Source organism: Variovorax sp. JS1663 (assembly GCF_002157355.1).
GTDB lineage: Bacteria > Pseudomonadota > Gammaproteobacteria > Burkholderiales > Burkholderiaceae_C > Variovorax.
In genome coordinates, this window is sequence record NZ_LYMK01000050.1 from 1 (window position 1) to 46,702 (window position 46,702).

Annotated in this window: 40 protein-coding genes; 17 read left to right on the forward strand and 23 right to left on the reverse strand. The window is 67.4% G+C overall.

What is annotated here, in order from left to right; all coding sequences use genetic code 11:
* The 3 genes from A8M77_RS29180 to A8M77_RS29190 form a co-directional block, all read right to left on the reverse strand.
* Positions 1–1,509 (reverse strand): pseudouridine synthase (locus tag A8M77_RS29180; RefSeq protein WP_143694799.1); only part of this gene is annotated, 1,509 nt, incomplete at its 3' end.
* Positions 1,506–2,399, reverse strand: a complete 894-nt coding sequence (scpB, locus tag A8M77_RS29185) for an SMC-Scp complex subunit ScpB (RefSeq protein ID WP_086924970.1) — start codon at positions 2,397–2,399, stop codon at positions 1,506–1,508. The genes scpB and A8M77_RS29180, both read right to left, overlap by 4 nt.
* Positions 2,400–2,526: 127 nt before the next feature.
* Positions 2,527–3,516 carry an RluA family pseudouridine synthase gene (locus A8M77_RS29190; protein ID WP_443272956.1) on the reverse strand — a complete coding sequence of 330 codons (990 nt, stop codon included), beginning with the start codon at positions 3,514–3,516 and terminating at the stop codon, positions 2,527–2,529.
* A gap of 50 nt (positions 3,517–3,566) precedes the next feature.
* Here A8M77_RS29190 and A8M77_RS29195 point away from each other — a divergent pair, with 50 nt between their 5' ends.
* Positions 3,567–4,376, forward strand: a complete 810-nt coding sequence (locus tag A8M77_RS29195; protein ID WP_086924971.1) for an outer membrane protein assembly factor BamD — start codon at positions 3,567–3,569, stop codon at positions 4,374–4,376.
* Between the two features lie 200 nt (positions 4,377–4,576).
* Here the strand turns inward: A8M77_RS29195 and A8M77_RS29200 are convergent, their stop codons facing one another.
* Positions 4,577–6,658 carry an ATP-dependent DNA helicase gene (locus A8M77_RS29200; protein WP_086924972.1) on the reverse strand — a complete coding sequence of 694 codons (2,082 nt, stop codon included), beginning with the start codon at positions 6,656–6,658 and terminating at the stop codon, positions 4,577–4,579.
* Positions 6,658–6,864: a DUF465 domain-containing protein gene (locus A8M77_RS29205; protein ID WP_086924973.1), complete on the reverse strand. Its 207-nt coding sequence runs from the start codon at positions 6,862–6,864 to the stop codon at positions 6,658–6,660. Before A8M77_RS29205 ends, A8M77_RS29200 begins: the two co-directional genes overlap by 1 nt.
* A 98-nt stretch (positions 6,865–6,962) precedes the next feature.
* Between A8M77_RS29205 and A8M77_RS29210 the strand changes: the two genes are divergently transcribed.
* Complete coding sequence (locus A8M77_RS29210; protein WP_086924974.1) at positions 6,963–7,772, forward strand: PP2C family protein-serine/threonine phosphatase; 810 nt, start codon at positions 6,963–6,965, stop codon at positions 7,770–7,772.
* A 19-nt stretch (positions 7,773–7,791) separates the two neighbouring features.
* On the opposite strand, the gene A8M77_RS29215 is transcribed toward A8M77_RS29210, so the two are convergent.
* The 6 genes from A8M77_RS29215 to A8M77_RS29240 form a co-directional block, all read right to left on the reverse strand.
* Complete coding sequence (locus A8M77_RS29215; protein WP_086924975.1) at positions 7,792–8,436, reverse strand: hypothetical protein; 645 nt, start codon at positions 8,434–8,436, stop codon at positions 7,792–7,794.
* Entirely contained in the window at positions 8,433–9,530 is a 1,098-nt protein-coding gene (gene zapE, locus A8M77_RS29220) for a cell division protein ZapE (RefSeq protein WP_086924976.1), read from the reverse strand. The genes A8M77_RS29215 and zapE overlap by 4 nt, the downstream gene beginning before the upstream one ends.
* Positions 9,531–9,532: 2 nt before the next feature.
* Positions 9,533–10,963, reverse strand: coding sequence for a dihydrolipoyl dehydrogenase (gene lpdA, locus A8M77_RS29225; protein WP_086924977.1), 1,431 nt, complete (start codon positions 10,961–10,963; stop codon positions 9,533–9,535).
* Between the two features lie 10 nt (positions 10,964–10,973).
* Positions 10,974–12,245, reverse strand: coding sequence for a 2-oxoglutarate dehydrogenase complex dihydrolipoyllysine-residue succinyltransferase (odhB, locus tag A8M77_RS29230; protein WP_086924978.1), 1,272 nt, complete (start codon positions 12,243–12,245; stop codon positions 10,974–10,976).
* 43 nt (positions 12,246–12,288) lie between these two features.
* Complete coding sequence (locus tag A8M77_RS29235) at positions 12,289–15,168, reverse strand: 2-oxoglutarate dehydrogenase E1 component (RefSeq protein ID WP_086924979.1); 2,880 nt, start codon at positions 15,166–15,168, stop codon at positions 12,289–12,291.
* A 185-nt stretch (positions 15,169–15,353) separates the two neighbouring features.
* Entirely contained in the window at positions 15,354–17,315 is a 1,962-nt protein-coding gene (locus A8M77_RS29240) for a propionate--CoA ligase (protein WP_086924980.1), read from the reverse strand.
* A gap of 87 nt (positions 17,316–17,402) precedes the next feature.
* On the opposite strand from A8M77_RS29240, the gene A8M77_RS29245 reads away from it, so the two are divergent.
* The 3 genes from A8M77_RS29245 (at position 17,403) to A8M77_RS29255 (ending at position 19,653) form a co-directional block, all read left to right on the forward strand.
* A complete protein-coding gene (locus tag A8M77_RS29245; RefSeq protein WP_086924981.1) occupies positions 17,403–18,302 on the forward strand; it encodes a DMT family transporter in 900 nt (299 codons plus the stop codon).
* Positions 18,303–18,371: 69 nt separating this feature from the next.
* Complete coding sequence (locus A8M77_RS29250; protein WP_086925005.1) at positions 18,372–19,124, forward strand: alpha/beta fold hydrolase; 753 nt, start codon at positions 18,372–18,374, stop codon at positions 19,122–19,124.
* 28 nt (positions 19,125–19,152) lie between these two features.
* The gene (locus A8M77_RS29255; protein ID WP_086924982.1) at positions 19,153–19,653 is read left to right on the forward strand and encodes a flavodoxin family protein; all 501 of its coding nucleotides are present in this window, start codon (positions 19,153–19,155) and stop codon (positions 19,651–19,653) included.
* Between the two features lie 17 nt (positions 19,654–19,670).
* On the opposite strand, the gene A8M77_RS29260 is transcribed toward A8M77_RS29255, so the two are convergent.
* Complete coding sequence (locus tag A8M77_RS29260; RefSeq protein WP_086924983.1) at positions 19,671–20,702, reverse strand: isocitrate/isopropylmalate dehydrogenase family protein; 1,032 nt, start codon at positions 20,700–20,702, stop codon at positions 19,671–19,673.
* Positions 20,703–20,811: 109 nt separating this feature from the next.
* Between A8M77_RS29260 and A8M77_RS29265 the strand changes: the two genes are divergently transcribed.
* Positions 20,812–21,927 (forward strand): 3-deoxy-7-phosphoheptulonate synthase, encoded by a 1,116-nt coding sequence (locus A8M77_RS29265; RefSeq protein WP_086924984.1) that lies wholly within the window; start codon positions 20,812–20,814, stop codon positions 21,925–21,927.
* Here A8M77_RS29265 and A8M77_RS29270 read toward each other — a convergent pair.
* Both A8M77_RS29270 and A8M77_RS29275 read right to left on the reverse strand, forming a co-directional pair.
* Positions 21,924–22,526, reverse strand: coding sequence for an isochorismatase family protein (locus tag A8M77_RS29270; RefSeq protein WP_086924985.1), 603 nt, complete (start codon positions 22,524–22,526; stop codon positions 21,924–21,926). The genes A8M77_RS29265 and A8M77_RS29270 overlap by 4 nt on opposite strands.
* An 85-nt stretch (positions 22,527–22,611) precedes the next feature.
* Positions 22,612–23,697 carry a PQQ-dependent sugar dehydrogenase gene (locus A8M77_RS29275; RefSeq protein ID WP_086925006.1) on the reverse strand — a complete coding sequence of 362 codons (1,086 nt, stop codon included), beginning with the start codon at positions 23,695–23,697 and terminating at the stop codon, positions 22,612–22,614.
* Between the two features lie 273 nt (positions 23,698–23,970).
* Between A8M77_RS29275 and A8M77_RS29280 the strand changes: the two genes are divergently transcribed.
* The gene (locus A8M77_RS29280; RefSeq protein WP_086924986.1) at positions 23,971–24,528 is read left to right on the forward strand and encodes a C40 family peptidase; all 558 of its coding nucleotides are present in this window, start codon (positions 23,971–23,973) and stop codon (positions 24,526–24,528) included.
* Positions 24,529–24,614: 86 nt separating this feature from the next.
* On the opposite strand, the gene lpdA (A8M77_RS29285) is transcribed toward A8M77_RS29280, so the two are convergent.
* The 3 genes from lpdA (A8M77_RS29285) to aceE are packed head-to-tail and all read right to left on the reverse strand — an operon-like array spanning position 24,615 to position 30,891.
* Positions 24,615–26,447 carry a dihydrolipoyl dehydrogenase gene (gene lpdA, locus A8M77_RS29285; protein ID WP_086924987.1) on the reverse strand — a complete coding sequence of 611 codons (1,833 nt, stop codon included), beginning with the start codon at positions 26,445–26,447 and terminating at the stop codon, positions 24,615–24,617.
* A 10-nt stretch (positions 26,448–26,457) separates the two neighbouring features.
* Positions 26,458–28,119, reverse strand: coding sequence for a dihydrolipoyllysine-residue acetyltransferase (aceF, locus tag A8M77_RS29290; protein ID WP_086924988.1), 1,662 nt, complete (start codon positions 28,117–28,119; stop codon positions 26,458–26,460).
* A 45-nt stretch (positions 28,120–28,164) separates the two neighbouring features.
* Positions 28,165–30,891, reverse strand: a complete 2,727-nt coding sequence (gene aceE, locus A8M77_RS29295; protein WP_086924989.1) for a pyruvate dehydrogenase (acetyl-transferring), homodimeric type — start codon at positions 30,889–30,891, stop codon at positions 28,165–28,167.
* A 228-nt stretch (positions 30,892–31,119) separates the two neighbouring features.
* Between aceE and A8M77_RS29300 the strand changes: the two genes are divergently transcribed.
* The 5 genes from A8M77_RS29300 (at position 31,120) to A8M77_RS29320 (ending at position 37,970) form a co-directional block, all read left to right on the forward strand.
* A complete protein-coding gene (locus A8M77_RS29300) occupies positions 31,120–33,663 on the forward strand; it encodes a PAS domain-containing sensor histidine kinase (protein WP_086924990.1) in 2,544 nt (847 codons plus the stop codon).
* Positions 33,660–34,292 (forward strand): response regulator transcription factor, encoded by a 633-nt coding sequence (locus A8M77_RS29305; RefSeq protein ID WP_086924991.1) that lies wholly within the window; start codon positions 33,660–33,662, stop codon positions 34,290–34,292. The genes A8M77_RS29300 and A8M77_RS29305 overlap by 4 nt, the downstream gene beginning before the upstream one ends.
* 76 nt (positions 34,293–34,368) lie before the next feature.
* Positions 34,369–35,214, forward strand: a complete 846-nt coding sequence (gene folD / locus A8M77_RS29310) for a bifunctional methylenetetrahydrofolate dehydrogenase/methenyltetrahydrofolate cyclohydrolase FolD (protein ID WP_086924992.1) — start codon at positions 34,369–34,371, stop codon at positions 35,212–35,214.
* Between the two features lie 34 nt (positions 35,215–35,248).
* Positions 35,249–37,300 (forward strand): M3 family metallopeptidase, encoded by a 2,052-nt coding sequence (locus A8M77_RS29315; RefSeq protein ID WP_086924993.1) that lies wholly within the window; start codon positions 35,249–35,251, stop codon positions 37,298–37,300.
* 34 nt (positions 37,301–37,334) lie between these two features.
* The gene (locus A8M77_RS29320) at positions 37,335–37,970 is read left to right on the forward strand and encodes a DUF4124 domain-containing protein (RefSeq protein ID WP_086924994.1); all 636 of its coding nucleotides are present in this window, start codon (positions 37,335–37,337) and stop codon (positions 37,968–37,970) included.
* 34 nt (positions 37,971–38,004) lie between these two features.
* On the opposite strand, the gene rpiA is transcribed toward A8M77_RS29320, so the two are convergent.
* A complete protein-coding gene (gene rpiA, locus A8M77_RS29325) occupies positions 38,005–38,706 on the reverse strand; it encodes a ribose-5-phosphate isomerase RpiA (protein ID WP_086924995.1) in 702 nt (233 codons plus the stop codon).
* A 40-nt stretch (positions 38,707–38,746) separates the two neighbouring features.
* Between rpiA and A8M77_RS29330 the strand changes: the two genes are divergently transcribed.
* On the forward strand, positions 38,747–39,814 hold the full coding sequence (locus tag A8M77_RS29330; RefSeq protein WP_086924996.1) for a quinone-dependent dihydroorotate dehydrogenase: 1,068 nt from the start codon (positions 38,747–38,749) through the stop codon (positions 39,812–39,814).
* 10 nt (positions 39,815–39,824) lie between these two features.
* On the opposite strand, the gene A8M77_RS29335 is transcribed toward A8M77_RS29330, so the two are convergent.
* From A8M77_RS29335 to A8M77_RS29350, 4 genes are all read right to left on the reverse strand, one after another.
* Positions 39,825–40,520 (reverse strand): phage holin family protein, encoded by a 696-nt coding sequence (locus A8M77_RS29335; RefSeq protein WP_086924997.1) that lies wholly within the window; start codon positions 40,518–40,520, stop codon positions 39,825–39,827.
* Between the two features lie 33 nt (positions 40,521–40,553).
* The gene (locus A8M77_RS29340; RefSeq protein WP_076998875.1) at positions 40,554–40,862 is read right to left on the reverse strand and encodes a glycine zipper domain-containing protein; all 309 of its coding nucleotides are present in this window, start codon (positions 40,860–40,862) and stop codon (positions 40,554–40,556) included.
* Between the two features lie 91 nt (positions 40,863–40,953).
* Positions 40,954–42,051, reverse strand: coding sequence for an NAD(P)/FAD-dependent oxidoreductase (locus tag A8M77_RS29345; protein WP_086924998.1), 1,098 nt, complete (start codon positions 42,049–42,051; stop codon positions 40,954–40,956).
* 36 nt (positions 42,052–42,087) lie between these two features.
* Entirely contained in the window at positions 42,088–42,234 is a 147-nt protein-coding gene (locus A8M77_RS29350; protein WP_086925007.1) for a stereocilin, read from the reverse strand.
* Positions 42,235–42,677: 443 nt separating this feature from the next.
* On the opposite strand from A8M77_RS29350, the gene A8M77_RS36265 reads away from it, so the two are divergent.
* The 4 genes from A8M77_RS36265 (at position 42,678) to A8M77_RS29365 (ending at position 43,875) form a co-directional block, all read left to right on the forward strand.
* On the forward strand, positions 42,678–42,836 hold the full coding sequence (locus A8M77_RS36265; protein WP_158101019.1) for a hypothetical protein: 159 nt from the start codon (positions 42,678–42,680) through the stop codon (positions 42,834–42,836).
* A complete protein-coding gene (locus tag A8M77_RS29355; RefSeq protein ID WP_086924999.1) occupies positions 42,833–43,072 on the forward strand; it encodes a hypothetical protein in 240 nt (79 codons plus the stop codon). The genes A8M77_RS36265 and A8M77_RS29355 overlap by 4 nt, the downstream gene beginning before the upstream one ends.
* Positions 43,073–43,274: 202 nt before the next feature.
* Positions 43,275–43,607 (forward strand): hypothetical protein, encoded by a 333-nt coding sequence (locus A8M77_RS29360; protein WP_086925000.1) that lies wholly within the window; start codon positions 43,275–43,277, stop codon positions 43,605–43,607.
* Positions 43,600–43,875, forward strand: coding sequence for a hypothetical protein (locus A8M77_RS29365; protein ID WP_086925001.1), 276 nt, complete (start codon positions 43,600–43,602; stop codon positions 43,873–43,875). The genes A8M77_RS29360 and A8M77_RS29365 overlap by 8 nt, the downstream gene beginning before the upstream one ends.
* Positions 43,876–44,788: 913 nt before the next feature.
* Here the strand turns inward: A8M77_RS29365 and A8M77_RS29375 are convergent.
* The coding region (locus A8M77_RS29375) for a hypothetical protein (RefSeq protein ID WP_238137021.1) at positions 44,789–46,702 on the reverse strand (1,914 nt) is incomplete at its 5' end.

Genomic DNA, 46,702 nt, shown 5'->3' on the forward strand with positions numbered 1-46,702 from the left:
ACCACCACCACCACCACCACCACCACCACCGCCTCCGCCATTGCCTCCGCGCCCGCGGGCCTGGGGCCCGCTGGCCAGCGGATTCGGGATCGGCCCGTCGCGGTTGTCGTCCTGCGGACCGCCACCATTGCGATTGCCGCGCCGCTTGTTGCGGTGCCGGTTGTTGCGCCCACCGCCATCCTGGCCGCCGCCCTTCGGGCCACCGCCGCGGCCCGGCCTGTCGGCGCCGGCTGCCTGGAACAGGGCACGGATGTCGCGCTCGTCCAGTTCCATCCACGCGCCGCGCTTGAGGCCGCGCGGCAACACCATGGCGCCGTAACGGATGCGGATCAGCCGGCTGACCGCATGACCCACGGATTCGAACAGCCGGCGCACCTCGCGGTTGCGGCCTTCGGAGATAGTCACCCGGTACCAGCAGTTCGAGCCTTCGCCGCCACCGTCCTCGATGGTGCCGAAGTGCGCCATGCCGTCATCGAGGCGCACGCCTTCGAGCAGGCGCTGCTTCTCCTCGCTGCTGAGCGCGCCCAGCACGCGCACCGCGTACTCGCGCTCCAGGCCGAAGCGCGGGTGCATCAGCTGGTTGGCGAGCTCGCCCGAACTCGTGAAGAGGAGCAGACCTTCGGTGTTGAGGTCCAGCCGACCGACCGACTGCCACTTGCCCTGCGGCAGACGCGGCAGCTTGCGAAAGACAGTGGGCCGGTTCTGCGGATCGTCGTGCGTGACGACCTCGCCGACGGGCTTGTGGTAGGCGATCACGCGCGCCGGCGGCGGCGCGATGCGGTAGCGGATCGGCTTGCCGTTGATCTTGACCTGGTCGCCGAACTGGATGCGCTGGCCGATGTGGGCCGGCTCGTTGTTGACCGAGATGCGCCCCTGCAGGATGAGGTGCTCCATTTCAAGCCGGGAACCGAGGCCGGCCTGCGCCAGGACCTTGTGCAGCTTGGGCGAATCGGCCTCGGGCAACAGCACGCGCTTGAGCGGCGGCACCTCGGGGCTGTCCTCGTCGGCATCGAACTGGCCCGAGACCACGTCGGTGAAGCGGATCGGCTCGGGCGGCGGCGCGTTGCGCTGCTCGCGTTCGGCAGCACGACGGGCGCGGTCGAGATCGTCCTCGTCGTCGTCGTCGATATCCTCTTCATCTTCCTCCTCGTCGTCGAAACGCTGCTCCTGCGCCGCTTCTGGTTCCGGCTCCGGCGCCCGCGCCGTGGGTTCGGGGATCACCGCTGCGACCACGGGCGCGGCGCGTGCGGGCGCGGGCGCGCCGGGATCATCGCTCGCCTGGGCGTCCTGGCCTTGCTGCACTTCCTGGCCCTCTTCGCCTTCGGCCACGGGTGCCGGGACCGTCGCCTTGCGCTTGCGCGGGCGGCGCTTGCGAGGCGCATCGCCCGCCACCTCGGACTCCGGCGCGGCCTGGGCTTCGCTCGGTTGCGCTGGCGACGTCGCAGGCTCGTCGCCGGACGGGGGATCGACCGGCAGCATCGCTGCGTCTTCTGGATCGGATGGGCTCATGATCGGGTTCCGGAACGAACGGCGGGGGTGTCTTCCTCGTCGGGCTCGACATCGGGCTCGGAGGCGACGGGCGTGGAAACTTCGGGGTGAGAGGTGTCGGGCTCGGGCTCGGGCTCGGCTTCGACGTCGGCTTCGAGCGCGGTATCGGCGTCCGGCAGCCTATCGGCCGAGACCTCGCCGACGCTGACGGATTCGAGGTCGGGCCCGGGGATCGAAGCCGCCTCGTCGGCTTCGGCTTCAGCAGGCGCTTCGACGGCCGACATCGAAGCGGGCTCGGCGTCCGCCTCCGAGGCATCGACAGGGTCTGCTTCTTCGATCGGCAAACCTGCCTGCCCGTCCGCCGCCTGCGCCAGCGCCGCAACCAGCCCGGCCTGCTGGGCGGGCGTCTCGATCACGGGCAACTGGTCCAGCGACTCCAAGCCCAGGTCGTCGAGGAACTGCCGGGTCGTCGCGTAGAGCGCCGGGCGTCCCACCGTCTCGCGGTGACCGATGACCTCGACCCAGTTGCGGTCTTCGAGCTGCTTGAGGATCTGGGAATTGATGGTCACGCCGCGGATGTCTTCCATGTCGCCGCGCGTGACCGGTTGCCGGTAGGCGATGATGGCCAGCGTCTCCAGCGCGGCGCGCGTGTAGCGCGGCGGCTTTTCCGGGTGCAGGCGATCGAGGTGGTCGCGCAGTTCCGGACGGCTCTGGAAGCGCCAGCCCGTGGCCACGCTCACCAGTTCCAGGCCGCGCTGGGACCAGTCTTCCTGCAATTCGAGCAGCAGCGACTTGATCGTGTCGGCGCCCAGCTCGTCGTCGAACAGCACGCGCAGTTCGCGCACCGGCAAGGGCTGGGTCGAACAGATCAAGGCGGTTTCGAGAATGCGCTTGGCATCCGCCGTATTCATGATTCGCGGTATCCGGGAAAAGGCGCCTTGCAGGCGCTTGTTTTTCAGAAGGATGGAAGAAGGCGCTGCCGGCACGCGGGCGATTGCAGCGAAGCCGGCATCGGGCGCCGGCACGGCTCTCGGGCCGTCAGGCGCGATTGTAATCCAGCCCCCAGGCCTGCATAGCCTGCACAAGATCGGGCGGCGGAGGGGCCAGGAACTCCATCGGCGCGTCCGTCATCGGATGCACGAAGGCAAGCCGAAAGGCATGGAGGGCCTGCCGCTGCAGCCCGGCCGCAGCGGCGCCGCCGTACAGCGCGTCGGCGACCAGCGGATGTCCGATGGAGGCCATGTGGACACGGATCTGGTGGGTGCGGCCGGTCTCCAGCGTGCAGCGCACTGCGCAGCCCTGCTCGTTGCTGTCGAGCGCCTCGATCAGCGTGCGCGCGGGCTTGCCCGAGTGCCGCTCGAGATCGACCACCGCCATGCGCAGCCGATTGCGCGGATCGCGCCCGATCGCCCCGTCCACGTGGCGCGACGCGGCGCCCTGCCAGCTGCGGTGCGCCAGCGCGAGGTACTGGCGCTTGACGTCGCGGGCCGCAATCAGCGCCACCAGCGCATCCATGGCCGCGCGGCTGCGCGCGACCACCATCAGCCCGCTGGTGTCCCGGTCCAGCCTGTGCACGATGCCGGCCCGCGGCAGCAGCGCGGCCCGCGGGTCCAGCGCGAGCAGGCCGTTGAGCAGCGTGCCGCTCCAGTGGCCCGGTGCCGGGTGGACCACCAGCCCGGGCGGCTTTTCGATGATGCGCAGATGCTCGTCCTCATGCAGCACCGCGATCGGCATGGCCTCGGGCTTGAAGGCCTGGCTCTGCGGGGTGGGCCGCAGCTCGATGCTGCCGATCTCGCCGGCATGCACCGTCGCCGAAGGCTTGGTCAGCAGGCGCCCCTGGACCTCGACCGCGCCGGCATCGATCAGCTGCTGCAGGTAGCTGCGGGAGAACTCGGGCACCAGGGCCGCCAGCGCACGGTCGAGCCGCTGCCCGTGCAGGGGCTCGTGGATCAGGAAGCTGCGGCATTCGCCGGGCTCGGACAGCTCGGCGCTCTCGTCGTGCTCGCCGGCGTCCGAAAGGGCCTCCAAGGGGGTGGCCGATATAATTGAAGGCGTTTTTTTCACGAAAGCCTGATGTGATGCATCGCGCCAAATTATCGGCTCTCCCCGCCTGGCTGGCCTTGTGCTCGGCCGCATGGCTGCTGGCCGGCTGCTCGTCGACCCAGACCGACAGGACTGCGAACTGGAGTCCCAACCGCATCTACGCCGAAGCCAAGGAAGAAGCCGACTCGGGCGCCTACGACAAGGCCGTGCCCCTGTTCGAGAAGCTCGAAGGCCGTGCCGCCGGCACGCCGCTCGCGCAGCAGGCGCAGCTGGACAAGGCCTACGCGCAGTACAAGTCCGGCGAGCGGCCCGCCGCCATCGCGACACTGGACCGCTTCATGAAGCTCCATCCCGCCAGCCCGGCGATGGACTACGCGATCTACCTCAAGGGTGTCATCAATTTCAACGACGACCTGGGCCTGTTCTCCTGGCTGACGCGCCAGGACCTGTCCGAGCGCGACCAGAAGGCCGCCAAGGAATCCTTCGAGTCCTTCAAAGACCTCGTCACCCGCTTCCCCGAGTCGCGTTACACCCCCGATGCGCGCCAGCGCATGAACTACATCGTGAACTCGCTGGCCCAGTACGAGGTGCACGTTGCGCGCTACTACTACACGCGCGGCGCTTACCTGGCGGCCATCAATCGCGCACAGATCGCGCTGGCCGATTACCGCGAGGTGCCGGCGCTCGAAGAGGCGCTCTACATCATGGTCCAGTCGTACGACGCGCTCGGCATGACGGACCTCCGCGACGACACCAAGCGCGTCCTGACCTCCAACTACCCCAAAAGCGAGTACTTGACGCGCGGCTTCCGCGGCAAGGACGATCCTTGGTGGAAGCTCTGGTAGCGGGATAGAAAGACGCCCAGCCGACGTGCTCAGCGCGCAGAGCATGCGCCAGCGCGATCGCCAGCAGCACCGACAGCACCGCCTCCGTTTCCTCGAGCGCCCGTTCGCGTCCGCGCTCGGGCATTGTGAATTCACGAGGGAGCTCGCACGCCAGCACCCTTCCGCTCTGGATCAGGGCGCCCAGGCTCCGCATGCCGCCCTCAATGCACGAGTTCGGCCAGCGCGCTCTCGAAGTCTTCCGCGCTCTCCAGCCGCCGCATTGGCGGCAGGGCGGCCAGCAGGCGGCGTCCGTAGCCCATGGTCGCGAGCCGCGTGTCGCAGATCACCAGCACGCCGCGGTCGGTCTCGCGCCGGATCAGCCGGCCGGCGCCCTGCTTGAGCGCGACGGCCGCCTCCGGCAGCGAGTATTCGCCGAAGGCGCTGCGGCCCTGCGACTCGAGACGCTGCGAACGTGCCTCGACCAACGGATCGTTGGGCGGCGGGAAAGGCAGCTTGTCGATCACCACCAGTTGCAGGGCGTCGCCGGGGGCATCGAAGCCCTCCCAGAAGGAGGCCGAGGCCACCAGCACACAGCCCACACGGCCGTGTTCGGCGCCCTCGCGGAAACGCTCCATCAGCACGCGCTTGGGCAGTTCGCCCTGGACCAGCACCTCGGGACGGCCCGCGGCCTCCATCGGCTCGAAATGCTGTCGCATTGCGTCGCCGATGCTGCGCAACGCGCGGAGGGTCGTGGTCAGCACCAGCGTGCGCCCGCCGAGCACGGCAGCGCCACGCGCGGCGAGTTCCGCCACCCGCGCGCTGTGCGCCGGATCGTTGGGCTTGGGAAAGGCGCGCGGCACGTAGAGCGCCGCCTGCTGCGCATAGTCGAAGGGACTTTTCACGCGCAGCACTTCCGCCTGATCCAGCCCGCAAGGCTCGGTGAACCAGCGCAGCTTCGGATCGTCGCCCAACGTGGCCGAGGTGAAGACCCAGGCGCGGCCCAACACTCCCGACTCCCCCTGATCGGTCTTCAGCACCCGGGTGCGCACCGCCTCGGCAATGTCCAGCGGCGACTCCACCAGCCGCAGTTGCGTGCCCACATCCACCCAGCGCACCGACTCCGGTGCACAGGCATCAGCGAACCGCGCGGCGCGCTCGGTCAACTGCTCGGCGCGCTCGTGCAGCCGCACGAAATCGGGAGACAGCTCGCTGACCGTGTCCAGCCCGCGCGCCGCTTCCGCGAAGGCATGGCGCAGCGCATCGAGGGCGTCCTGCCAGGCATCGGCCGGCACACCTTCCGGCGCGGCCCCAGCCCAGCGCAGCTTGGCTCCCGGCCACTGCTTGCCGGCGGCGAGCCGCAGCTCGCGCGCGGCCCGCTCGGTGGCGGCCACCAGTTGCTGCCAGTCGACCAGCCCACGCGCATGCTGCAGGCCGGCCGCCAGCATGTCGCGCGCGAAGTCCAGCGCCTGCCCACTGCCGAGCTGCACGCCGAGGAACTGCACGCCGGTCTCGTTGAGCTGGTGCGCCTCGTCGAACACCACCACGCGCACGGAAGGCAACAGTTCGGCCATGCCCGATTCGCGCACCGCCAGGTCGGCGAAGAACAGGTGGTGGTTGATCACCACCACGTCGGCCGCCATCGCCTCGCGCCGCGCCAGGTTCACATGGCAGGGCTTGAACTGCGGGCATTGCGCGCCCAGGCAGTTCTCGCGGGTGGAGGTCACCAGCGGGATCAGCGGCGAGCGCTCGTCCAGCCCCGGCAGTTCGGCCAGGTCGCCGGTGCGCGTGGCCTTGGACCACTGCTCGATCTTGGCCAGCGTGCGCAGGCTGCCGCGCTCGGGCAGCGACGCATCATGACGGGCCTGGTCCAGCCGGTGCAGGCACAGGTAGCTCGCGCGCCCCTTCAGCAGGGCCGTGCGCAGCGGCAGACCCAGCGCCGCGACCAGCCGCGGCAGGTCTCGGCCGAAGAGCTGGTCCTGGAGTGCCTTGGTGGCGGTCGACAGCAGCACCCGCTCGCCGCTCAGCAGCGCCGGCACCAGATAGGAGAAGGTCTTGCCGACGCCGGTGCCGGCCTCGACCACCAGCACGCCGCCTTCATCGATCGCGCGGGCCACCGCCAGCGCCATCTGCGTCTGGCCCTCGCGCTCGCGGAACTGCTCGGCCGCCTGGGAGAGCACGCCGTCCTGCGCGAAGGCGGCGCGGACTTCGTCGGCCAGTTGTCCGGCCTGCGCAGCCCCGGGGCGGCGTTCGTCCGGAGCGGCCAGGTCCGCCTCGAAATCATCGGGCCAGTCGACGATCGACATCAGGCGGGTTCCTGCGGGTCCAGCAGGCACTCCAGCTGAACGATCCGATCGCGCAGCGCCAGCCGCTTCTTCTTCAGCCGCCGCAGCAGGAGTTCGTCGCGCAGCTCGACCGCTTCCGCCAGGCGGTCGATGGTCGCGTCCAGGTCGGCATGCTCGATGCGCAATTCGATCAGCTGGCGGGACAGGGAATGGAGATCGGAGTCCAAGGAACAGTGTGCAATGCTGCGCAAGAGCGCTCTCGGGCCTCGCCGGGCATGGCGCGGGTTGACTCGATAATACGTCGTCGTTCCACTCCCTAGACTCCATGAAAGATCCCGCCGCCGTCGCCAGCGCGCCCCCGGTTCGAGGTTACCGACTCGCTGCCGCCACCGGCCTCCACAAGGGAGATCGCCCCTACCAGCAGGACCAGGTCATGATGATGACCCACCCGCGAGCGCCCGGCTGTGTGCTGGGCGTGGTGGCCGACGGGATGGGCGGGCGCAGCGGCGGGCGCAAGGCCTCGGACCAGGTGCTGATGACGGCGCGCCAGCTGTTCTCCCGCTACAAGCCCGGGCGTGACGAGGCGGTGCATGTGCTGCGGCAGTTGCTGGAGGATGCCAATACCGTCATCAAGCTGACCGCGATCTCCAGCGAGCAGGAACCGCACAGCACCCTGGCCGCCTTCCTCATGAATCCCGAGGGCGACTGTGCCTGGATCCATGCTGGCGATTCGCGCATCTACCACTTCCGGCGCGGCGAACTCATCAAGCGCACCAAGGACCACTCCTACGTGCAGGTCCTCGTGGACCGCGGCGAGATCTCCGAGGACGAGGCCAACATCCATCCACAGGGCAACATCCTGCTCGGCTGCCTGGGCATGAAGTCCACACCGCCGCCGGTGGACATCCACTTCGTTCCCAAGCTGGAGCCCGACGACCTGCTGCTGGCTTGCAGCGATGGCCTGTGGCACTACTTCAGGCCGGAGGAGATGGGCCGGGTTCTGGCGGAGCAGACGCCGCGCGCCGCCGCCGAGCTGCTGGTGGCCGAGGCACGCCGGCGCGCCTGCGGTACCGGCGACAACATCTCGCTGGCCATTCTCAAGCTGGAATCGCTGCCGGAGCCGGAAGACAACTGAGCTCCCTGCAGCGCGGCGTTTAGGGCGGCGTGGGCAGCGGCGCCGCGCGGGGCTTGGTGTTCCTGGCGTTGCGGCGCTCGAGGTCGATGCGATGCTGCTCCGACCGATCCAGCCTGCGCTCGTTGGCCTGGCTCTTGGCCGGCGCTTCGGCGCGGCGGTTGGCGGCCTTCGCCTGCTTCTCGGCGTACTCGCGCTGCTTCTGCTCGAACTGGCGCTGCTTCCCGGCCGCTTCCGCCTCCAGCCGCTCGCGGTCGTCGGCATGGTCGGCCGCGCGACGCTCACGGTCTTCCTGCGCCTTCAGCGCGCGCTCGCGCTCGGGCGCCGTGTCCTGCGGGCGCGGGTTGGTCTTCTTTTCCTCGAGGCGATCAAGGGCGGCCGCGCCGCGGCGCTTGCGCTCGATGTCGTTGATCGCGCCCTCCTGGCGCTTGATGTTCTCGGTGTCCGTGCGATGACGCCGCCGGCTGTCTTCCAGGCAACCCTGGACCGCGAACTTCTTGTAGCACGCAGCCTGCTCCTGCGCATGCCGCGCATCCACCGCCTTGCGCTCCTCCGCCAGGCGGGCGCGCTCGGCCTCGAAGTCCATGTTGCCGGTGGTGGCGGTGGTCTGCGCCCACAGCGGGGTGGTGCCAAGGCAGACCAGGAGAACGAACAGCAGTTTCTTCATGTGAGACGGGTGTCGACGACGCGGCGCTCCAGCGCAAGGAATTCGGTCGACTGCATCTCGTTGAGCCTGGACACCGTGCGCGGGAACTCGTGGGCCAGCGGCCCCTCGGTATACAACTCTTCGGGCGGCACTTCGGCCGACATGATCAGTTTCACGCGCCGATCGTAGAACACGTCGACGAGCCAGGTGAAACGACGTGCTTCCGAGGCCATGCGCACGGGCATGTGCGGCACGTCGGACAGCAGCACGGTGTGGAACTGGCTCGCGATCTCCAGGTAGTCGTTCTGCGAGCGTGGGCCGCCGCACAGGGTCTTGAAGTCGAACCAGACCACGCCGCCGGCCTTGCGCCGCGCATGGATCTCGCGCGCTTCGATGTGCAGCACCGGGTTCTCGTCGGCGCTTTCGGCCAGGCGTTCGAAGGCGTGCCGCATCTCCTTGTCGGCCTCCGCGCCATTGGGCGTGAGGTAGAGCTTCACCTGCTCCAGCGTGCGGCGGCGGTAGTCGGTGCCGTTGTCGACGTTGACCACCTCCAGGCGCTGGTTCAGCAGCTCGATCGCGGGCAGGATGCGGTCGCGGTGCAGCCCGCCAGGATACAGGTCGTCGGGCCTGAAGTTCGAGGTCGTCACGAAGCCGACGTCGTTGTCGAACAACGCCGTCAGCAGCCGATGCAGGATCATGGCATCGGTGATGTCGGCGACGTGGAATTCGTCGAAGCAGATCAGCTTGTAGCGCTTGGCAATGCGGCGTCCGAGCTCCTCCAGCGGATTGACAGTGCCCTGCAGCTCGGCCAACTCGCGGTGAACCTCGCGCATGAACTCGTGGAAGTGCAGCCGCGTCTTGCGCCGCAGCGGGACCGCATTGAAGAAGCAGTCCATCAGGAAGCTCTTGCCGCGCCCCACCCCGCCGTACATGTACACGCCGCGCGGAATCTCCGGACGGTTGATCAGCTTCTTGAAGGCGTTCGAGCGCTGCGTCTTGTACTCGGCCCACTCCGAGGCGCAACGCTCAAGCGCCTCGACGGCGCGCAGCTGCGCGGGGTCGCTCTGGAACCCCCGCGCAGCCAGCTCGGCTTCGTAGGCTTGCTTGACGCTCAAGGTCAGAAGTTCAGCGTGCGCTTGTCGACGGCAAGCGCCGCTTCCTTCGTCGCCTCGGACAATGAAGGATGCGCGTGGCAGATGCGCGCGATGTCCTCGGCGCTGGCCTTGAACTCCATCGCCACCACCGCCTCGGAGATGAGCTCGCTGGCCATCGGGCCAACGATGTGCACGCCGAGGATCTCGTCCGTGGCCGCATCGGCCAGGAACTTGACCATGCCGGTGGTGTCTCCCAGCGCGCGGGCGCGCCCGTTGGCCAGGAAGGGGAAAGTGCCCGCCTTGTACGCGCGGCCCTCGGCCTTGAGCTGCTGCTCGGTCTGTCCGACCCAGGCGATCTCCGGGGAGGTGTAGATCACCCACGGGATGGTGTTGAAGTTCACGTGCCCATGCTGGCCCGCGATGCGCTCGGCCACCGCCACGCCCTCTTCTTCGGCCTTGTGCGCCAGCATCGGGCCGCGCACCACGTCGCCGATGGCCCAGACGTTGGGCAGGTTGGTCTTGCACTCGTCGTCCACCACGATGGCGCCGCGCTCGTCGAGCTTGAGGCCCACCGCCTCGTGGTTCAGGCCGATGGTGTTGGGCACGCGGCCGATCGACACGATCAGCTTGTCGACTTCCAGCGTCTGGGCCTCGCCCTTGGCATTGGTCCAAGCGACGCTCACGCCCTTCTTGCCGGTCTTGACCTCGCCGACCTTCACGCCCAGCTCGATCTTCAGGCCCTGCTTGGTGAAGGCCTTCTGCGCTTCCTTGGCGATCTGCTCGTCCACCGCACCCAGGAAGGTGGGCAGCGCTTCGAGCACCGTGACCTCGGAGCCGAGGCGGCGCCAGACCGAACCCATCTCGAGGCCGATGACGCCCGAGCCGATCAGGCCCAGCTTCTTCGGCACGCCGGGAATGCGCAGCGCGCCGTCGTTCGAGAGGATGTACTCCTCGTCGAAGTCCGCGCCCGGAAGCGCGCGCGCATTGGAACCGGTGGCGACGATGATGTGCTTGCCCTCGATCGTCTCCTCGGCCGCGCCGGCGACCTTGATCTCGTAGCCGGCGCTTCCCACCTTCACGAAGGACCCGCGGCCGTGGAAGGACGTGACCTTGTTCTTCTTGAACAGGTAGGTGATGCCGTCGTTGTTCTGCTTCACCACCGCATCCTTGCGGCCGACCATCTTGTCCAGATCCAGGCCCAGGCCCTCGATCTTGATGCCGTGGTCGGCGAAGTGCTTCGCGGCGTGCTCGAAATGTTCCGAGGACTGAAGCAGCGCCTTGGAGGGGATGCAGCCCACGTTGGTGCAGGTGCCGCCGAGGGCGGGGCCGCCCTTGGCGTTCTTCCACTCGTCGATGCAGGCGACGTTGAAGCCGAGCTGCGCCGCGCGAATGGCCGCGATGTAGCCGCCTGGGCCGCCACCGATGACGATGACGTCGAATTGCTTGTTGGACATCCGTTTCTCCTCAGATGTCGAACAGCAGGCGAGCGGGGTCTTCCAGCGCTTCCTTCATCGCGACCAGGCCCAGCACGGCCTCGCGGCCGTCGATGATGCGGTGGTCATAGGACATGGCGAGGTAGTTCATCGGCCGGACCACGATCTGGCCGTTCTCCACCACCGCACGGTCCTTGGTGGCGTGCACGCCGAGGATGGCCGATTGCGGCGGGTTGATGATGGGGGTGGACAGCATCGAGCCGAACACGCCGCCGTTGGAGATGGAGAAGGTACCGCCGGTCATCTCCTCGATGCCCAGCTTGCCGTCGCGGGCCTTCTGGCCGTACTCGGCGATCTTCTTCTCGATGTCGGCGAAGCTCATCTGGTCGGCATTGCGCAGGATCGGCACCACCAGGCCGCGCGGCGAGCCCACCGCGATGCCGATGTCGAAGTAGCCGTGGTAGACGATGTCATTGCCGTCCACCGAGGCGTTGAGCACCGGGTACTTCTTGAGCGCATGCACCGCGGCCTTCACGAAGAAGCTCATGAAGCCGATCTTGACGCCGTGCTCCTTCTCGAACTTCTCCTGGAAGCGCTTGCGCATCTCCATCACCGGGGCCATGTTGACCTCGTTGAAGGTGGTCAGGATGGCGTTGGTGGACTGCGACTGCAGCAGGCGCTCGGCGATGCGGGCGCGCAGGCGGCTCATCGGCACGCGCTCTTCCGGACGGTCGCCCAGGTCCTGCGCGGCGGCCGGCGAAGCGACCTGCGGCAGGGTCGTCTTCGGCACGCCGGTGGGGATGGCCACGGGCGCAGCCGTCTTCGCAGTGACGCCGCCGGCGACCGCGGCCAGCACGTCGCCCTTGGTGACGCGGCCGTCCTTGCCGGTGCCGCCGACGTCGGCGGTCGTGAGCTTGTTGTCCGCCAGCAGCTTGGCGGCGGCCGGCATGGCGACGTCGGACTTGGCGCCGCCCGTGGCAGCGGCAGCAGGTGCCGCAGCCGGCGCCGGGGCGGCAGCAGGCGCCGCCGGCGCCGCAGCGGGCGCAGCCGCACTGGCCTTGGCGTCGGTGTCGATCTTGGCGATCACCTGGTCGGCCACGACCGTGGCGCCGTCGCCAGCGACGATCTCGGCGAGCACGCCGGCCGAGGGCGCCGGCACTTCAAGCACGACCTTGTCGGTCTCGATCTCGATCAGGATTTCATCGACGGCAACCGCTTCGCCGGCTTTCTTCTTCCACTGCAGCATGGTGGCCTCGGCCACGGACTCGGACAACTGGGGGACTTTGACTTCAACGATAGACATTTTGAGAGTTCCGCTTCGTGTTTCTTCGCAGGCTTGGATGTTCTTACTTGGTCAGCACGAAGCCCTTGAGCTTGGCGAAGGCACCGTCGACCAGCGCCTTCTGCTGTTCCTGGTGCAGGTGCGAGTAGCCGACCGCCGGCGACGCCGAGGCGGCGCGGCCCGCGTAGCCGAGCTTCTGGCCTTCCTGCAGGTTCTCGTGAATGTTGTGCTGCACGAAGAACCAGGCGCCCTGGTTCTGCGGCTCGTCCTGGCACCACACCACGTCGACGAGGTTGGGGTACTTCTTGAGTTCGGCGCCGAAGGCCTTGTGCGGGAAAGGATAGAGCTGCTCGACGCGGATGATGGCCACGTCGTCGTTGCCCTTCTCCTCGCGCTTCTTCGCCAGGTCGTAGTAAACCTTGCCCGAGCAGGCGATCACGCGCTTGACCTTGTCGGCCTTCAGTTCCTTGTTGTCGGGGATGACGGTCTGGAAACTGCCCTTGGTGAATTCGGACAACGGCGAAGTCGCGTCCTTGTTCCGCAGCAGCGACTTCGGCGTCATGATGACCAGCGGCTTGCGCAGGTTGCGCACCATCTGGCGACGCAGCACGTGGAAGATCTGGCTGGCCGTGGTCGGCTGCACGATCTGGATGTTGGTGTCGGCCGACAGCTGCATGAAGCGCTCCAGGCGCGCCGAGCTGTGCTCGGGGCCCTGCCCTTCGTAGCCATGCGGCAGCATCAGCGTGATGCCGTTGACGCGGCCCCACTTCACCTCGCCCGAGGCGATGAACTGGTCGATCACCACCTGCGCGCCGTTGGCGAAATCGCCGAACTGCGCTTCCCAGATCACCAGCGTGTTGGGGTCGTTGGAGGCGTAGCCGTATTCGAAGGCCAGCACCGCCTCTTCCGACAGGATGGAGTCGATGACGACGAAGGGCGCCTGGTTCTCTGCCACGTTCTGCAGCGGCACATAGGTGCCTTCGTCGAACTTCTCGCGGTTCTGGTCGTGCAGCACGGCGTGGCGGTGGGTGAAGGTGCCGCGGCCGCTGTCCTCGCCCGACAGGCGCACCGGGTAGCCGCTGGCCACCAGCGAGGCGAAGGCCATGTGCTCGCCCATGCCCCAGTCGACGTTGATCTCACCGCGGCCCATGGCGGCGCGGTCGTCCAGCACCTTCTTGACCAGCGGGTGCACGGTGAAGTTCTCGGGCGCCTTGGTGATGCGCTCGGACAGACGCTTCCACTCGGCCAGTGGAATGGCGGTGTCGCCGGCGTCGGTCCACTTCTTGTTGAGGAAGGGGCTCCAGTCGACCGCGTACTTGCTCTTGAAGTTGGTCAGGACGGCGTTGATCGTGTTCTTGCCGGCATCGAAAGCGGCACGCTGCGCCTTCACCAGGTCGTCGCCGAGCGTGTCGCCCAGGCCCTGCGTCGCCAGCTTGTCGGCGTAGAGCCTGCGCGTGCCGGGGTGGGCACTGATCTTCTTGTACATCAGCGGCTGGGTCAGCGAGGGGGTGTCCTGCTCGTTGTGGCCCAGCTTGCGGAAGCAGACGATGTCGACCACCACGTCCTTCTGGAACTCCATGCGGAACTCCAGGGCCAGCTGGGTGGCCAGCACCACGGCTTCGGGATCGTCGCCGTTCACGTGCAGTACCGGGGAATCGATCATCTTGACGATGTCGGTGCAGTACAGCGTCGAGCGGCTGTCGCGCGGGTCGCTGGTGGTGAAGCCGATCTGGTTGTTGATGACGATGTGCACCGTGCCGCCGGTGGAGTAGCCACGGGTCTCGGCCAGCGCGAGCGTTTCCATCACCACGCCCTGGCCCGCGAAGGCAGCGTCGCCGTGGACGATCACGGGCAGCACCTGCTTGCCCAGCGGGTCGGCACGGCGGTCCATGCGGGCGCGTACGGAGCCCTCGACCACCGGATTCACGATCTCCAGGTGCGAGGGGTTGAAGGCCAGGCTCAGGTGCACGGGGCCGCCAGGGGTGGACACGTCGGAGCTGAAGCCCTGGTGGTACTTGACGTCGCCGCTGGGCAGGTCTTCCGGCGCCGTGTGGTCGAACTCGGCGAACAGGTCGGCGGGCATCTTGCCCAGCGAATTGACCAGCACGTTGAGGCGGCCGCGGTGGGCCATGCCGATCACGATTTCCTGCACACCCTTGGTGCCGGCCTGGTTGATCAGCTCGTCCATGGCGACGATGAAGCTCTCGCCGCCCTCCAGCGAGAAGCGCTTCTGGCCCACGTACTTGGTGTGGAGGAAGCGCTCCAGGCCCTCTGCGGCCGTCAGGCGCTCGAGGACGTGCTTCTTCTGCTCGGTCGAGAGCTTGGGATTGGTGCGGGCGCTCTCCAGCTTCTGTTGCCACCAGCGCTTCTGGCCCTGGTCGGTCATGTACATGTACTCGGCGCCGATGGTGCCGCAGTAGGTTTCGCGCAGCGCGTTGAGCAGATCGCGCAGCGACATGGTGTCGCGGCCGAAGAACGTGTTGCTGGTGTTGAACACCGTCTCCAGGTCACCGTCGCTGAAGCCGTAGAACGAGGGCTCCAGTTCGGGAATGGCCGGACGCTCGGCGCGCTTGAGCGGATCGAGGTCGGCCCAGCGGGCACCGACGTTGCGGTAGGCGGCGATCAGCTGCTGGACCGCGGTGCGCTGGCGGCCGAGCTCGGAGTCGGCGCCGCTGGCCTGCACCACGCGCGTCGTGCCTTGCTTGGCACGCTCGGCGAAGGCGTTGATGACCGGCTGGTGCGGGACGTCCCGCGTGGTGCTGCCGTCAGTGGCCGGCACGTGCTGCAGCGCGTCGAAGTAGGAGCGCCAGTTGTCGGGGACGCTGCCGGGGTTGGCGAGATAGTTCTCGTACATCTCTTCGACATAGGGCGCGTTGCCGCCGAAGAGGTAGGTGTTGCCTTGGTAGGCGTGATAAATGGACGCGGAGGACGTCGAATCGCTCATATTGCGCTGACCTTCGCTTCCCTGGGGGAAGCATTAGCTGGTTAAGAAACCTTCCGCGACACGGCTGAACCGGTTGGCGGATGCGACTGTGGCTGGGAAGGGCCGAGTACCTTGGCATTGTGCCATGGCAAATATGTGACGGCGCAGCCGCCTCGACAAGCCCTCTTTGGTCGGAGGCCGGCCTCCTACTCCTGAACGCCGAGCAACTGCCTGATCTGCCGCAGGGCGGCGGGGTCCTCGATGGTGGTCAGGTCGCCGGGATCGCGCCCTTCGCACACGGCCTGGATCGCCCGGCGCAGCAGCTTGCCGCTGCGGGTCTTGGGCAGGACGCCGACGAAATGCACTCGCGAGGGCCGGGCCAGCGCGCCGAGTTGATCTGCCACCTGCTTCATGACCTCCCCTTCCAGTGCGAGAGCCGCTTGGGCATCGCCGAGCACCGCGCCGTCCCTCGGCACCACGAAGGCCATCGCCACCTGCCCCTTGAGCGCATCGGCCACGCCGACCACCGCGACCTCGGCCACCTTCGCATGGCCGGAGATGCTTTCCTCGATCTCGCGCGTGCCCAGACGGTGGCCGGCGACGTTGATGACGTCATCGGTGCGGCCCAGGATGTAGTAGTAGCCGTCCTCGTCGCGAATGCCCCAGTCGAAGGTGGAGTACACCAGCTTGCCCGGCACGCTCTTCCAGTAGGTGTTGACGAAGCGCTCGTCGTCCTTCCACACCGTCTGCATGAAGCCGGGCGGCGTCGGGCCCTCGATCACCACCACGCCCTTCTCGTTGGCGCCCTTCAATTCCTCGCCGGTGGACTCATGCAGGATCTTGACCTTGTAGCCGTACATCGGGATGCCGGGACTGCCGAAGCGGCTGGGCGTGCGCTCCACGCCGTTGGCCACCGTGAGGATGGGCCAGCCCGATTCGGTCTGCCAGTAGTTGTCGATGATGGGCACGCCCAGGCCATCGCTGATCCAGCGGGCGGTGGGCTCGTCGAGGGGCTCGCCGGCCAGGAACAGCGCGCGCAGGCTTGAAAGGTCGTATTTCTTCAGCAGCGCCGGGTCCTGCTTCTTGAGCACGCGGACGGCGGTCGGGGCGCTGAACATCACCGTCACCTGGTACTTCTCGACCAATTGCCACCAGATGCCGCCGTCGGGCTGCCGGTTGAGGCCCTGGGTGGGCAGGCCCTCGTACATGAGGGTGGCCATGCCGGCGATCAGCGGACCGTAGACGATGTAGCTGTGGCCAACGACCCAACCGATGTCGCTGGTGGAGAAATAGGTCTCGCCGGCGCGGCCGTCGAAGATGTGCTTCATGCTGGCCGCCAGCGCCACCGCATAGCCGCCGACGTCGCGCTGCACGCCCTTGGGCCGGCCGGTGGTGCCGCTGGTGTAGATGGTGTAGCTGATGTCGGTCGCGTCCAGCCAGGTGCAGGGGACCCGGGCGTCACGGTGCTTCTCCAGAAAGGGTGCCGCAAGGTGATCGCGGCCTTCGACAAGACCCATCGGCGCGAGGCCGCGGTCGAACAACAGCACCGCGCCGGGCTTGTGCGTCGACAGGCGAATCGCCTCGTCCAGCAGCGGCTTGTACGCGATCACCTTGCCGCCGCGCGAGCCGGCATCCGCGCTGACGACCACCTTGGGCGTGGCGTCCTCGATGCGCGAGGCCAGCGAGACGCTGGCAAATCCGCCGAAGACCACGCAATGGATCGCTCCCAGCCGCGCGCAGGCCAGCATGGTGAAGGCGGCCTCGGGAATCATGGGCATGTAGATCAGCACCCGATCGCCCTTCCCCACGCCGAGCGCCGCCAGGCCGGCTGCGACGCGCTGCACCTCGCCATGCAGTTCGCGGAAGCTGTAGGTACGCTCGGTCCCGGTCTCGGTGGACACCGCGATCAGGGCGGGCTGGTCGGCACGCTGTGCGAGATGCCGGTCCACCGCGTTGTGGCACAGGTTGGTGGTGCCGCCCGCGAACCACTGCACGAACGGCGGCCGGCTCTCGTCGAGGATCTGTCGCGGCGGGATCTGCCAGTCGATCAGCTTGGCCTGCTCAGCCCAGAAGGCCTCCGGCGCTTCGATGGAACGGCGATAGAAGGCGGCATAACTCATGGGCTTTGTCTCCTGTGTCGAACCCAGTTTGTCGAGAACTGAATTCATAATTATTGATACCTGCCTTGCAGTTGGCTGACAGCGATCGAGGAGACAATACTGCCACCCAACACCCGACGGAAGCGCTCCCGAAGCATGAACAACAAAACCATCGGCACGCTCCAGATGATGGCGGCCATGCTGATCTCCGGAACCATCGGCTGGTTCGTCGTCTACTCCGGGCAGCCCGTCATCCAGCTGCTCTTCTGGCGCTGCGTCTTCGGTGCGGCCACGCTGGTGGGGGTCTGCGCCCTCACGGGATCGCTGCCCGGCAAGCTCTCGCTCAGGCAGATCGGCTGGGCCGCCCTTGGCGGCGTGGCGATCGTGCTGAACTGGCTGCTGATCTTCGCCTCCTTCTCCCGGGCGTCGATCTCCGTCGCCATCGCGGTCTACAACACGCAGCCTTTCATGCTGATCGGCCTCGGCGCGATCTTCTTTTCAGAGCGCATCACGGCCACCAAGCTCACGTGGCTGGGCATCGCGTTCGCCGGCGTGCTGCTGATCGTGCAGGCCAGGCCGTCCGCGGCCGCCTATGCGGGCCCCGACACCGAATACATCGTCGGCGTCCTGATGGCGCTCGGCGCCGCGTTCTTCTACGCGGTCGCGGCCATCGTGACCAAGAAGCTCGGCGACATGCCGCCGCACCTCATCGCGCTGATCCACGTCTGCGTCGGGGCCCTCATGATCGCGCCCTTCTCGGACCTGACGAATCTTCCGACCGGCTACCGTGTCTGGGCCGATTTCGTGGTGATGGGCGCGGTGTACACCGGCCTGGTGTTCGCGCTGCTGTACGGAGCGATCCAGAAGCTGCCTACGCATTCGGTGGGCGCCTTGTCCTTCCTCTATCCGATCGTCGCCATGGTGGTGGACTTCGTCGCCTTCGACCACCGGCTCAAGCCGCTGCAACTCGTCGGCTCGGCCGCCATCCTGGTTGCCGCCGCAGGAATGACGCTGGGCTGGTCCCTGCAGCGTACCAAGGCCTTCCCGCAGCCCTGAGCGGATCCGGCCTCGCGGGGAGCGGGCGATTAATCTCGCTCGTCCGAAGATGAGATGGAGGCGATGGGCATGTACATGGAACAAGGCGGCGAAGGAGCGGACCTGCTCCTCCTGCTGCACGGAATGGGCGCGACGGGTGCCGTGTGGTCGCCCTTCTGCGCGGAGGCCGGCGCCCGCTGGCGCGGCCGCTGGCTGGTCGTGGACCTGCCCGGGCACGGCCAATCCGACCGGCAGCAGAGCTATGGCATCGGCCAGTGCGCCGCCTCCATCGCGCGCGCGGTGCTGCCGCACGTCGACCCCGCAGGGCGTCTCGTGGTGCTCGGCCACTCGCTCGGCGGGGTGATCGCGCTCGCCCTGGCCACGGGCTGGTTCGGCGTCGCGCCGCACCGTGTCTTGGGTGCCGGCATCAAGGTCGCGTGGAACGACGATGAACTCCACCGCATGGAGATGCTCGCCTCCCAGCCCGCCAGGAGATTTCCGACGAAGGAAGCGGCTTCGGAGCGGTACCTGAAGGTCGCCGGCCTGGCCGGGATTGCGGATGCCGAGGCACCCGTGGCGGCGCGTGGCATCGAGCGCGACGGCGACGGATGGCGTCTCGCCATGGACCCTCGTGCCCATGGCGTGGGCAAGCCGCCGATGTCGGAGCTGATGACACTGGCCCGCTGCCCGGTCCATCTGGGCCGCGGCGGCCATGACGCGCTGGTGACGATGGAGCAGCTCTGCGCCCTTGATCCAGGTGCCCGGGATCTCGGGCCGCACGGCCACAACGTCATGGTCGACGCCCCTTCGCAGGTATGGGATTGGGTCGCTTCGTCCGCGTGAAGCGACCGGACAACGACAGGCGCCGGTGATGAGCACGCCGAAGACCTTGCTGATCGTCTACCACTCGATGACGGGCGGCACGCGCCAGATGGTCGAAGCTGCACACGCGGGCGCCTCGCCGGACACGGGAATCGAGGTGCGGCTGCTGCAGGCAGCGCAGGCGAGCGCCCCCGACGTGCTCGCCGCGGACGGCTATATCTTCGGCACGCCGGAGAACCTCGCTTCCATGAGCGGGCAGCTCAAGGATTTCTTCGACCGCAGCTACTACGGGGCGCTCGACCAGATCAACGGCCGCCCCTATGCCACGCTGATCTGCGCCGGCAGCGACGGGCAGAACGCGGCCCGGCAGATCGAGCGCATCGCGACCGGCTGGCGGCTCAGGCGGGTGGCGGAGCCGCTGATCGTGTGCACCCACGCGCAGACGCCGGAGGCCATCCTGGCGCCCAAGCAGATCGGAGACGACGACCTCGCCCGCTGCAGAACCCTGGGCGAGGCGATGGCCGCGGGGCTCGCGCTGGGCGTGTTCTAGGCGCCCTCGCGCGCCGCTCAGCCGTTGGCGATCCGGCTCACGAGCGCCTGGGTGAAGGCCGCGGTTCCCGCGTTGCCGCCCAGGTCGCCGGTGCGCACCTTGTCGATGTTCAGGGTTTCGTCGATGGCTTTGCGCAGGCGCGTGGCCAGGTCTGGCAGCCGGCAATGGTCGAGCATCAGCGCCGCGGCCAGCAGCAGCGCCGTGGGATTGGCAACACCCTTGCCGGCGATGTCCGGCGCCGAGCCGTGCACCGCCTCGAAGATGGCCGCCTCGCTGCCGATGTTGGCGCCCGGCGCCATGCCCAGGCCGCCGACCAGCCCCGCCACCAGGTCGGACAGGATGTCGCCGAACAGGTTGGTCGTGACCAGCATGTCGAACTGCCAGGGATTGAGCACCAGCTTCATCGCGCAGGCATCGACGATGACGCTGTCGAGCTCGAATTTCCCCTTGTACTTGCGCTCGTACAGCTCGAGGCCCGTCTCCAGGAAGATGCCGGTGAGCGCCTTCATGATGTTGGCCTTGTGCACGATCGTGACCTTCTTGCGGCCCAGCGCGACGGCGGTCTCGAAGGCGAACTCGAGCAGGCGGCGGCAGCCCTGGCGCGTGTTGATGCCGGTGGCCATGGCCACCGCATGCGGGTCGCCGTCGATCGGCACATAGTGCTCGTGGCCGATGTACAGGCCCTCGAGGTTTTCGCGCACCACCATCAGGTCGATGTTGTCGAAGCGCCCGCCGGGGATGATGGTGTGGGCCGGCCGCAGGTTGGCATAGAGGCCGAACTCCTCGCGCAGGCGCACGTTCGAGGAGCGGTAGCCGCCGCCGGAGGGCGTTTCCAACGGCCCCTTCAGCGCGAGGTGGGTGCGCCGGATGCTGTCCAGCGTGGCCTTGGGCAGCGGGTCGCCGGCCTGCTGCACGCCGGCCAGACCGGCCACCTGGCGGTCCCACTCGAAGGGCGCCTTCAGGGCGTCGAGAGCGGCCAGCGTCGCATCGACGATCTCGGGCCCGATGCCGTCCCCGGCGATCAGGGTGGCGGGAATGACTTGGGACATGCGGGGACTCCGTGCAATGGAAAAAAGCGAGCCCCCGTTCGTCGCGAGGGCCAGGCGATTATGAGCGGACAATCTGCCGCATCCTCGAACCAACCCCACGCCCACGCCCATGCCCCGCCTGGATGACCCTCTTCACGATGCCGAGATCGGCTCCCGCGACAGCACCCTGGACACCACCCGCATCGACGACGTGCGCATCGGCGCCGTCCGTCCCCTGATCACGCCGGCCCTGCTGCAGGAGCGCGTGCCGGTGCGCGACGACACGCTCGCGCCGGTGGAGGCCAGCCGCGCCGCGATCGCGGACGTGCTGCATGGCCGCGACGACCGGCTGGTCGTGGTGGTCGGCCCCTGCTCGATCCACGACCACGACCAGGCGCTCGAATATGGTCACCAGCTGAAGGCGGTGGCCGACGAGTTGCATGACGACCTGCTCATCGTGATGCGCACCTACTTCGAGAAGCCGCGCACCACGGTCGGCTGGAAGGGCTACATCAACGACCCGCACCTGGACGGCAGCTTCGCGATCAACGAGGGGCTGGAGCGCGCCCGGCGCCTGCTGCTGGAGCTGACCATGCTGGGCCTGCCGACCGGCACCGAGTTCCTGGACCTGCTGAGTCCGCAGTTCATCGCCGATCTGATCGCCTGGGGCGCGATCGGCGCGCGCACTACCGAGAGCCAGAGCCATCGCCAGCTGGCCTCGGGCCTGAGCTGCCCGGTCGGCTTCAAGAACGGCACCGACGGCAGCATCAAGGTCGCGGCCGACGCCATCCTCGCGGCGCGGGCGCCGCATGCCTTCATGGGGATGACGAAAATGGGCATGGCCGCCATCTTCGAGACCCGCGGCAACGACGACTGCCACGTGATCCTGCGCGGCGGCAAGACGCCCAACTACTCGGCCGCGGACGTGGCCGCGACCTGCGAGGTGCTGCGCGCACAGGGCCTGCGCGAGCAGGTGATGATCGACGTCTCGCACGGCAACAGCAGCAAGCAGCATCGGCGCCAGGTCGAGGTCGCTGATGACGTGGCAGCGCAGATCGCCGCCGGCGAGCGGCGCATCGCCGGCGTGATGATCGAGAGCCACCTGGAGGAAGGCCGGCAGGACATGGTGCCCGGCGTGCCGCTGAAGCATGGCGTGTCGGTCACCGATGCCTGCATCGGCTTCGCGCAGACGGTTCCGGTGCTGCAGTCGCTGGCCGTCGCGGTGCGCGCGCGGCGGAAGGCCTAGCGGATCAGCGCCAGCAGGTCCTTGAAGCGGGGATGCTCGGCGGTGCGCAGCCACTCGAAGCCGACCATCTCGGTGGTCACCAGTTCGGCGCCGGCGCCGGCCAGGCGGTCGAAGGCGGCATCGCGGTTGCGCTCGGTGCGCGAACCGCAGGCATCGGTCACCACCCAGACCTCGAACTCGTCCTCCAGCAGGTCCAGCGCGGTCTGCAGCAGGCACACGTGGGCTTCGCAGCCGGCGATCACGATCGTGTTGCGCTCCTCGGCAGGCTGCTTCGGCTTCTGCAGGTGCTTGGGCAGGCTGCGGGCATTGCCCTGGGGCGCCTTCGCAGGCGCCCGCAGCCAGTCGGCCAGGCCCTCCTCCACGGCGCTGAAGTGCATCTTGGGCAGGGTACGCTGGCACAGCACGCGTACATCGGGCATGTTCTCGCCGAGCTTGGACGGATTCTCCTCGGTACCCCAGATCGGGACCTCCACGAGGCGCGCCATCCGGCCCAGGCGCACGGCATTCGCCAGCACGGCCTCGCCCTCGAGGATGGCGGGCATCAGGCGCTGCTGGTAGTCGACCAGGACCAGTTGGGATTGCGAGGCGTCGAGCAGCATGGGGAACGTCTTTCGGGAAAGCTGGGAGCTGAAAAAGCCCTAGACCGTACCACCGAACGCGGCGCCCCAGCCCGCTGCTGCCGACTCAATCGGGCTGCAGCCGGATCAGCTTGCCGTTCGACTCGTCGGTCAACACATAAAGCAGGCCATCGGGGCCTTGCTTGACGTCACGGATGCGGGCCCGGCCGTCCTCCAGCAGGCGATGCTCGGCCACCACCTTGCCATCGCGCAGCTCGATGCGGTCAAGATAGCCGAACTTGAGCGAGCCCACGAAGAGGTTGCCCTTCCAGGCGGCGCCATAGCGGTCGCTGGTGAGGAAGGCCATGCCCGAGGGCGCGATCGAGGGCACCCAGTAGTGCAGCGGCTGCTCCATGCCCTCCTTGTGCGCGATGCCGTCGCCGATCTTGCCGCCGCCGTAGTTCTCGCCGTAGGTGATCACCGGCCAGCCATGGTTGCGGCCCGGCTCGGGGAGGTTGATCTCGTCGCCGCCCTGCGGGCCGTGCTCGTGCATCCAGAGCTTGCCGTCGGGCGCCAGCGCGGCGCCCTGGCCGTTGCGGTGGCCGTAGCTCCAGATCTCGGGCAGCGCGCCTGCCCGGCCGACGAAGGGGTTGTCCGGCGGCGCCGCACCGTCCTTGGTGATGCGCACCAGCTTGCCCAGATGGTTGTCGAGCTTCTGGGCGTCCTCCTTGCGGCTGAAGCGGTCGCCCAGGGTCAGGAACAGGGTGCCGTCCTTCGCCTCGACGATGCGGCAGCCGAAATGATGGCGGCTGGCCACCTTCGGGCGCTGGCTGAAGACGACGCGCAAGTTCTCCAGGCGGCTGCCGTCGGTCGAGAGCTGGGCACGCGCCAACGCGGTGCTGTTGGCCGAACCGGCGGCATCGGGCTCGGAGAAACAGAAGTACAAGGTGCGGTTGCGCTGGAAGGCCGAGTCGGCCAGCACGTCCAGCAGGCCGCCCTGCCCGCCGGCAGCAACGGGCGGCAGGCCGGCCAGCGGCGAACCGAGCCGGCCGTCGGCGCCAACGACGCGCATGCGGCCGGGCTTTTCCGTGACCACGAAACGACCGTCGGGCAGAAAGGCCACGCCCCAGGGGTTTTCCAGGCCGGAAGCGACTACCTCCGGCCGCGGCGCAGCGGCCGCCACGTCAAGTACGGCCATCGCGAGGACAGCCATCCCGGCGGCCCGCCAGCGCTTCGTGGTGCATGCGGAAAAGAACTTCATGGTGCTCCTTGACTTGGCCGAGCCCAAAAAATTCGCAATGCGAGCCGTCTTTATTTCAAAACTTTTGGTTTACATCAACCTAAGAGCTTATGGCCCATAACGTTGAACTTTACAATTCATTCAATTCCATTGAGAAAAAACACTATTCCTGACAATGAGTTGCGTGCAAAATCTCGGATTCTCTTGAAATTGACATCACTTTTTGTCATCCATATCCTACGCGCCATGCGATTTTTCATTCTCCCCGCCTGCCTCCTGCTCGCCTTTGCCGCTCATGCCGCACCGCAGCAGGACCGCTCCGAAGAGATGGATGCCATGCTGGCGGAGAAAGGACTGATCGGCCAGTTTCACCAGGTCCGCCAGACCGTCGTGGACCGCACCTCGGACCTCGTCGTGACCGCGATCGGCTTCCTGGGCGTTCCCTACAAGCGCGGCGGCAACACGGCAGAAACCGGCTTCGACTGCAGCGGCTTCGTCCGCGCCATGTACAACCAGACCGTCGGCCACCTGCTGCCGCGCCGCGCCGAGGAGCAGGCCGCTGCCACCCAGAAGATCGACCGCAGCGAACTCAAGCCCGGCGACCTGGTGTTCTTCAACACCATGCGCCGCGCCTTCAGCCACGTTGGGATCTACGTCGGCGAAGGCAAGTTCATCCATTCACCCCGCACCGGGGCCGAAGTGCGAGTCGAAGACATGAACGGCAGCTACTGGCAGCGCCGCTTCAACGGGGCCCGCCGCGTGCTGAGCGGCTCGGAAGAGGTCAAGGCCGCGTCCGGCGAGTAGGCACCTCTCGCTTCCCTGCCCCATAAAAAAACCCGCCGCTGGCGGGTTTTTGTTTGGCCGGCCCGGCCGTGATCGGCCGGTCGCGGTCATCCGCGCTTCTTGACCGGCGGCACGTCCGTGCAGCTGCCGTGCGCCACCTCGGCCGCCATGCCGATGCTTTCGCCGAGCGTCGGGTGCGGGTGGATGGTCTTGCCGATGTCGATTGCGTCGGCACCCATTTCGATCGCCAGGGCGACCTCCCCGATCATGTCGCCGGCGTGCGTGCCGACGATGCCGCCGCCCACGATGCGGTGCGTCTCGGCGTCGAACAGCAGCTTGGTGAAGCCCTCGTCGCGGCCATTGGCGATGGCCCGGCCGGAGGCCGTCCACGGGAACAGCCCCTTCTCGACCTTCACGCCCTCGGCCTTGGCCTGGTCCTCGGTCAGGCCGACCCAGGCCACTTCCGGGTCGGTGTAGGCCACGCTCGGGATCACGCGCGCATTGAACGCGGCGCTGGAGAGTTCCTTGTCGCCCTTCTGCTCGCCGGCGATCACCTCGGCCGCCACGTGCGCCTCGTGCACCGCCTTGTGCGCCAGCATGGGCTGACCGACGATGTCGCCGATGGCGAAGATGTGCGGCACATTGGTGCGCATCTGGATGTCCACCGGGATGAAGCCGCGGTCGCTCACGTTCACGCCCGCTTTCTCGGCGCCGATCTTCTTGCCGTTGGGACTGCGGCCCACCGCCTGCAGCACCAGGTCGTACACCTGGGGCTCCTTGGGTGCCTGCTCGCCCTCGAAGGTGACGCGGATGCCTTCCTTGGTGGCTTCCGCACCGACCGTCTTGGTCTTGAGCATGATGTTGTCGAAGCGTGGCGTATTGAGCTTCTGCCACACCTTGACCAGGTCGCGGTCGGCGCCTTGCATCAGGCCGTCGAGCATCTCGACCACGTCCAGGCGCGCGCCCAGGGTGGAGTACACCGAGCCCATCTCGAGGCCGATGATGCCGCCGCCCAGGATCAGCATGCGCTTGGGGTCCACGCCCAGCTCCAGCGCGCCGGTCGAATCGACGACGCGCGGATCCTTGGGCATGAAGGGCAACTGCACGGCCTGCGAGCCGGCCGCGATGATGCAGTGGCGGAAGCGCACCGTCTTGCTGCTGCCGGTGACATCCTTGCCATCGCCCGAGGTTTCTTGCACCTTGACGTGGTAGGGATCGACGAACTCGCCGATGCCCCGCACGGTGGTTACCTTGCGCATCTTCGCCATCGCGGTGAGGCCGCTGGTGAGCTTGCCCACCACCTTGTTCTTGCGCGCCAGCAGTTTGGCCCGGTCGATGACGGGCTCGTTGTAGGCCACGCCGAAGTCGGCGAAGTGCTTGACCTCGTCGATCACCGCCGCCACGTGCAGCAGCGCTTTGGACGGGATGCAACCCACGTTCAGGCAGACCCCGCCCAGGGTGGCATAGCGCTCGACCAGCACCACGTTGAGCCCCAGGTCGGCCGCGCGGAAGGCAGCGGAATAGCCACCGGGGCCGGCGCCCAGCACCAGCACGTCGCATTCGACATCGACCGAGCCGCTGTAGCTCGAGGCCACGGCAGGCGCCGGCGACGGCGCAGCGGCGGCCTGCGGTGCCGGCGCGCTCGCGGCCGGAGCCGGTGCGGGCGCCGCGGGTGCAGGCGCCGGCGCAGCCGCGCCAGCCTCTGCCGCATCGACCGTCAACACGACCGAGCCTTCGCTCACCTTGTCGCCCACCTTCACCGCCACCGACTTGACGACGCCGGCATGCGAGGACGGGATCTCCATCGAGGCCTTGTCGGACTCGACGGTGATCAGCGACTGCTCGACCTTGACGGTGTCGCCAGCCTTGACCAGCACCTCGATGACCGCGACCTCGGCGAAATCACCGATGTCCGGAACCTTGACTTGCACTTCGCTCATGGTCGGCACCTCACAGGAGAACGCGGCGGAAGTCCGCGAGGACCTGACCGAGGTAGGCGTTGAAACGTGCCGCGGCAGCACCGTCGATCACGCGGTGGTCGTAGGACAGCGACAGCGGCAGCGTCAGGCGCGGCACGAACTGCTTGCCGTCCCACACCGGCTTCATCTGGCCCTTCGACAGACCGAGGATGGCCACTTCCGGCGCATTGATGATGGGCGTGAAGTGCGTGCCGCCGATGCCGCCCAGCGAGCTGATCGACATGCAGCCGCCCTGCATGTCGGCCGAGCCGAGCTTGCCGTCGCGCGCCTTCTTGGCGAGTTCGCCCATCTCGGCGCTGATCTGCAGGATGCCTTTCTTGTCCGCGTCCTTGAGCACCGGCACCACGAGGCCGTTGGGCGTGTCCGCCGCGAAGCCGACGTTGTAGTACTGCTTGTAGACGAGGGTGTCGCCGTCCAGGCTGGTGTTGAACTCGGGGAACTTCTTCAAGGCCGCGACCACGGCCTTGATGACGAAGGCCAGCATGGTCACCTTGACGCCGGACTTCTCGTTCTCCTTGTTGGTCGCCACGCGGAAGGCTTCCAGTTCGGTGATGTCCGCCTCGTCGTTGTTGGTGACGTGCGGGATCATCACCCAGTTGCGGTGCAGGTTGGCGCCGCTGATTTTCTTGATGCGCGACAGGTCCTTGCGCTCGACGGTGCCGAACTTGGTGAAGTCGATCTTGGGCCAGGGCAGCAGGCCCAGTGCCTCGCCACCACCGGCCGGCGCCTTGGCGGCCGCCGCCTTGGTGCTGGCCGCGCCGCTCATCACCGCGCGGGTGAAGCTTTGCACGTCCTCCTGCGTGATGCGGCCCTTGAGGCCGCTGCCCTTGACCTCTTCCAGCGGCACGCCGAGTTCGCGGGCGAACTTGCGCACCGACGGCGAGGCGTGCGGCAGCTTGCCGCTGGGTGCCACGGTCGGGTCATGCGCGGGAGCGGCAGCCGCTGCGGGCGCAGGCGCGGATGCAGACGCAGCGGGTGCCGCAGCCGGCGCGCTGGCGGGCGCCGGGGCCGCGGCCGCTGGCGCGGGTGCGGGTGCCGCGGCACCGCCGCCGGCACTGCCTTCGAGCACGGCGATGAGGTCACCCACGTTGACCGTGTCACCCACCTTGACCTTGAGTTCCTTGAGCACACCGGCCGCCGAGGACGGGATCTCCATCGAGGCCTTGTCGGACTCGACGGTGATCAGCGACTGCTCCACCTTGATCTGGTCGCCGGCCTTGACCAGCACCTCGATCACCGCGACGTCCTTGAAGTCGCCGATGTCGGGCACCTTGACCTCGACCGGGCCGGTCGCCGCGGCCGGCGCGGCAGCGGCGGGCGCGGGTGCAGCCGCAGCAGGCGCCGGGGCCGCCGCCTGGGCTGGCGCAGGCGCCGGAGCCGGCGCGGCCGCGCCCCCCTCGCCTTCCAGCACCAGAACGACCGAGCCTTCGGTGACCTTGCTGCCGACCGCGACCTTGAGTTCCTTCACCACGCCGGCCGCGCTCGACGGAATCTCCATCGACGCCTTGTCCGACTCCACGGTGATCAGCGACTGCTCGGCCTTCACCGTGTCACCGACCTTCACCAGCACTTCGATCACCGCGACTTCATCGAAATCGCCGATGTCCGGCACCTTCACTTCCACAATAGCCATGTCGTGTCTCCCGCCCTAGAGGCGCAATGGGTTGTTGCTTGTTGTTTACGCGTAGAGCGGGTTGATCTTGTCGGCGTTGATGCCGTACTTCTTGATCGCGTCGGCCACCTTCTGCGCAGGCACGACGCCGTCGTCGGCCAGGGCCTTGAGCGAGGCCACCACGATGTAGTGGCGGTTCACCTCGAAGTGCTCGCGCAGCTTGCTGCGGAAATCGCTGCGGCCGAAGCCATCGGTGCCCAGCACGCGGTAGGTACGGTCCTTCGGGATGAAGGGGCGGATCTGCTCGGCGTAGGCCTTCATGTAGTCGGTCGATGCCACGACAGGGCCGGTGGTCGCCGACAGCTGCTCGGCCACGAAGGGCACGCGCGGCGTCTCGGTCGGGTGCAGCAGGTTCCAGCGATCAGCTTCCTGGCCGTCACGGGTGAGCTCGTTGAAGCTCGGGCAGCTCCACACCGAAGCGGCGACGCCCCAGTCCTGCTCCAGCAACTCCTGCGCTGCGATACTCTCGCGCAGAATGGTGCCGCTGCCGAGCAGTTGCACCGTTGGCGCCTCCTTGCCCTTGGCGGCCTTGATCGCCGGCGCCTGCTTGCACAGGTACATGCCCTTGACGATCTGCTCCTCGGTGCCGGGCTGCAGGCCGGGCATCGCGTAGTTCTCGTTGAGCAGGGTCAGGTAGTAGTAGACGTTGTCCTGCTTCTCGACCATGCGCTTGAGGCCGTGGTGCAGGATCACGCCGACCTCGTGCGCGAAGGTCGGGTCGTAGCTCACGCAGTTGGGGATGGTGTTGGCCAGGATGTGGCTGTGACCGTCCTCATGCTGCAGGCCCTCGCCGTTGAGCGTGGTGCGGCCCGACGTGCCGCCCAGCAGGAAGCCGCGTGCCTGCATGTCGCCGGCCGCCCAGGCCAGGTCGCCGATGCGCTGGAAGCCGAACATCGAGTAGTACACGTAGAACGGCACCATGATGCGGTTGTTGGTGCTGTACGAGGTAGCGGCAGCGATCCAGCTCGCCATGCCGCCGGCCTCGTTGATGCCTTCCTGCAGGATCTGGCCGGACTTGTCTTCCTTGTAGTACATGACCTGGTCCTTGTCGACCGGGGTGTACTGCTGACCATCGGGGTTGTAGATGCCGACCTGGCGGAACAGGCCTTCCATGCCGAAGGTGCGCGCCTCGTCGACCAGGATCGGCACCACGCGTGGACCCAGCGCCTTGTCACGCAGCAGCTGCGTGAGGAAGCGCACGTAGGCCTGCGTCGTGGAGATCTCGCGGCCCTCGGCCGTGGGCTCCAGAACCGCCTTGAAGGTGTCGAGCGACGGCACGGTGAAGCTCTCGTCGGCCTTGACGCGGCGGTGCGGCAGGTAACCGCCCAGCGCCTTGCGGCGCTCGTGCAGGTACTTCATCTCGGGCGTGTCGTCGGCCGGCTTGTAGAACGGCAGGTCGGCAAGCTGGCTGTCGGGGATCGGGATGTTGAAGCGGTCGCGGAAGGCCTTGATGTCCTCGTCGCCCAGCTTCTTGGTCTGGTGGACCGTGTTCTTGCCCTCGCCGATCTTGCCCATGCCGAAGCCCTTGACCGTCTTGACCAGGAGCACCGTCGGCTGGCCGGTGTGCTTGACGGCCGCGTGGAAGGCGGCGTAGACCTTCTGCGAGTCGTGGCCGCCGCGGCGCAGCTGCCAGATGTCGTCGTCGCTCATCTTGGCGACCAACTCCAGCGTGCGCGGATCGCGGCCGAAGAAATGCTTGCGCACGTAGGCGCCGTCGTTGGCCTTGAACGACTGGTAGTCGCCGTCGTTCGTCTCCATCATGATCTTGCGCAGCGCGCCGTCCTTGTCGCGCGCCAGCAGCGGATCCCAGTTGCTGCCCCACAGGAGCTTGATGACGTTCCAGCCGGAGCCGCGGAATTCGCCTTCCAGCTCCTGGACGATCTTGCCGTTGCCGCGCACCGGGCCGTCCAGGCGCTGCAGGTTGCAGTTGATGACGAAGATCAAGTTGTCCAGCCGCTCGCGAGCCGCCAGGCCGATCGCGCCCAGCGATTCGACCTCGTCCATCTCGCCGTCGCCGCAGAACACCCAGACCTTGCGGTTGGCGGTGTCGGCGATGCCGCGGGCGTGCAGGTATTTGAGGAAGCGCGCCTGGTAGATGGCCATCAGCGGGCCCAGGCCCATCGAGACGGTGGGGAACTGCCAGAACGCGGGCATCAGCTTCGGATGCGGATAGCTCGACAGGCCCTTGCCGTCGACCTCCTGGCGGAAGTTGAGCAGTTGCTCCTCGGTCAGGCGGCCCTCGAGGTAGGCGCGCGCATAGATGCCTGGGGAGACGTGGCCCTGGATGTAGAGGCAGTCGCCGCCATGGTTCTCACTTTCGGCGTGCCAGAAGTGATTGAAGCCGGCGCCGAACATGTTGGCCAGCGAGGCGAAGGAGCCGATGTGACCGCCCAGGTCACCGCCCTCCGGCGGATGGTGGCGGTTGGCCTTCACCACCATGGCCATCGCGTTCCAGCGCATGTAGGCGCGCAGGCGCTCCTCGATCTCCAGGTTGCCGGGGCAACGCTCTTCCTGGTTGGCCTCGATGGTGTTGACGTAAGCGGTGTTGGCCGAGAACGGCTTGTCGATGCTGTTCTGACGCGCGTGCTCCAGGAGCTGTTCGAGCAGGAAGTGCGCGCGCTCGGGGCCCTCGCTCTCGATCACGGCGGACAGGGCATCCATCCATTCGCGGGTTTCCTGGGCGTCCGTGTCATTGGCGGCGGAACCGAAGCGGTTCTCGGGAAGTGCCGACATGCTTGTCTCCTTTTTGAAGGGGTTGTGGCTGGGTAATTTAGTGCCGGAACCGGCAGCGCGCGGAGTTTCTCACAGAAATAAGTGAATTTCAAATAGTGCGCGGCGTTTTCTTAATATGAAATTCATCGAGTTTCATCAATGAAGTTGTGAAGTACGTGGCCGTATTCGCAGCCATGTCACTGCCGCGCCGAGCCCTCTCCCGCAGAGGCCTTCCCCTAAACTCGCCCGATGCCCTTTTCCTCCCCGATCGCGGTGGCGCGCAGCGCCGTCCACGCTTCGCCGCTGTCGTGGTGGCGGCGCTGGTGGCGCCGGCAGACGCCGGTCCTGCAGGACGCGGTGGCGATGCTGGCCCCGCTGGCGGCGGTGTTGCTGTTCCTGGCCGCCATCGTGTCGGCCTTCTGGTACCTGCGGGCGGAAGAAGTGGAGCGCGAGCAGGAGTCGGTGAAGCGCGATGTGGAGTACGCCCAGCAGCGCGTGCGCCTGCGCCTGCTGGAGCGGCAGGAGCAGCTGATGCGCCTGGCGCGCGACGCCTCCAACCGCGAGATCGACGCCACCGAGTTCGGCAGCCGCGCGGAGTCGCTGGTCAGCCAGTTCCCCGAGCTGCAGGCGATCAGCTGGATCGACGACCGGCGCCGCTTCAAGGCCGGCTACGCCGCGCCCAGCGTGCACCCGGCGCAGCAGCATGCGGTGGGCGAGGTGCTGCGCCCGGGCGACATCGAGAGCAACTATGCGCTGGCGCGTGAGCTGCGCCAGCCGGTGTTCTCGCAGCCGGTGGCGGGTGGCGATCCGACGGCCATGTTGCAGTTGCACATTCCCTTCTACGACCAGGGCCTGTTTGCCGGCGAGGTGTTGGGCGAGTTCTCGATCGATGGGCTGCTGCGCTACGGCATGCCGTCGGAGGTGTCGGCCCGCTATGCAGTCTCGCTGATCGACGCCAAGGGCGGCCTGATTGCCGGGAACACGGTCGCCAGTCCGCGCGAGGCGGAAACGCGGCTCCTGCCGTGGACCGAGCAGACCAACGAGTACGAGGTTCCCGTATCGCCGGTCGGCAACGCCCTCGTGCTGCGCGCACAGTCCTACCGCACCTCGCAGGGCGTGGTCGGCAACGGCCTGTTCTGGCTGGTGGGCGCGCTCAGCGTGATGACGAGCTGGATGCTGATCGGCACCTGGCGCCACACGCGGCGGCGGCTGCAGGCCCAGCAGGCCTTGGTGGCCGAGACCAACTTCCGGCGCGCGATGGAAAACTCCATGCTCACCGGCATGCGCGTGCTCGACCTCGAAGGCCGCATCACCTACGTCAACGCCGCCTTCTGCGCGATGACCGGCTGGGACGAGAGCGAACTGGTCGGCCAGACCCCGCCCTTCCCCTACTGGCTGGAATCGGACCGCGAGATCATGAACGAGCGGCTCGAGGAGGAACTGCACGGCCGCGCCCTGCCCGGCGGCTTCCAGGTGCGCGTCAAGCGCAAGAACGGCACGGTGTTCAACGCCCGCCTCTACGTCTCGCCGCTGATCGATGCGCGCGGCCACCAGACCGGCTGGATGACCTCGATGACCGACATCACCGAGCCCACCCGCATCCGCGAGCAGCTCTCGGCCTCCTACGAGCGCTTCACCACCGTGCTGGAGGCGCTGGATGCCTCTGTCTCCGTCGCGCCGCTGGGCAGCGAGGAGCTGCTGTTCGCCAACAAGCTGTACCGGCTCTGGTTCGGCTCCGACACGGTCGGCCACCTGAACATGGTGGCGCAGGCCGGCGTGCCGGCTTCGCATGCGCACGACGACACGCTGGACGACGTGGACCCCTTCGCCGGCCTGCCGATCGATCAGCTCACCGCCGCGCAACCCGCCAACAACGAGATCTTCGTGCCCGCCCTGGGCAAGTGGCTGGAGGTGCGCTCGCGCTACCTGACCTGGGTCGACGGCCGGCTCGCGCAGCTGGTGATCGCCACCGACATCACGCCGCGGCGCATGGCCGAGGACCTCTCGGCCGCGCAGGCCGACCGCGCCCAGGCCGCCAGCCGGCTGATCACCATGGGCGAGATGGCGTCGAGTGTGGCGCATGAGCTCAACCAGCCGCTGACCGCGATCACCAACTACTGCAACGGGATGATGTCGCGCATCCGCGGCCAGCAGATCGATTCCGATGCCCTGCTCGCGGCGCTGGACAAGACCGCCAAGCAGGCCCAGCGGGCCGGCCAGATCATCCAGCGCATCCGCTCCTTCGTGAAACGCAGCGAGCCCAACCGCACGCCGGCCGAGGTCTCGACCATGGTGAGCGAGGCTGTGGAGCTGGCCGGAATCGAGCTGCGGCGGCGCAACGTGCGGCTCAACCACTACGTGGCAGCCCGCCTGCCAGTGGTGCGGGTCGACCCGATCCTGATCGAGCAGGTGATGGTCAACCTGCTGAAGAACGCGGCCGAGTCGATCGACCTGGCCAACCGCCCGCTGGCGCGCCGCAGCGTCGAGCTGCGGGTGCTGCCCAAGGTCATCGACGGGCAGAACGCCATCGAGTTCTCGGTGCAGGACACCGGCATGGGCCTGGCGCCCGAGGTGATGGACCGGCTCTACGAGGCCTTCTTCTCCACCAAGCCCGAAGGCATGGGCATCGGACTCAACCTCTGCCGCACCATCGTCGAGTCGCACCGCGGCCGGATGCGGGCGGAGAACATCTACAATGGCCCGGATGTAGTGGGATGCCGTTTTTCCTTCTGGATTCCGGTGTTGGACGCTACCGATTCCGTAGCAAGCAACGAGACGAAAGTACCTGCATGAGTTTGATTCCGAAGAAGGGCACGGTCTATGTCGTCGACGACGACGAAGCAGTCCGCGATTCGTTGCAATGGCTGCTCGAAGGCAAGGACTACCGGGTCCGCTGCTTCGATTCCGCCGAGTCCTTCCTGTCGCGCTACGACCCCCGAGAAGTCGCCTGCCTGATCGTCGACATCCGCATGGGCGGCATGTCCGGCATGGAACTGCAGGACCGCCTGATCGAGCGCCGCTCGCCTCTCCCGATCGTGGTCATCACCGGGCACGGCGACGTGCCGATGGCGGTGGACAGCATGAAGAAGGGCGCCATGGATTTCATCCAGAAGCCCTTCAACGACGAGGCCCTGGTGGCCCTGGTCGAGCGCATGCTGGAGCATGCCCGCGGCGCCTTCGCGCAGCATCAGCAGTCGGCCAGCCGCGATGCCCTGCTGTCCAAGCTGACGGGCCGCGAGGCGCAGGTGCTCGAGCGCATCGTCGCCGGCCGCCTCAACAAGCAGATTGCCGACGACCTGGGCATCAGCATCAAGACGGTGGAGGCGCACCGCGCCAACATCATGGAAAAGCTCAACGCCAACACGGTGGCCGACCTGCTCAAGATCGCGCTGGGGCAGGCTGCCTCGCCCGCCAAGGCCTGACGGCCATCGCGCCCATAGCCACAATCAAATCCGACGCCTGCGCAAGCGGGCGTTTTTACTTGGAGAATCGAAAACGATGACAGCTCAACTGATCGACGGCAACGCGCTCGCGGCGCAGACCCGGGCCGATGTGGCTCGCCGTGTGCAGGCGCTCAAGGCGCGTGGCGTCACGCCCGGGCTTGCCGTGATCCTGGTGGGCGAGGATCCGGCCAGCCACGTCTATGTGCGCCACAAGGTCAAGGACAGCGAGGAGGCCGGCCTGCACTCGGTGCTGGAGCGCCACCCTGCCACACTGCCGGAAGCCGATCTGCTCGCCCGCATCGATGCGCTCAACAAGGACCCGGCCATCCACGGCATCCTGGTCCAGCTCCCGCTGCCCAAGCACATCGACGCAGCCCGCGTCATCGAATCGATCTCCCCCGCCAAGGACGTGGATGGCTTCCACGTCGCCAGCGCCGGCGCGCTCATGACGGGACAGCCCGGCTTCTGGCCCTGCACGCCCTACGGTTGCATGAAGATGCTGGAGTCGATCGGCTATGAACTGCGCGGCAAACACGCGGTCGTGATCGGCCGAAGCAACATCGTGGGCAAACCCATGGCCATGATGCTGCTCGCCAAGAGCGCCACCGTGACCATCTGCCACAGCGCCACGCAGGACCTGGGCGCCCTCACGCGCCAGGCCGACGTGGTGGTGGCCGCGGTCGGCAAGCGCAATGTGCTCACCGCCGACATGGTCAAGCCGGGCGCAGTGATCATCGACGTGGGCATGAACCGCAACGACGAGGGCAAGCTCTGCGGCGACGTCGACTTCGACGCCGTGCGCAGGGTGGCTGGCTGGATCACGCCGGTCCCGGGCGGCGTAGGGCCGATGACCCGCGCGATGCTCCTCGTCAACACCCTGGAAGCCGCCGAGCGCTCTTGAACCGACCCGGCCCGACCGCCAACTGCTTGAGACCATGACCAACAATCCGCTCCTCGATTTCCAAGACCTCCCGCTGTTCGACCAGATCAAGCCCGAGCATGTCGCGCCCGCCGTCGACACGCTGCTGGCCGATGCCGAGACGGCGCTTCAGACGGTCACCGCGCCCGAGTTCCCGGCCGACTGGACCGCCATCGCGAAGGTGCTGGACGTCGCCTCGGAGCGCTTCAGCCGGGCCTGGGGCGCCGTGGGCCACCTCAACGCGGTGGCCGACACGCCCGAGCTGCGCGCGGCCTACAACGAGGCCATGCCGCGCGTCACCGCCTTCTGGACGCGCCTCGGCTCCGACGAGCGGCTCTATGCCAAGTACAAGGCGATCGATCCCGCCACGCTGAACGCGGAGCAGCGCCAGGCCCACCGGAACGCCGTGCGCAACTTCGTGCTGGGCGGCGCGGAACTGCAGGGCGAGGCCAAGAAGCGCTTTGCCGAGATCCAGGAGCGGCAGGCCGAGCTGAGCCAGAAGTTCAGCGAGAACGCACTCGACGCCACCGACGCCTTCGCCTACTACGCCCAGCTGGGCGAGCTCGAAGGCCTGCCCGAGGACGTGGTCAGCGCCGCGCGCGCGGCCGCGGAGGCCGATGGCAAGCAGGGCTACAAGCTCACGCTGAAGATGCCCTCCTACCTGCCGGTCATGCAGTTCGCCAAGAGCAGCGCCCTGCGCGAGAAGCTCTATCGCGCGTACGTTACCCGTGCAAGCGAATTCGGCGACCCGGTGCTGGACAACACGCCGCTGATCCGCGAGATCCTCGCGCTGCGCCAGGAAGAGGCGAAGCTGCTGGGCCACCCGAACTTCGGCGAGCTGTCGATCGTGCCGAAGATGGCCGACTCGGCCGACCAGGTGATCCGCTTCCTGCGCGACCTGGCGACGAAGGCGCGGCCCTTCGGCGAACGCGACCTGGCGGACCTGAAGGTCTTCGCCACCCAGCAGCTCGGCCTCCAGGACCCGCAGCCCTGGGACTGGAGCTACGTCGGCGAGAAGCTCAAGGAGGCGCGCTATGCCTTCAGCGAGCAGGAGGTCAAACAGTACTTCACCGCGCCGAAGGTCATGGCGGGCCTGTTCAAGATCGTCGAGTCGTTGTTCGAAGTCTCGATCCGGCGCGACAGCGCGCCCGTCTGGAACCCGAGCGTCGAGTTCTACCGCATCGAGCGCAACGGACAAAAGGTCGGTCAGTTCTACCTCGACCCCTCGGCCCGCGCGGCCAAGCGCGGCGGGGCCTGGATGGACGACGTGCGCGCCCGCTGGCTGCGCCCCGACACCGGCACGCTGCAGACGCCGATTGCACACCTCGTCTGCAACTTCGCCGAGGGCGTCGACGGCAAGCCGCCACTGCTCACGCACGATGACGTGACCACCCTCTTCCACGAGTTCGGCCACGGCCTGCACCACATGTTGACCCAGGTCAACGAGCGCGACGTCTCCGGCATCAGCGGCGTCGAATGGGATGCGGTCGAACTGCCCAGCCAGTTCATGGAGAACTTCTGCTGGGAGTGGGAGGTGCTGGCCCACATGACGGCGCACGTGGACACCGGCGAGCCGCTCCCGCGCGCCCTGTTCGACAAGATGATCGCCGCCAAGAACTTCCAGAGCGGGCTGCAAACGCTGCGCCAGATCGAGTTCTCGCTGTTCGACATGCTGCTGCACACCGAGTACGACGCGAGCACCGCCCAGCCCGGCGACGTGCTGGCGCTGCTGGACCGGGTGCGTGCCGAGGTCGCCGTGATGCCCGCGCCGCCCTTCAGCCGCACGCCCAACACCTTCAGTCACATCTTCGCGGGCGGCTACGCAGCGGGCTACTACAGCTACAAGTGGGCCGAGGTGCTGAGTGCGGACGCCTACGCGGCCTTCGAGGAGACCGCCGGTGCCAACGGCAAGCCCAGCATCGAGACCGGCCGCAAATACCGGCAGGCCATCCTCGAGGCCGGCGGCAGCCGCCCCGCGATGGAGTCCTTCAAGGCCTTCCGCGGCCGCGAGCCCCAGCTCGATGCGTTGTTGCGACACCAGGGCATGGTGGAGGCGCAGCCGGCCTGAGATACTCCGCGGCGTCGGATCACGAAAGCCATCGATGAAGCTTCACCCACGTCTCCCCGTCCTCGTTCTCGCACTCGCCGCGGGCGCCGCCATGGCGCAGTCGGTCTACCGCCATGTCGACAAGAACGGCAAGGTCACTTTCTCCGACCAGCCACCGGCTGCCAATGTCCAGCCTGCGGCGCCGCGCGCCGGCACCGCGGCCTCCACCGGGGGGCCGGCTCTGCCCTATGAACTGCGGCAGGTCGTTCAGCGCTACCCGGTTACGATCTACACCGGTGACGAATGCAGCCCCTGCAGCGCGGGCCGGTCGCTGCTGGTGACGCGGGGCATTCCCTTTGAGGAGCGCATCATCAAGTCCAACGAAGACGTGGAAGCGCTGCAGCGCCTGAGCGGCCAGACCTCGCTGCCGGTGCTGAGTATCGGCGCGCAGCATCTCAAGGGCTTCTCGGATCCGGAGTGGTCGCAGTACCTGGATGCGGCCGGCTACCCCAAGAGCGCGCAACTGCCGGCAGGCTACCGCAATCCGCCCGCCACGCCCCTGGTCGCTGTGCAGGCCGCGCCGCAGGCGGCCGTGCGGCCCCCCGCCGCCGCGCCTGCGACGGCACCGCAGACCCCGCCAACACCGGCAGAGGGCCCCACGCCGAGCAACCCGACGGGCATCAAGTTCTAGGTTTCCAGGAAGAGGCGCCGCGCAGGGGCCCGGCTCAATCGAAGCGCAGCGTCTGCACGCCGGAGGGCGTGCCCAACAGGCAAATGCTCGCGCGCTGATGGGCGAAGACGCCGACCGTCACCACGCCGGGCCACTGGTTCACTTCCGACTCGAAGCCGAGCGGGTCGGTGATGCGCAGGCCGGTCACGTCGACGATGTGCTGGCCGTTGTCCGTGACCAGCGGCGCGCCGTCCTTCTCCCGCACGCTGGCAGTTCCCCCGAGCCGGGCGAACTGCCGGATCACGCGCCGGGCGGCCATCGGGACCACCTCAACCGGCAAGGGAAACGCGCCGAGTGTGTTGACCCGCTTGGACACGTCGGCGATGCAGACGAAGCGCCGTGACTGTGCCGCGACAATCTTCTCGCGCGTCAACGCAGCGCCACCGCCCTTGATCATGTAGCCGCGGCCGTCGATCTCGTCGGCGCCGTCGATGTAGACAGCGAGTTCCTCGACCTCGTTGCTGTCGAACACCGGGATGCCCAGCGCCTGTAGCCGTTCCGTCGAGGCCACCGAGCTGGACACTGCGCCGCGGATGTCCTTGCGGATGCCCCCCAGCGCCTCGATGAACTTGTTGACCGTCGAGCCGGTGCCGACGCCGACGATGTCCCCCTTCCCCACGTACGCGAGCGCGGCGCGACCGACCTGCGCCTTCAGCTCATCCTGGGACAGGGCGGGCGCGCCAGCGGGGGAATTCATCGGGGAAAATCCTTGGATTGACGAAGCCCGCCATTATCCGATGCCCTTGCTGCTGCCCTCCTCGCTTTACACGCTTGCCCGACCTTTCCTCTTCGGTTTCGATCCCGAGCACGCCCACGAACTGACCCTCGACGCGCTCGCGCGTACGCAGAACACGCCGCTCGCCTGCGCGTACGCCGCGCCGCGCGTGGAGGATCGCCTGACGCTGGCGGGGCTGCACTTTCCGAACCGATTGGGGCTGGCTGCAGGACTGGACAAGAACGCGCGCTGCATCGACGCCTTCGCCGCCATGGGTTTCGGCTTCGTGGAGGTCGGCACGGTCACGCCCAAGGCGCAGCCAGGCAACCCCAAGCCGCGCATGTTCAGGCTGCCGCAGCGCGATGCCCTTATCAACCGCCTGGGCTTCAATAACGAAGGCCTCGAGGCCTTCGTCGCCAACGTGCAGCGCGCGCGCTTCCGCCGCGACGTCGCCCGAGCGCCGATGCTGCTGGGCCTCAACATCGGCAAAAACGCCGCCACGCCGATCGAGCGTGCGGTGGACGACTACCTGATCTGCCTGGACGGCGTTTACCCGCATGCCGACTATGTGACGATCAACATCTCCAGCCCCAACACCGCCAACCTTCGCTCGCTGCAGAGCGACGAGGCGCTGGATGCATTGCTTGGCGCAGTGGCCGACAAGCGCGAGGCCCTCGCGCGGCGCCATAGCAAGCGGGTGCCGCTGTTCGTGAAGATCGCACCCGACCTCGAAGAGGCGCAAGTGCAGGTGATCGCCGCCACCCTGCGCCGCCATGGCATGGACGGCGTGATCGCCACCAACACCACGCTATCGCGCGAGGCGGTGGCGGGACTTCCACATGCACAGGAGACCGGAGGCCTCTCGGGCGCGCCCGTGCGCGAGGCGAGCAACCGTGTGATCAGCCAGCTGCGATCGGCCCTCGGCGCCGATTTCCCGATCATCGGGGTCGGCGGTGTGCTGAGCGGGGCCGATGCCGAGGCCAAGATCGAAGCCGGTGCCGACCTGGTCCAGATCTACACCGGGCTCATCTACAAGGGGCCAGCGCTGGTGCGCGAGGCCGCCCAGGCGTTGCGCCGGCGCGGCCGCTGACCGGGCCCGATCAGCGGCGCATCCGCCAGAGCACGGGAACGATCACGGTCGCCCAGCGCAGCAGGCGGCGCGGACCGATCACCGCCACCGCAGCGGCAGCCACGGCACCGGCCGTCACCGGGTGCTCGCGCGCGATACGCAGAGCAGCCTCGCTGGCCGATTCGTCAGCCGGCGGGGCCGCGTCGGCTGCCTTGGATGGCGCGCCCTGCAGGGTCGCAATGCGCTCCCGCTGCCGCGCGATGCGGGCCAGCAGTTCCTCGCGGGTGAGCAAAGCACGGTCGCGCGCGGGCGGCTCGTCCTCATGGCCCAGATTGAAGCGCGCCTGCACCCATTCCCAGTCGCGCCCGAATTCGCGGCGCGCAGGCTCGAAGGCGCCGGAAGCCCCCCGCAGCGTGCTCGCCAGAGCCGCGACGGCCGCCACCCAGAGCACGATCCACACCACGGCCACCGACCACGCGGCCGCGACGCGGTTCGGCGTGTCCCAGAAATGCACGACCACGGCCACCGACAGCAGCGCCACCGTGACAGTGGTCAGGCCGATCACCGCGATCGCCAGGGCCAGAAGCAGCCGCAGCCGCTGCCGCTCTTCCTCCCAGGCCAGCCGGAGCAGCTGGACACGGTCTTCGGCGGCCAGTGCGCCCTCGCCGGCGGCAATGCGCCATCGCCGCACCCGGGCGTCCAGCCCCAGGAGGGAGAGCAGCCTCATGCTTGCTCCCCGCCTGCGGCCGATGGGCCGCGATCAGCGGCGCCCAAGCAGCAGGCCCACCAGCACGCCCACCGCCAGGGCGGCACCAGCGATCTGCCACGGCTCGTCGTGCGCGTAGGCGTTGGCGGTGCTGGCAGCCTCGCGCGCCTTCTTCGCGGCCAGCTTGCTCTTTTCGGCAGCCAACTCGCGCGCGATCGCCAGCTTGCTGTCGATGCGCTGGCGCAAGGCCTTGATATGCGGAACGCTGTCGAGCTCCTTGCTGGCGAGCACGCCGCGCACGTCGCTGGCGATGTCTTCCGCCACAGCGTTGGCCGCTGCTTCGAGATTGGAGGTTGCAGTCATTGGAATCTTCCCTCGGTGATTCGCGCCGGCACCGCGCCGGCGACTTCACGCCTGACGCGGCGTGGCATCCATGGTACATGCCTGCGTGGACCTACGGCAGCAAAGACGCCACACGGCGTCCGATCGCCAGACTGCTGGTGAGCCCCGGCGACTCGATGCCGAACAGGTTGACCAGCCCCGTGACGCCATGCGCCTCGGGGCCTCCGATCATGAAATCGGCAGCCGGCTCGCCAGGGCCGGAAATCTTCGGGCGAATGCCGGCGTAGCCGGGCGCGAGCGCGCCATCGGCCAGCGACGGCCAGTACCTGCGCACCTCGGCGTAGAAGACCTCGCCCCGCGCGGGGTCGACCACCAGGTCGTCGCCCGAATCGACCCACTGGACGTCCGGGCCGAATTTGGCTTGGCCGCCGAGGTCGAGCGTCAGGTGCACGCCCAGTCCCGCCGCCTCGGGCACGGGATAGATCAGGTGGCTGAAGGGCGCGCGGCCGGTGAGCGTGAAGTAACTGCCCTTGGCGAAATACTCCTGCGGAACGGCGCTGGCCGGCAGGCCCTCGAAGCGCCGCGCCAGGGCCGGCGCGCCCAACCCCGCGGCATTGACCACACTGCGGCAACGCAGCGTCGTGCCGTCCTCTGCCGTCAGGACGATGGCGCCCTGCCCGCACTGCGCGCGAGCCACGCCCGATTTCAGCGCCAGCATGCCGCCGGCGCTTTCGAGGTCGCCCTGCAGACTCAGCATCAGCGCATGGCTGTCGACGATGCCGGTGCTCGGCGACAGCAGTGCGGCCGTGCACTCCAGCTGCGGCTCCAGGGTACGCGCCTGCTCGCGCGTGAGCAGCACCAGGTCGTCGACGCCGTTGGCTCGCGCCTTGGCCAGGATGGTCTCCAGCTGCGCGACCTGCTCCGGCGCCGTCGCGACGATGAGCTTGCCGCAGCGGCGGTGCGGCAAGCCGCGCTGCCCGAGGTACTCGTAGAGCAGTTGCTTGCCCTCGACGCACAGACTGGCCTTGAGGGAACCTGCGGGATAGTAGATGCCGGCGTGGATCACCTCGCTGTTGCGGGAGCTGGTGCCAGTGCCAATGGCGCCCTCCGCTTCAAGCACGATGACTTCGCGGCCTGCCAGCGCAAGTGCCCTGGCGACAGCCAGACCCACCACGCCGGCGCCGATGACGGCGCAATCGAATTCGTCCATCACGCAAGCTTAGCGGGGCTGGACGAGCTTCGGCCTTCACTCCGGATGGATGCTGAAGGGCTTCTCAGGATCGGTGGGATTCTCCGGCGGCGCGGCAGGGCCCTTGTCGGGCTCCACCGGCAGCTCCGGCACGTCCGGTGGATCGGAGGTGATGGGTGTCGGAAGATCGGGGCTGGTGGCCATGGCCATTTCTCCTTTCAGCACCGTTCTATGCGGCCGCGCACAGCGGAGCAAGTGGCGCTCAGCCGCAGCGTACGTCGGTACCGGCCGACACGCCAGCATGATGGGAAAGAAAGGAATTTGGTGGGCGGTGGAGGTTTCGAACCTCCGACCCCAGCAGTGTGAATGCCAGAAGTAGTCACGCTGTAGCTACGGCTCCCAATGGAGACAGCAGGTCAGACGGGCAGAAAACGGCAGCCGCGAGCAGCTTTTTGCACCAGATTTACACCGGGTGGAATGCCGGAGTGGCAGGCCGGGTACGGAACCCATAGCGGGCATCAGCGCCCGAGCGGAGCTGTGGGCGCCATTCCAACAACACGCCCCTATTCTGTGACACAAATATTCCTTGCATTCCACCGCGTTATGTGGCACATTAACTCCATCGAAAACAGCAAAGGAGAGCGGATATGTGGATCGTCAAGATGGATGGTGACTTCCAGGCCCTGTTCGCGCTGGAAAGCGATGCATGGACTTTCAGGGGTGCCCGTCAAGCGCTCTTCCCTGAGCGCGTCATCGAGGTCTCGTACATTCATCCGGAATCTGCGCTGCTTGAGGTGCTGGCATGAGCGCGCAGCACACGCCGGGGCCGGACGAACTGGCATTTCTGGACAGCAGCGCCGTAGGACTCGACCTTTCAGTTCAAGAGGATCGCGTCATCTTTCGCATGCGCGTCAGTGACCGGCTGAAGGCAACAACCGTTGAAGCAATGCGCGATTGGGTCTCCGGAACGATGCGCGACCGCTGGAGCGCGGCGCGTGCTGTTGCTGACGCCTACATCGCCAAGGCCACCGGGAGCGTATGACAAAGCGCAGGATTGAACGACCGCCCGGCCGCCCCCCTGTCAGCGAGGACGAAGGGCCTTCCGCCGTCCTGCGGGCGAGGGTTGGTGCGGAGCGGGTGGCGAAGGTGAAACGCCTGGGCGGGGCTGAATGGCTGCGCAAGACGATCGACCGAGCAAAAGAGCCGTCTGCCTCCTCTCGTATAGCCGGCCAGGAGAAGAAGTAATGAAGCTGCTTTCCAAGATCGAACCGCAACCCCCGAAGGGAATCAAGTACATGCTTGGCGACGAGACGTGGAGGCCAGTCGAGAAGCGTTCTCCGCGCCGCCTGCTCTGCGAGGAATGGGGCAACCTCGGGCCGATGGAACTGGATCCGGCAATCAAACCGAACAAGGCCGGCTTTCGCGTGCGCGTGACCGAGATCCCTGCCCCCGAGGGCGCGTATGGGTTCACGGACATCGATGGCGTGTACTTCTGGACCAGCACTGATATGTACGGCCGCACAGCTGACGAGTGTGCCGCCCTTCGTCCTTACCAAGGGGAGAGCCGGGATGTCTAACCTGCCACCGTTGCCCAAGCCTTACGGCTACTGGCACATTGGTGAGAGCCACGACGAAAGCGACTTCTTCTTGGCAGAGGATTTCGGCAACGTGGGTTGCCCGGGGTGCATCAATCTGTTCACCCTGGACCAGATGCGAGCCTATGCAGAGGAAGCCGTAAGGCTAGAGCGGGAGGCAATAGCCGCAGATTGGGAGCATCGGCATGGGTTCGACAAGCATGGGGTTGCCGACGCCATCCGCTCCCGCTCTGAGCAAGGAAAGGGATAGTCACCAGTACAGGGGGTGACTTAAAATGAGGGCTCGGCTTCGGCCGGCTTGCGCCAAAGGGGACGCCCAGCGGCAGACGGTAGGACTGAACATCCGCCGCATCCGGTTGGAAGTACCGGGCTATCACATCAGCGGCGGCGTGGAGAAATCGCAGCCACGCATAGAGACTGGGCCGAGCCACACAGAGCCCGGGAAAACAGCGGCTATAGGCGGGTGTGGGTTCCGCCTTCTACGCGAAGTGAGTCGGGGTAGCGTCCGGCCCGCTGATGTGATGGCTAGACGCCGATTGCGCGTGAAATCAGTGCAAGGCCCCTGGGCTGACCACTGGATAGCCATCAGCCATCACGCATGCGGATTGTTCGGTTGCTTCGGCGGCCGTGAACAGACTGGCCCAGTAGCAGTCCGCAGCCGTGATGGTGGAATGCGCAGGGCTGATGCGCTCGCGCTTATAAGGCGATGGATGGCCAGCACGATAGGGCACCATTAATGCCGGAGATCAGCACCGGCCCACCATCAACCCGCACGATGCCTACGATGAATCTGTCATGTCGTCCAACACCCCGGGAACGCAGTACCACACCTGCCTCGTCGGGGCGCGGCCTGGATGCTCTTCCAAGCCCTTGATCAAAACCCCTTTCTCGATCTTGATCTCCGTCACGGTGCGTAGTTGCGCCAACTCCACCTTCCTCCCGCTATCGAAGAATCGGGCCCATCGCTGATTCGTGCCAGGCACCAACCCATAGACGAGCCAGCCAACTTCAGGCCGAGCCTTTACCTCCTCCAAAGGCAGTTTTTCACCCCAGCGGCGAAGTCGGTACAGGACGCAATGCACTGGGTGAGCATAGCGCTCCCCAATGAGAAAAGCCCCCGGCGCGAGGCCGGGGGTCGATTTGCGAAATTTCGAAACTTCAGGTCATGGCACGTTGCTGCTGTGCACCGCGATCGGCTTGAACGGCAGCGCCAGCCGGCCGGCGAACTCGCCATTCGGCGTCAGCGTCGGGCAGGCGCCGGCCTGGGTGCAGAAGCCGCTGCTCGCGTCCGGGTAGATCACGTCCCCGAAACGGTAGTTGGAGATGCTGGCGCCGGCGTAGTCGGCCACCGACAGCACCCTGCCCTGCGTCGAATAGTCGTCGGCGTTGGTGACCATGATCGGGTCGACGCGGCTGTCCTCCATGGTGCGGATCACGCTGCCGGTGGCCTGCGTGTCGCCGGTGTTCACGATCCGCACCCAGCCCCAGCGCCGGTTCGCGCGGTCCGTGAACAGGATCAGGTCGTTGATCGGGTCGCCGACGCCGGTGTAGCCCTTCGCCGCTGCCAGGTGAGTGATGTTCGAGCCCACGCCGGTGACGGCGCCCACCTGCTGGATGTCGGCCGGCACCGGTGACGTCGGCTTGTGGCCGGCAGCGTAGCGCCCGAGCGAGTACAGCAACACGTCCCCGGCGTCAGTGGCGATGCCCGCGCGCGAGTACTGGGGATCATCCTTCCAGAATGGGTACGCCTCGATGCGCTGGCGCTCGTCCTTGCTCCAGTAGCTGCGGGTGGCGGTCGTCCATACGGCGGTTGGCCGGCTGGCCAGCGTCATCGTCTTCACGACCTGGGGCGCCGAGGTGGCGGTCAGCGGGTAGGGCCACTGGGTCGCGGCCTGGCCGACGTTCTGCGTCTCGAGGTTGCTCGCGGCGCTCCCCAGGTACATGTCGTTCGTGTACTTGAAGAGCGGCCCGAGGTCGATGAAGGCGGCGCGCTTCTCGCTCTTGGAGACCACCACTGCGACCCCGCCCTTGGCGTACCGCTCATAGTCCTCGCCGCCCGGCAGCATCTTGGCGCGGTTCGCAGCCATGGGCGAGTCCAGGAACTGGAAGGCCGAGATGTGCCCCGCAGCGTCATACTTCAGCATCGTCGTGTAGGGGTGGATGCCGGTCGTTGCCGCGATGCCCGTGGGCGCCTTCATGTCCGAAGGCAGATCGACGTAGCCGATGACCTTCATGAACACGTAGTTGCCCTGGTCCACGAAGCCGGGCTTCATGTTGTCCATCCAGCCATGCCACCAGTCGTAGCGGGCCTGGCCAGGCTGCCAGCCCTGGGGGGCCGAGCCGAGCGATACCACCGCGACCTGGCCGCGCGTGTTCGGCACGTCCCATCCGCTCACCAGGGCGAACTCGCCGCCGCCGGTCACCGCGATTGCCGTAGGCACAAAGCCGACCTTGAACGCGGTGGATGCGCGGTTCTGCGCGGTCAGGGTGCCCACCGTGTAGAGCTTCGCCGCCTTGGTCGGGCTGCCCTGCGTGGCGACCAGAGATAAGCGCGTGGCCGGCGAGTCGGCCGCGTTCTCGCCGCGGTGCTCGGCCACCGGTAGGTCCGCGGGGTCGTTCTTCGCGAGCACGCCCTGGGCCAGGTAGTCGTCGATCGAGGTCGGCAGGAGCCGGCGCTGCTGCCAGAGGACCTGCGGCCGCTGCTGGAAGGTGCGGCGGTCGGTTGCCGAGTTCTGGAGCCACACCACCGAGTTCTCGACGCTCTGCGCTCCCGTCGGCACACCGATCGCGGCCGCGTGGATGGAGACGTACATGTTGTTGGTCGAGTCCTCGCGGCCGAGCTGGTAGATCGAACCGATGCCGGACATCACGCCGACGTCAGCGCGCTCCGGCAGCGTGGCGACACCGGTCTTGCTCGCCGGCGCGCCGTAGCGGTAGGCCACACCTGCGTCGGTGTTGAAGCGGTAGGCCATGGCGGCATAGGCGGCGGGCTCGATCGCTCCGGTGCTGTCCACGATGTCACCCGCGACTGGCGGGGCAGGCGGGGGCGCCGGCGGCGGAGGTGGTGCGGGAGGCGG

Bases quoted from the DNA above. Each gene is read 5' to 3' on its own strand.
- scpB (WP_086924970.1), bottom strand. From the start codon at position 2,399: ATGAATACGGCGGATGCCAAGCGCATTCTCGAAACCGCCTTGATCTGT.
- A8M77_RS29195 (WP_086924971.1), top strand. From the start codon at position 3,567: ATGCATCGCGCCAAATTATCGGCTCTCCCCGCCTGGCTGGCCTTGTGC.
- A8M77_RS29200 (WP_086924972.1), bottom strand. From the start codon at position 6,658: ATGTCGATCGTCGACTGGCCCGATGATTTCGAGGCGGACCTGGCCGCT.
- A8M77_RS29210 (WP_086924974.1), top strand. From the start codon at position 6,963: ATGAAAGATCCCGCCGCCGTCGCCAGCGCGCCCCCGGTTCGAGGTTAC.
- A8M77_RS29215 (WP_086924975.1), bottom strand. From the start codon at position 8,436: ATGAAGAAACTGCTGTTCGTTCTCCTGGTCTGCCTTGGCACCACCCCG.
- lpdA (WP_086924977.1), bottom strand. From the start codon at position 10,963: ATGTCCAACAAGCAATTCGACGTCATCGTCATCGGTGGCGGCCCAGGC.
- odhB (WP_086924978.1), bottom strand. From the start codon at position 12,245: ATGTCTATCGTTGAAGTCAAAGTCCCCCAGTTGTCCGAGTCCGTGGCC.
- A8M77_RS29235 (WP_086924979.1), bottom strand. From the start codon at position 15,168: ATGAGCGATTCGACGTCCTCCGCGTCCATTTATCACGCCTACCAAGGC.
- A8M77_RS29240 (WP_086924980.1), bottom strand. From the start codon at position 17,315: ATGAATTCAGTTCTCGACAAACTGGGTTCGACACAGGAGACAAAGCCC.
- A8M77_RS29245 (WP_086924981.1), top strand. From the start codon at position 17,403: ATGAACAACAAAACCATCGGCACGCTCCAGATGATGGCGGCCATGCTG.
- A8M77_RS29250 (WP_086925005.1), top strand. From the start codon at position 18,372: ATGTACATGGAACAAGGCGGCGAAGGAGCGGACCTGCTCCTCCTGCTG.
- A8M77_RS29255 (WP_086924982.1), top strand. From the start codon at position 19,153: ATGAGCACGCCGAAGACCTTGCTGATCGTCTACCACTCGATGACGGGC.
- A8M77_RS29260 (WP_086924983.1), bottom strand. From the start codon at position 20,702: ATGTCCCAAGTCATTCCCGCCACCCTGATCGCCGGGGACGGCATCGGG.
- A8M77_RS29265 (WP_086924984.1), top strand. From the start codon at position 20,812: ATGCCCCGCCTGGATGACCCTCTTCACGATGCCGAGATCGGCTCCCGC.
- A8M77_RS29270 (WP_086924985.1), bottom strand. From the start codon at position 22,526: ATGCTGCTCGACGCCTCGCAATCCCAACTGGTCCTGGTCGACTACCAG.
- A8M77_RS29275 (WP_086925006.1), bottom strand. From the start codon at position 23,697: ATGGCTGTCCTCGCGATGGCCGTACTTGACGTGGCGGCCGCTGCGCCG.
- A8M77_RS29280 (WP_086924986.1), top strand. From the start codon at position 23,971: ATGCGATTTTTCATTCTCCCCGCCTGCCTCCTGCTCGCCTTTGCCGCT.
- lpdA (WP_086924987.1), bottom strand. From the start codon at position 26,447: ATGAGCGAAGTGCAAGTCAAGGTTCCGGACATCGGTGATTTCGCCGAG.
- aceF (WP_086924988.1), bottom strand. From the start codon at position 28,119: ATGGCTATTGTGGAAGTGAAGGTGCCGGACATCGGCGATTTCGATGAA.
- aceE (WP_086924989.1), bottom strand. From the start codon at position 30,891: ATGTCGGCACTTCCCGAGAACCGCTTCGGTTCCGCCGCCAATGACACG.
- A8M77_RS29300 (WP_086924990.1), top strand. From the start codon at position 31,120: ATGCCCTTTTCCTCCCCGATCGCGGTGGCGCGCAGCGCCGTCCACGCT.
- A8M77_RS29305 (WP_086924991.1), top strand. From the start codon at position 33,660: ATGAGTTTGATTCCGAAGAAGGGCACGGTCTATGTCGTCGACGACGAC.
- folD (WP_086924992.1), top strand. From the start codon at position 34,369: ATGACAGCTCAACTGATCGACGGCAACGCGCTCGCGGCGCAGACCCGG.
- A8M77_RS29315 (WP_086924993.1), top strand. From the start codon at position 35,249: ATGACCAACAATCCGCTCCTCGATTTCCAAGACCTCCCGCTGTTCGAC.
- A8M77_RS29320 (WP_086924994.1), top strand. From the start codon at position 37,335: ATGAAGCTTCACCCACGTCTCCCCGTCCTCGTTCTCGCACTCGCCGCG.
- rpiA (WP_086924995.1), bottom strand. From the start codon at position 38,706: ATGAATTCCCCCGCTGGCGCGCCCGCCCTGTCCCAGGATGAGCTGAAG.
- A8M77_RS29330 (WP_086924996.1), top strand. From the start codon at position 38,747: ATGCCCTTGCTGCTGCCCTCCTCGCTTTACACGCTTGCCCGACCTTTC.
- A8M77_RS29335 (WP_086924997.1), bottom strand. From the start codon at position 40,520: ATGAGGCTGCTCTCCCTCCTGGGGCTGGACGCCCGGGTGCGGCGATGG.
- A8M77_RS29340 (WP_076998875.1), bottom strand. From the start codon at position 40,862: ATGACTGCAACCTCCAATCTCGAAGCAGCGGCCAACGCTGTGGCGGAA.
- A8M77_RS29345 (WP_086924998.1), bottom strand. From the start codon at position 42,051: ATGGACGAATTCGATTGCGCCGTCATCGGCGCCGGCGTGGTGGGTCTG.
- A8M77_RS29350 (WP_086925007.1), bottom strand. From the start codon at position 42,234: ATGGCCACCAGCCCCGATCTTCCGACACCCATCACCTCCGATCCACCG.
- A8M77_RS36265 (WP_158101019.1), top strand. From the start codon at position 42,678: ATGTGGATCGTCAAGATGGATGGTGACTTCCAGGCCCTGTTCGCGCTG.
- A8M77_RS29355 (WP_086924999.1), top strand. From the start codon at position 42,833: ATGAGCGCGCAGCACACGCCGGGGCCGGACGAACTGGCATTTCTGGAC.
- A8M77_RS29360 (WP_086925000.1), top strand. From the start codon at position 43,275: ATGAAGCTGCTTTCCAAGATCGAACCGCAACCCCCGAAGGGAATCAAG.
- A8M77_RS29365 (WP_086925001.1), top strand. From the start codon at position 43,600: ATGTCTAACCTGCCACCGTTGCCCAAGCCTTACGGCTACTGGCACATT.